Annotated in this window: 36 protein-coding genes and 1 pseudogene (1 of these 37 running past the window's edge); 14 read left to right on the top strand and 23 right to left on the bottom strand. The window is 45.8% G+C overall.

What is annotated here, in order from left to right; all coding sequences use genetic code 11:
- The 5 genes and pseudogenes from lon to AB6E51_RS00165 form a co-directional block, all read right to left on the bottom strand.
- On the bottom strand, positions 1 to 1,179 hold the 5' portion of the coding sequence (gene lon, locus AB6E51_RS00185) for an endopeptidase La (protein WP_372058351.1). Its footprint begins 1,173 nt before the window's first position; 1,179 of the gene's 2,352 nt are visible here — the first part of the coding sequence; it begins with the start codon at positions 1,177 to 1,179; its stop codon lies off the left edge, out of view.
- Positions 1,180 to 1,311: 132 nt separating this feature from the next.
- Entirely contained in the window at positions 1,312 to 2,592 is a 1,281-nt protein-coding gene (gene clpX / locus AB6E51_RS00180) for an ATP-dependent protease ATP-binding subunit ClpX (protein ID WP_009847283.1), read from the bottom strand.
- Positions 2,593 to 2,673: 81 nt separating this feature from the next.
- A complete protein-coding gene (gene clpP, locus AB6E51_RS00175) occupies positions 2,674 to 3,300 on the bottom strand; it encodes an ATP-dependent Clp endopeptidase proteolytic subunit ClpP (RefSeq protein WP_004736080.1) in 627 nt (208 codons plus the stop codon).
- Between the two features lie 105 nt (positions 3,301 to 3,405).
- A complete protein-coding gene (gene tig, locus AB6E51_RS00170) occupies positions 3,406 to 4,704 on the bottom strand; it encodes a trigger factor (protein ID WP_017065881.1) in 1,299 nt (432 codons plus the stop codon).
- Positions 4,705 to 4,998: 294 nt separating this feature from the next.
- A pseudogene (locus AB6E51_RS00165) lies at positions 4,999 to 5,181 on the bottom strand (hypothetical protein); the annotation flags it as partial.
- 163 nt (positions 5,182 to 5,344) lie between these two features.
- Between AB6E51_RS00165 and AB6E51_RS00160 the strand changes: the two are divergent.
- From AB6E51_RS00160 to AB6E51_RS00150, 3 genes are all read left to right on the top strand, one after another.
- Positions 5,345 to 7,165 carry an ATP-binding protein gene (locus AB6E51_RS00160; RefSeq protein WP_372058350.1) on the top strand — a complete coding sequence of 607 codons (1,821 nt, stop codon included), beginning with the start codon at positions 5,345 to 5,347 and terminating at the stop codon, positions 7,163 to 7,165.
- A gap of 29 nt (positions 7,166 to 7,194) precedes the next feature.
- A complete protein-coding gene (locus tag AB6E51_RS00155) occupies positions 7,195 to 8,544 on the top strand; it encodes a sigma-54-dependent transcriptional regulator (protein WP_372058349.1) in 1,350 nt (449 codons plus the stop codon).
- Positions 8,545 to 8,622: 78 nt separating this feature from the next.
- Positions 8,623 to 8,796 carry a hypothetical protein gene (locus AB6E51_RS00150; RefSeq protein ID WP_017060624.1) on the top strand — a complete coding sequence of 58 codons (174 nt, stop codon included), beginning with the start codon at positions 8,623 to 8,625 and terminating at the stop codon, positions 8,794 to 8,796.
- A 54-nt stretch (positions 8,797 to 8,850) separates the two neighbouring features.
- Here AB6E51_RS00150 and AB6E51_RS00145 read toward each other — a convergent pair whose 3' ends face one another.
- The 3 genes from AB6E51_RS00145 to AB6E51_RS00135 all read right to left on the bottom strand — a co-directional run bounded on the left by AB6E51_RS00145 (position 8,851) and on the right by AB6E51_RS00135 (position 12,030).
- Positions 8,851 to 10,212 carry a TRAP transporter large permease gene (locus tag AB6E51_RS00145; protein ID WP_017060625.1) on the bottom strand — a complete coding sequence of 454 codons (1,362 nt, stop codon included), beginning with the start codon at positions 10,210 to 10,212 and terminating at the stop codon, positions 8,851 to 8,853.
- A 2-nt stretch (positions 10,213 to 10,214) separates the two neighbouring features.
- Positions 10,215 to 10,970: a TRAP transporter small permease gene (locus AB6E51_RS00140; RefSeq protein WP_372058348.1), complete on the bottom strand. Its 756-nt coding sequence runs from the start codon at positions 10,968 to 10,970 to the stop codon at positions 10,215 to 10,217.
- A 64-nt stretch (positions 10,971 to 11,034) separates the two neighbouring features.
- Entirely contained in the window at positions 11,035 to 12,030 is a 996-nt protein-coding gene (locus AB6E51_RS00135) for a TRAP transporter substrate-binding protein (RefSeq protein ID WP_016788636.1), read from the bottom strand.
- A 346-nt stretch (positions 12,031 to 12,376) separates the two neighbouring features.
- Here AB6E51_RS00135 and AB6E51_RS00130 point away from each other — a divergent pair, with 346 nt between their 5' ends.
- Entirely contained in the window at positions 12,377 to 12,784 is a 408-nt protein-coding gene (locus tag AB6E51_RS00130) for a thioesterase family protein (RefSeq protein WP_004736070.1), read from the top strand.
- A gap of 75 nt (positions 12,785 to 12,859) precedes the next feature.
- On the opposite strand, the gene AB6E51_RS00125 is transcribed toward AB6E51_RS00130, so the two are convergent.
- Positions 12,860 to 13,672: a 4'-phosphopantetheinyl transferase superfamily protein gene (locus AB6E51_RS00125; RefSeq protein WP_017060627.1), complete on the bottom strand. Its 813-nt coding sequence runs from the start codon at positions 13,670 to 13,672 to the stop codon at positions 12,860 to 12,862.
- 721 nt (positions 13,673 to 14,393) lie between these two features.
- On the opposite strand from AB6E51_RS00125, the gene AB6E51_RS00120 reads away from it, so the two are divergent.
- Genes AB6E51_RS00120 through pfaD form a run of 4 tightly spaced genes read left to right on the top strand, consistent with a single transcriptional unit; the run spans position 14,394 to position 31,860 of the window.
- On the top strand, positions 14,394 to 22,229 hold the full coding sequence (locus AB6E51_RS00120; protein ID WP_108180563.1) for a type I polyketide synthase: 7,836 nt from the start codon (positions 14,394 to 14,396) through the stop codon (positions 22,227 to 22,229).
- Complete coding sequence (locus tag AB6E51_RS00115) at positions 22,229 to 24,286, top strand: PfaB family protein (protein WP_372058347.1); 2,058 nt, start codon at positions 22,229 to 22,231, stop codon at positions 24,284 to 24,286. The genes AB6E51_RS00120 and AB6E51_RS00115 overlap by 1 nt, the downstream gene beginning before the upstream one ends.
- A complete protein-coding gene (locus AB6E51_RS00110; RefSeq protein WP_372058346.1) occupies positions 24,283 to 30,192 on the top strand; it encodes a beta-ketoacyl synthase N-terminal-like domain-containing protein in 5,910 nt (1,969 codons plus the stop codon). The genes AB6E51_RS00115 and AB6E51_RS00110 overlap by 4 nt, the downstream gene beginning before the upstream one ends.
- A 30-nt stretch (positions 30,193 to 30,222) precedes the next feature.
- The gene (gene pfaD / locus AB6E51_RS00105) at positions 30,223 to 31,860 is read left to right on the top strand and encodes an eicosapentaenoate synthase subunit PfaD (RefSeq protein WP_372058345.1); all 1,638 of its coding nucleotides are present in this window, start codon (positions 30,223 to 30,225) and stop codon (positions 31,858 to 31,860) included.
- Positions 31,861 to 31,973: 113 nt separating this feature from the next.
- Here the strand turns inward: pfaD and hflX are convergent, their stop codons facing one another.
- The 10 genes from hflX to prmB form a co-directional block, all read right to left on the bottom strand.
- Positions 31,974 to 33,341 (bottom strand): GTPase HflX, encoded by a 1,368-nt coding sequence (hflX, locus tag AB6E51_RS00100; RefSeq protein ID WP_372058344.1) that lies wholly within the window; start codon positions 33,339 to 33,341, stop codon positions 31,974 to 31,976.
- Positions 33,342 to 33,611: 270 nt separating this feature from the next.
- Entirely contained in the window at positions 33,612 to 34,724 is a 1,113-nt protein-coding gene (locus AB6E51_RS00095) for an ABC transporter ATP-binding protein (RefSeq protein WP_017066148.1), read from the bottom strand.
- 6 nt (positions 34,725 to 34,730) lie between these two features.
- The gene (locus AB6E51_RS00090) at positions 34,731 to 35,588 is read right to left on the bottom strand and encodes a carbohydrate ABC transporter permease (RefSeq protein ID WP_009848502.1); all 858 of its coding nucleotides are present in this window, start codon (positions 35,586 to 35,588) and stop codon (positions 34,731 to 34,733) included.
- Positions 35,585 to 36,523, bottom strand: a complete 939-nt coding sequence (locus AB6E51_RS00085; RefSeq protein ID WP_010439457.1) for a carbohydrate ABC transporter permease — start codon at positions 36,521 to 36,523, stop codon at positions 35,585 to 35,587. The genes AB6E51_RS00090 and AB6E51_RS00085 overlap by 4 nt, the downstream gene beginning before the upstream one ends.
- 181 nt (positions 36,524 to 36,704) lie before the next feature.
- Positions 36,705 to 37,952, bottom strand: coding sequence for an ABC transporter substrate-binding protein (locus tag AB6E51_RS00080; RefSeq protein WP_372058343.1), 1,248 nt, complete (start codon positions 37,950 to 37,952; stop codon positions 36,705 to 36,707).
- A gap of 111 nt (positions 37,953 to 38,063) precedes the next feature.
- Complete coding sequence (locus tag AB6E51_RS00075) at positions 38,064 to 39,509, bottom strand: ATP-binding protein (protein ID WP_017064094.1); 1,446 nt, start codon at positions 39,507 to 39,509, stop codon at positions 38,064 to 38,066.
- A gap of 45 nt (positions 39,510 to 39,554) precedes the next feature.
- Complete coding sequence (locus AB6E51_RS00070; RefSeq protein ID WP_017060637.1) at positions 39,555 to 40,283, bottom strand: response regulator; 729 nt, start codon at positions 40,281 to 40,283, stop codon at positions 39,555 to 39,557.
- 159 nt (positions 40,284 to 40,442) lie between these two features.
- On the bottom strand, positions 40,443 to 41,900 hold the full coding sequence (locus AB6E51_RS00065; RefSeq protein WP_372058342.1) for a protein adenylyltransferase SelO: 1,458 nt from the start codon (positions 41,898 to 41,900) through the stop codon (positions 40,443 to 40,445).
- A 535-nt stretch (positions 41,901 to 42,435) separates the two neighbouring features.
- Positions 42,436 to 43,077 (bottom strand): LysE family translocator, encoded by a 642-nt coding sequence (locus AB6E51_RS00060; protein ID WP_017060639.1) that lies wholly within the window; start codon positions 43,075 to 43,077, stop codon positions 42,436 to 42,438.
- A 253-nt stretch (positions 43,078 to 43,330) separates the two neighbouring features.
- The gene (gene prmB / locus AB6E51_RS00055; RefSeq protein ID WP_017060640.1) at positions 43,331 to 44,263 is read right to left on the bottom strand and encodes a 50S ribosomal protein L3 N(5)-glutamine methyltransferase; all 933 of its coding nucleotides are present in this window, start codon (positions 44,261 to 44,263) and stop codon (positions 43,331 to 43,333) included.
- Positions 44,264 to 44,325: 62 nt separating this feature from the next.
- On the opposite strand from prmB, the gene smrB reads away from it, so the two are divergent.
- Entirely contained in the window at positions 44,326 to 44,856 is a 531-nt protein-coding gene (smrB, locus tag AB6E51_RS00050) for an endonuclease SmrB (RefSeq protein WP_017064096.1), read from the top strand.
- Positions 44,857 to 44,967: 111 nt separating this feature from the next.
- Here smrB and sixA read toward each other — a convergent pair whose 3' ends face one another.
- Positions 44,968 to 45,432, bottom strand: coding sequence for a phosphohistidine phosphatase SixA (gene sixA, locus AB6E51_RS00045; protein ID WP_017064097.1), 465 nt, complete (start codon positions 45,430 to 45,432; stop codon positions 44,968 to 44,970).
- Between the two features lie 305 nt (positions 45,433 to 45,737).
- Here sixA and AB6E51_RS00040 point away from each other — a divergent pair, with 305 nt between their 5' ends.
- Positions 45,738 to 48,515, top strand: coding sequence for an insulinase family protein (locus tag AB6E51_RS00040; protein WP_102320194.1), 2,778 nt, complete (start codon positions 45,738 to 45,740; stop codon positions 48,513 to 48,515).
- 303 nt (positions 48,516 to 48,818) lie between these two features.
- On the opposite strand, the gene fadJ is transcribed toward AB6E51_RS00040, so the two are convergent.
- Together fadJ and fadI are read right to left on the bottom strand one after the other, a co-directional pair.
- A complete protein-coding gene (gene fadJ, locus AB6E51_RS00035) occupies positions 48,819 to 51,035 on the bottom strand; it encodes a fatty acid oxidation complex subunit alpha FadJ (protein ID WP_102332825.1) in 2,217 nt (738 codons plus the stop codon).
- The gene (fadI, locus tag AB6E51_RS00030) at positions 51,035 to 52,342 is read right to left on the bottom strand and encodes an acetyl-CoA C-acyltransferase FadI (RefSeq protein ID WP_017060645.1); all 1,308 of its coding nucleotides are present in this window, start codon (positions 52,340 to 52,342) and stop codon (positions 51,035 to 51,037) included. Before fadI ends, fadJ begins: the two co-directional genes overlap by 1 nt.
- Before the next feature lie 552 nt (positions 52,343 to 52,894).
- Here fadI and AB6E51_RS00025 point away from each other — a divergent pair.
- The 4 genes from AB6E51_RS00025 to AB6E51_RS00010 all read left to right on the top strand — a co-directional run bounded on the left by AB6E51_RS00025 (position 52,895) and on the right by AB6E51_RS00010 (position 57,349).
- Positions 52,895 to 53,443: a sigma-70 family RNA polymerase sigma factor gene (locus AB6E51_RS00025; RefSeq protein WP_017060646.1), complete on the top strand. Its 549-nt coding sequence runs from the start codon at positions 52,895 to 52,897 to the stop codon at positions 53,441 to 53,443.
- Complete coding sequence (locus AB6E51_RS00020) at positions 53,436 to 54,164, top strand: DUF3379 domain-containing protein (protein ID WP_017060647.1); 729 nt, start codon at positions 53,436 to 53,438, stop codon at positions 54,162 to 54,164. Before AB6E51_RS00025 ends, AB6E51_RS00020 begins: the two co-directional genes overlap by 8 nt.
- A 297-nt stretch (positions 54,165 to 54,461) precedes the next feature.
- Entirely contained in the window at positions 54,462 to 55,730 is a 1,269-nt protein-coding gene (locus tag AB6E51_RS00015; protein ID WP_102332826.1) for an outer membrane protein transport protein, read from the top strand.
- Positions 55,731 to 56,026: 296 nt separating this feature from the next.
- Positions 56,027 to 57,349, top strand: a complete 1,323-nt coding sequence (locus AB6E51_RS00010) for an outer membrane protein transport protein (protein ID WP_102332827.1) — start codon at positions 56,027 to 56,029, stop codon at positions 57,347 to 57,349.
- 94 nt (positions 57,350 to 57,443) lie between these two features.
- Here AB6E51_RS00010 and AB6E51_RS00005 read toward each other — a convergent pair.
- On the bottom strand, positions 57,444 to 57,671 hold a 228-nt coding region (locus AB6E51_RS00005), incomplete at its 5' end, for an MlaA family lipoprotein (RefSeq protein WP_372139801.1).

Genomic DNA, 57,671 nt, shown 5'->3' with positions numbered 1-57,671 from the left:
GTGACCACGAATCTCAGCTTCATCACGAACGCCACCAAGTGCCATACGCGTGTACTTACGACCCGTTGCCGCAGCAATCGAACGACCTAGCGAGGTTTTACCTACACCAGGAGGACCAACAAGACAAAGGATTGGGCCTTTTAGCTTGTTGATACGGTTTTGTACTGCCAAGTATTCAAGAATACGTTCTTTAACACGCTCTAAGCCGTAGTGGTCTTCGTTTAAGATCTCTTCCGCTTTCGCTAGATTCTTTTTCACTTTTGAACGCTTAGCCCAAGGAACGCCCACCATCCAATCAATGTAGCTACGTACTACTGTTGCTTCAGCAGACATTGGCGACATCATTTTCAGTTTTTGCAGTTCTTGCTCGGTTTTTTCACGAGCTTCTTGAGGCATCTTAGAGTCTTCGATCTTCTTCTTCAGAGTCTCGAATTCATCAGGAGCGTCGTCCATCTCGCCAAGTTCTTTCTGAATCGCTTTCATTTGCTCATTCAGGTAGTACTCACGCTGAGATTTTTCCATTTGCTTCTTAACGCGGCCACGAATGCGTTTTTCAACTTGCAAGATGTCAATTTCTGACTCCATTTGGCCCATCAAGAATTCCAGACGTTCAGTCACATCTAAGATTTCTAGAACGTGCTGCTTGTCTACCAGTTTAAGTGGCATGTGTGCAGCAATCGTATCAGCAAGGCGAGCTGCCTCATCAATACCGTTCAGAGATGTTAGAACTTCTGGTGGAATCTTTTTGTTCAGCTTAATAAAGCCTTCGAATTGATTGATCGCGCTGCGAACAACCACTTCTTGTTCTTTTTCGTCAAGTTCTGAGGTTACAACGTATTCTGCGTCCGCTAAGAAAAACTCACTTTCTTTGAATTGGTGAATTTTTGCACGCTGCTGACCTTCGACAAGCACTTTAACAGTACCATCAGGGAGCTTTAGTAACTGAAGAATGGTAGCGACAGTACCTACTTTAAATAGGTCGTCAATTGAAGGCTCATCAGTGTCCGCTTCTTTCTGCGCTACAAGTAGTACTTGTTTGTTAGCTTCCATTGCCGATTCAAGGCAAGTAATCGATTTTTCGCGACCAACAAACAATGGAATAACCATGTGTGGGTAAACCACTACATCACGTAGAGGTAGCACGGGGATTTCGATACGCTCGGAACGTTCCAAGTTCATATATTTCTCTCTTCCGCTTTAACTTATAAAGCAGTATATGGGGCTTAAACGACTGGATTCAATGGAAGAATAAAAAAAAGGAGGTAATTGCTTACCTCCTTTTTCAATTTGAGTGACTTGTCTAAAAAAGACCTACTCTGCAACAGCTGCTTGGTTATCTGAGTTGCTGTAAATTAATAGTGGTTCTGACTCACCATTAATTACCGACTCATCAATCACAACCTTGCTTACATCAGTTGAAGATGGCAGTTCGTACATAGTTTCTAGTAGAACACCCTCCAAGATAGAGCGTAGACCACGAGCACCCGTTTTACGGTTCATTGCTTTCTTAGCAATGGCACGTAAAGCGTCTTCACGGAATTCTAGCTCTGTATCCTCAAGCTCAAATAATGCTGCGTACTGTTTTGTAAGTGCATTCTTTGGCTCACATAGGATTTGGATTAGCGCTTCTTCATCAAGCTCTGTCAGTGTTGTTGTCACAGGTAGACGACCAATGAATTCTGGAATCAGACCATATTTCACTAGATCTTCAGGTTCTACTTGAGTGAACAATTCACCGATAGTTTTGGTTTCATCTTTTGAACGCACTTCTGCGCCAAAGCCGATACCTGAACCTGTTTCTACACGCTGTTCAATCACTTTATCTAGGCCTGCAAACGCACCACCACAGATAAATAAGATCTTAGACGTGTCCACTTGCAAGAACTCTTGCTGTGGATGCTTACGACCACCTTGAGGTGGAACTGAAGCTACTGTACCTTCAACAAGTTTTAGTAGAGCTTGCTGTACACCTTCACCAGACACGTCACGCGTGATTGATGGGTTTTCAGCTTTACGAGAAATCTTGTCGATTTCATCGATGTAAACAATGCCGCGTTCCGCTTTCGCTACGTCGTAATCACATTTCTGAAGCAACTTCTGGATGATGTTTTCAACATCTTCGCCCACGTAACCCGCTTCGGTTAGTGTTGTTGCGTCTGCCATTGTGAAAGGAACGTCTAGGAAACGAGCCAATGTTTCAGCCAGTAGTGTTTTACCACTACCAGTAGGACCGATAAGAAGAATGTTACTCTTACCTAGCTCTACGCCTTCAGCTGTCGTATCACCATTACGTAAACGCTTGTAGTGGTTATAAACTGCAACTGCTAGCACTTTCTTCGCGTATTCTTGACCGATTACATAGTCGTCAAGATGCTCACGAATCTCACGCGGCGTTGGCAGCGATTCCGATTCTTTCTTAGGAAGAACATCTTTAATTTCTTCACGAATAATGTCGTTACAAAGATCGACACATTCATCACAAATGTAAACAGAAGGACCTGCGATTAACTTGCGAACTTCGTGTTGGCTTTTGCCACAGAAAGAGCAGTAAAGCAGTTTACCGCTACCACCCTCTTTGCTTTTATCTGTCATTCGCTAACCTCTTAGCCTTAACTCTCTATGCTTGAGTGTATATCAATTTGAATCACTTTGCGTTAAACAATTGCCCTGCAATTATTGACCGCGGTGATTAAGAACTGAATCCACCAAGCCGTATTCTACTGCTTGATCAGCAGACATGAAGTTATCACGATCTGTATCGCGCTCAACAACTTCTAGAGGCTGACCTGTGTGCTCTGCCAATAGTTTGTTTAGCTTTTGTTTGATCGTTAGGATCTCTTGCGCGTGAATTTGAATATCAGACGCTTGGCCTTGGAAACCGCCAAGTGGCTGGTGAATCATTACACGTGAGTTTGGAAGCACGTGACGCTTACCAGGAGTACCACCCGCTAGTAAGAATGCACCCATAGAGCAAGCTTGACCCATACATACTGTGCTCACGTTTGGCTTGATGAACTGCATTGTGTCGTAGATAGACATGCCTGCTGTTACGCTACCGCCAGGTGAGTTGATGTAAAGATAGATATCTTTGTCTGGGTTTTCTGATTCCAAGAAAAGCAGTTGAGCCACGACAAGATTTGCCATGTGGTCTTCCACTTGACCTGTTAAGAAAATGATACGTTCTTTTAATAGACGAGAATAAATATCGTAAGAACGTTCACCACGGGAAGTCTGTTCAACCACCATAGGAACTAGTGCGTCCATAATCGATGGCATTGTATTTTTTTCTTGGTAGCTCATATTCTTATGTCCCTAAAATAAATGGCCCGAATGATTAAATCATACGGACCATTGTTAGCAGAATTGTTGACCGTACGTCAACCTTCTACGTCAGATATTACTATATTAAGCAGGTTGCTGATTCATTAGCTCGTTGAAGCTAACTTCTTTATCAGAAACTTGAGCTTTAGCGATGATTGCATCAATAGCTTGCTCTTCTAGAGCAACGTTGCGCATGTTGTTCATCATTTGCTCGTTTTGCTCGTAGTAAGCAATAACTTCTGTTGGATCTTCGTATGCTGTAGCCATCTCTTCGATGATAGCTTTAACTTTCTCGTCGTCAGCTTTTAGCTCTTCAGTCTTGATTACTTCACCAAGAAGAAGACCTACAACTACGCGACGTTTAGCTTGCTCTTCGAACAGCTCACGTGGAAGTTGGTCAGCAGCTTCAGTGTTGCCACCGAAACGTTGAGCAGCTTGTTGACGTAGAACACCGATCTCTTGATCGATTAGAGCAGAAGGTACGTCGATGTTGTTTTCGTTAACTAGACCGTCGATAGCTTGCTCTTTGATGCGGTTCTTAACAGCTTGCTTAAGCTCACGCTCCATGTTCTTACGAACTTCAGCTTTAAGACCTTCAACGCCGTCAGTTGCGCCGAACTTAGCAACGAATTCTTCGTTTAGTTCTGGAAGTTCACGAGCTTCAACTTTGTTCAGCTTGATAGAGAACTTAGCTGCTTTACCTTTTAGGTTTTCAGCGTGGTAATCTTCTGGGAAGTTTACGTCGATTTCGAATTCCATACCTGCTGTTTTACCAACGATACCGTCTTCGAAGCCAGGGATCATGCGACCAGCGCCCATCTCTAGTGGGAAGTTCTCAGCTTTGCCGCCTTCAAACTCTTCACCGTCGATAGAACCAACGAAGTCGATAGTTGCACGAGAACCAGCGTCAGCAGCAGCTTCAACTTCAGTCCAAGTTGCTTGTTGCTTACGTAGAGTTTCGATCATCTCTTCAACGTCAGCTTCTTTAACTTCTACTGCTGGTTTCTCAACAGTGATGTTTTCTAGACCTTTCAGCTCAACTTCTGGGTAAACTTCAAAAGTTGCGTTGAATACTAGGTCAGCGCCTTCGTTGTTTTCAACTGGTGCGAAAGTAGGTGCGCCAGCTGGGTTGATTTTCTCTTTAACGATCGCTTCGATGAAGTGACGTTGCATTACTTCGCCCATCACGTCTTGACGTACTGCTTTGCCGTACATTTTAGCAACCATCTTCATTGGCACTTTGCCTTTACGGAAACCATCGAAACGACGGTTTTTCGCGATGTTGCGTAGTTCAGCTGTAACTGCATCTTCGATGTTAGCAGCAGGAACAGTAATATTAAGACGGCGCTCTAGGCCTTCTAGCGTTTCAACAGTAACTTGCATTATATAAACCTCAAAACTGGCTCAGTAATCTGAGCATATGAGCCGTAACTTAGCTTTAATTCAAAAGCAGACGTTGTTGGCTGCATCCTTGTGTAGTGCTCTATCCGAACACCTAATTTAAAATCGAGCATTGATGTCTGAATTGATTATTCAACCAAACACCAGACTAATCAGCGATATCTTCGTTCTTCACACGTCGATTAAAACGCAATAAAGCTTGTTTTCAGAAACAAGAAAGGTATCTCCGATTAGCCTCAGGACAGAAATTTTAGACGCGACATTCTAGCGATCTGTTTAATCTCTGTCGAGCCGTTCACCTCTGCATGATGATGAATGCTCTAAATTCGTCCAACTAAGTGATACAAAAACGATCAAATCATCACTTAGCACAACAGAAATGGGGACAATAGCGACTTTTTCAAGGGAATCGAGGGCTTTTTTTGCTAAAAACCTTAAAAAGAGATCTTGCTCTTGTTTTACCCCTCAGAGTCGATAACTTTTTCAACAATCCCCGTTACAAACCCTTAACCTACATCCATCTGTTCACTCTCTGCTTTCAGCAAAAACTACCGCTATTTGCTACCATACACGAGAGAAGACAGGCTTGATTGTTTACCAAAGAAATCAGCGGAGAGCCTTCATGTTTCAAGCTTTTAAAATCCCAATACTGTTAATGGTCACATACAGTTTACTGATGGTGTTTGGCGGTCATTGGGTGTGGAGCACGAGCCATGAAAGTTTGTTAAATGATCATCAATCTAAGCTGGACCGCTTTTCTGTTCATATTTCAAGCCAATTGGATAAGTTCGCGCACATTCCCGAGCTGCTTTCAAAAGACAAAGAGCTGGTCGATGCCCTGCACTCTCCAAGTAACTCTGCGCAAATCGAACTCACTAATCGTTATCTAGAGCACGTAAACTCGGTGATTCAAGCATCCGACACCTACCTACTAGACAGTATCGGCACCACCATTGCAGCCAGTAACTGGAATCAACCGCGTTCTTTTATTCGTCGTAACTTTGCTTTCCGCCCCTACTTTCAAAAAGCGATTATTGGCAATGAAAATCAATATTTTGCGCTAGGTTCAACCTCTGGAAAGCGAGGCTATTATTATTCTTACCCCGTCTCCTATGCCGCCGAGATTATTGGCGTCATTGTCGTAAAGATGGATTTATCGCTGATTGAAGCAAGTTGGAAAGGCAAACAGAGTTTTTTTGTTGCTGACGATAAAGATCAAATTGTATTTATGTCGAGTAACCCTGAGTGGCTGTTCAAAAGCCTTCAGCCGCTAAGCGAAGTACAACACACTCGAATTCAAGAAAGCAGGCAGTATCTCGATACAAAAATAGAAAGCCTGCACTTCTCCGGCGATTTAGACAGTGCCACCAGTCGTATTGAGTCGCCACACAAACTCGTCCAAGAGCAGTTCTTTAGTTCTTCGCGTTTCCTAGCCGAACCAAAACTCACCATACGGGTATTTTCTCCGACCCACTTAGTTTGGTGGGACTTGGTTGCTTACCTTGTGGTTCTCAGCCTTATCTTTGCGATTATTTACCTCACAATGCAGCTCAACCACCATCGACAACAAAGACGCGCTCAGATAGATAGGCTGCAATCCGAAGCCAAGCAAAAGCTCGAATTTCAAGTACTCGAACGCACATCAGAGCTGCATGTCGAAATTAAACATCGTATCGAAACCGAACATGTATTGAGGCAAACCCAAGACGAACTCATCCAAGCCGCCAAACTGGCGGTGCTAGGTCAAATGTCGGCGAGCATCAGTCACGAACTGAATAACCCGCTCGCTGCGATTCGCAGTTATGCCGACAATGGCCGACTGTTTCTTGCCAAAGAAAAAACCGATCGTGTCGATGACAATCTATCGCGAATCTCGGCACTCACTGATCGCATGGCGAAAATCAGCCACCAGCTTCGCTCGTTCGCCAAAAAATCTACTGCGGAAGAACTGCACACCTTGCAAATACTCCCTATCTTACATTCATCGAAAGAGCTGATGAAGCCACAGCTCAAGAGTGAACGAGTTAAGGTCAACGAACTCCCTGAAATCTTTGATGCTTGCGTGCTCGCCAACGCTATTCAACTGGAACAGGTGATCATTAACCTGCTGACTAATGCGATTCAGGCGATGGAACAACAAGATGATAAACAATTAGCTATTCTGTTAGAGATTAGGGAGTCCGACCATCAACAAGCCCAGACCTTGCTGATTCATGTCGATGATAATGGTCCCGGCTTCACCTCCCCTTCGAACGGACACTTTTTTGAACCCTTCCATACCACCAAGAAAAACGGACTTGGACTTGGGCTATCGATTTCTCAACAAATAATCAGCGGAATAAATGGCAAGCTCGTTACCGGTAGTAGCCCTCAAGGCGGTGCTCGATTCAGCATAGAGCTGCCCCTTGTTGAACAAGAACAGCAAGCAAAAACTCAACAATAACCAGAATACAAAGAAGTAAAGGAATCACTATGTGTCACGTCTATTTCATTGATGATGAATCCGACCTAAGAATGGCGATAGAACAGAGCTTCGAGCTCGCCAACATTGATGCCGAATTCTTTCCCGACGCGGAGTCTGCTCTGCTCGCGATTCAAGAAAACGGCTTACCTCACGTGATCATCACTGATATCTGTTTACCGGGTCTATCCGGGCATGATCTGCTCAACACCGTAATGCACAAAGACAAAGAGATCCCTGTGATCATGATTACTGGTCACGGCGATATTTCAATGGCCGTTCAAGCCATCCAATACGGCGCCTATGACTTCATTGAAAAACCTTTCGCTAATGAACGCCTAGTCGAAACCACTAAGCGAGCGATAGAAAAACGTCAGCTCACCCTCGAGAACCTTGAGTTAAAACGTTCACTTAAAGCCAGCCAAGCACTTGGTCCAAGGATCATTGGTGACACGCAATCAATGACGGAGCTGCGGTCTATCATCACTCACGTTGCCGATACCAATGCCGACATATTGCTATTTGGCGAAACAGGCACTGGCAAAGAATTAGTTGCACGCTCTCTGCATGAACAAAGCAGCAGGCGAGAACAAAACTTCGTCGCAGTCAACTGCGGCGCAGTACCTGAAAATCTGATTGAGAGTGAACTGTATGGCCATGAGAAAGGGGCATTCACTGGCGCAGAAAGCAAACGTGTCGGTAAATTTGAATTTGCTCAGGGCGGAACTCTATTCTTAGATGAAATTGAGTCCATGCCAATGCAGGCACAAATTCGCCTGTTGCGCGTCTTGCAAGAACGCGTCATCGAAAGGGTTGGGTCTAATGGTTTAGTCCCTCTAGACATTCGAGTGATTGCGGCAACTAAAGTCGACCTAAAGAAAGCCGCTGAAGAAGGCTCTTTCCGCCAAGATCTCTATTATCGACTCAATGTTGTGACCTTAGATTTACCGCCGTTAAGAAGCCGGCAAGAAGATATCCCAGCACTCTTCCACCACTTCTTACTGGTCGCTGCGGCGCGTTATGGCAAGACTGCCCCTGCCCTTCCACAAAAGGAGCTGCACGCACTTTTGGCTCATGATTGGCCGGGAAATGTTCGAGAATTACGTAATACTGCAGAGCGTTTTGTACTTTTAGGTAAGCTTTCTCACTTATCAGACAGCGCCACTGAAACTACTCAAGAACTGTCTTTGGCAGAATTGGTATCTGACTTTGAAAAAAACACGTTGAAGCAGGCACTTATTGAATGCAATGGCAGTATAAAAGAGACCATGGAGAGGCTGCAATTACCGAGGAAAACCCTCTACGATAAGATGCAAAAGCACCAGCTAACGAAAGAATCTTATAAGGTAGAACCAAACTAAATTAGATTTGGGAGCAAGATCACCTATACTTATTTCGACAACAGGATGTTATGCAATAAATATAATAAGGAAGTGGTTATGGGTGAGAAAACAAAAGTGCCATCGATTACCGATACTTTCGAGATAGATGGTATTTTTTATGCTGACAATCATGTCGATCTACACACGCCAGAATTAGAGGCAAAACGCGCTTTGTATGAGCAGATAAAGCCTCATTCAAATCGTGGCAGAAATATAGATGAGGAGGTCTAGCGACCTCCTCATTTTTTATGGATTAAATTCCATGTCAGTGAATGACTCAAATAGCTACTTGGTTATGATCTCTGGTCCCATCAAGGTGGTTGGTAACCATGTTGATACCCAAGGTACGTAAGTGACGATAATCAGGAATAAGAACATCACCCCAACCCACGGCAATGCGGCTTTTACCACGTTCATCATCGACATCTTCGCGACACCTGCGGTCACAAACAAATTGAGCCCGACAGGCGGCGTTATCATCCCTATCTCCATGTTCACCACCATCATGATACCTAGGTGAATTGGGTCGATACCGAGCGCAATTGCAATTGGGAATACCAAAGGAGCAACAATGATCAGCAAGCCTGATGGCTCCATGAACTGCCCACCAATCAAGAGTAAAACGTTTACTACAATCAAAAAGGTGATCGGACCCAAGCCCGCAGATAGCATAGACTCAGTGATCATTTGAGGAATGCGTTCTTCGGTCAGTACATGCTTAAGAATCAGAGCATTGGCAATGATAAACAGCAGCATGATCGTCAGCTTGCCTGCATCGTAAAGTGTGTCTTTGGTGTCTTTATGGAAAAACGTTTGGAACACCTTAACCAAAGCAGGCTTTGTATTGTTCTTGTCAGCGAAAGGCCCCATATCTTTATAGATAAAGTTGGCAATGAAGAAGGCATACACCGCAGCCACTGCCGCCGCTTCTGTCGGAGTAAAGATGCCGCCGTAGATACCACCTAGAATGATGACAATCAGCAGCAAGCCCCAGCTCGCATCTTTCGCAGCTGCGAACATCTCGCCCCAGCCCACAAATGGCTGTGCCGGAATCTTCTTAATACGTGCTGCGATGTAGATAGCAATCATCAACATCACACCCGCCAGCAAACCAGGAATAACGCCACCTAAGAACATACGACCTACCGATACATCGGTCGCAGCCGCGTAAACCACCATCACGATGGACGGCGGAATCAAAATACCCAAAGTACCCGCGTTACAGATAACCCCTGCCGCGAACTCTTTTGAGTAACCGTTTTTGATCATACCTGCGATAACGATACTACCGATCGCCACTACCGTTGCAGGAGATGAACCAGAAAGGGCTGCGAACATCATACATGCCACAACCGACGCCATCGCCAAGCCGCCGCGGAACCAACCTACCATCGCGATAGCAAAACGGATAATACGTTTCGCCACGCCACCAGTAGACATGAAGCTAGAGGCCAAAATAAAGAAAGGAATCGCTAAGAGTGTGTAGTGGCCTGCAAATGCATTAAACAGCGTTTGTGCAACGGATGCCAAAGAAGCATCTGAATGCATCAATAAGAATATGACGCTTGATAAACCGAGGGAAATCGCAATTGGCACACCGACCAACATGAAAGCAATTACCATTAAAAATAGAAATAACATTGCCATGATTAGTCTTCCTTACCGTTAGATTTTGTACCCGACTCATTCGCCTTGTTTTGCTTAGTCGAATCCAATACCGCTGTCGCGTCTTCATCAGAACCCGCTAAAACATCAGCTTTTAATGCATCCAGCTCTTCTTCGGCTTCATGGCCTGCAATCATGCGGTCAAGTTTGCCCGTCGCCACTTGATAAGCGATTTGGATGAATCGGAACGTCAGCATTGCCATACCAATCGGCAGTGCCATGTAAGGAATAAAACGTGGCAATTTCTCGTATCGTTCACCTTCATTCAGCCAGTCGGCAAGAAACTGAAGCATCTCTGGCATTGGAATATCATCGGTTTCATACCAAGCGCGCTCAGTCGCGAATGGGTACCAATAATTCCAAGAACCGATAAGAAGTAAGATTGAAAATGCTAGGCAGCTTGTCACAGCGATGAGCGCATACACTTTGCGTAGCTTTTCTGGGGCAAGGTTGATGATCACATCAACACCAATGTGGAAGTGTTTTTTAACGCCATAAGATGCGCCCACTAACACCATCCAAGCAAACATGAACACGGTCAGTTCCAGTGCCCATAAGATGTTGTCATTGAATGCGTATCGAAATACCACGTTGGCAAAAGTAAGTAGCGTCATTGCGCCAAGGAAAAATGCGATTAATGACTCTTCAATCACATCTGTAACTCTTCCGACTTTGGAAAAAAATGAGGTTTCCAGTGCTGATTCGCTAGAATTTGGTTGTTCCATTTGAGGCTTTTCCATAATTGACTCCGCTTATAATTGTTTTAATAAGGAGTGACGAATACTCGCCACTCCCTTAGCGGTGTTATTGGTTTGAAGCTAACGCTGCATCGATAAGGTCTGAACCGATGTCTTTTTCAAACTTCTTCCATACTGGTTGAAGTGCAGCTACCCATGCTTCACGCTGTTCAGGCGTAAGTGTACGAACCTCACCACCCGCTTCGATGATGTTGTTTTTGTTCGCTAGGTTAACTTTTGAAGATTCTGCGTTACGCGTCTCAGACACTTCTTGAACGATAGTGCCAAGCTGTGTGCGTACATCTTCAGGTAGGTCTTTCCAGAAGTCGTTTGACGTTACAACTAGGTAATCCAAGATACCGTGATTAGTTTCGGTCACGCCGTCTTGTACTTCAAAGAACTTCTTACCGTAGATGTTTGACCATGTGTTCTCTTGACCATCGATAACTTTAGTTTGCAAGCCACCGTACACTTCTTTGAAAGACATCTTCTGTGGGTTAGCGCCTAGTTGTTCAAACTGAGCCACCAATACATCCGATGCTTGAACACGGAATTTCAAACCTTTTGCATCTTCAGGGCTGATAAGAGGTTTGTTCGCCGACATCTGTTTCATGCCATTGTGCCAAAACGCAAGACCTTGCAGGCCACGACGCTTCATCGCGTTCTTCAGCTTTTCACCAGATTCTGAGTTTTGGAAACGGTCAACGGCTTCTACGTCTTCAAATAGGAAAGGAAGGTCAAAAATGCGGTATTTCTTAGTGAACTTCTCAAATTTTGACAGCGATGGCGCCGCCATTTGAACATCACCATTTAACAGGGCTTCCAGTACCTTATTATCATCGTAAAGTGTTGAGTTAGGGAAAACTTGCATACAAGCTTTTCCATTCATTTCTGTGTTTACTCGCTCTTCCAGTAAAGAAGCGGCGATGCCTTTCGGGTGCTTATCGGTATTGGTTACATGACTGAATTTAATCACGATTTCACCAGGGTCACAGTTTGCAGCAGCATTAAAACTTGTGAGCGCCAGAGCAGATACAGACAGCAGGGTAAGAGGCTTAAACATTATTATTCTCCTTAGTAAACAAAGCAGCCCTTCAATGGGAACTGCGTGCTTTCACTAATGCAATTAGTGCGCCATATTGACACAATTCATTAACAAGCCTTTAACCGCAAGGCTTCATCAGATCTGCCTGCAGTTGTCGCTAACTCGCTACAAAAATTAATGGGTGGAAAATGACACATAGAATATTTGTAAATGGGTGGGAGTTGACCAAAGCATCAGTGATAAATGAGGTCTGACCAAAAGCCCCTTTCACGATGATGCCTTGAAGTAATTTCAACCTATCCTGTAGAGTGCTGCACAACTTAGTCAGATTTACTGATCCACTACTTACCAAGAGTTGCTACCCATGAGTCAGATCTACCATCACCCAGTACAGATTTACTACGAAGATACCGATCACTCAGGTGTGGTTTATCACCCTAACTTTCTTAAATACTTTGAGCGTGCGCGCGAGCATGTGTTGGGCAGCGATAAACTGGCAGAGTTGTGGAATGAACATGGACTGGGGTTTGCGGTGTATAAAGCCAATATGACCTTTCAAGACGGCGTTGAGTTCGCAGAGATCTGCGATATCCGAACCTCTTTTGAGCTCGATGGCAAATACAAAACCTTATGGCGACAAGAGGTATGGCGTAAAGATGCAACCAAACCTGCCGTGATTGGTGATATCGAGATGGTTTGCCTAGATAAAGACAAACAACTTCAGCCTGTACCCGCAGAAGTATTAAAAGCGATGCTTGGCGAAACGAGTTAGCCAATATTACGAATGGCTGAGAGCGAGCCGTGTTCAAGATTAGAAGCTAAAGGTTCTAGTGTAACGAACGTAAACTCAGCCAAGTAGCTTCGATTTGGGGAAGCACTTAATCTCTAATTGCATAGGAAGCGTTGCACCACCAAGCGTCACGGCAAATCGAAACTGGTTATCCAGCCTTCCTAAACTGCATTGCCAATCTGTTGAAGTATTGTCATTTTCAGCAGCATCCAACCCTACACCGTTATGGACAATGATTCCTCCATGTAACTCTGGTCGTAAACCCGACGAATGAACTGGCAGCGTTTGTTGAGTTAGATTGGAAAAATCGAACGAAAAACTTTTCAATGATGTGGCCAACCCCTTACCTGTCGCTTTGATGTACGACTCTTTCAGTGCCCACAAATCAAAAAAACGTTCTCTTTGAGATACCTCATCCAGCTCGAGTAAATCGTTAATCTCAAATTCCGAAAAGTAATGCTTCATGATCGCCGCGATGTTGGTCGAGCTTCTTGCATGTTCTATATCCACCCCAAGCTGTAGTGGTTGCCCTTTCGTTCGGCAGACAGCAATCAGTAAATGATCTTGACTGTGGCTAATATTGAAATTCAGTCCGGTTTTGTGTTGCTGCTCTGCAATCAAGCTTGGTTTGCCTTTTTCACCATACTCAAATCGCCACTCTTCAGCCGTCAAATCAGAGTAGATCGACAGAACCTCTCGTAAGTAGTTACGAACATAGAGCGCTTGGATCTGAGATGAAGGCATTCGATAACGCTCAACCTTAGCGACTTCATCGTCGGTCAGTTTCTGTTTAAGGCACGACACATGATCAGTACCTTCATCCAAATTGCTTAGAGAACAAAGCCACAAATCAACGACTGGTGTTTCCATCTTTTGAGCACTCACTTCTTAAAAATCACTATTCATAAAGCCATCAATAAAACATCAAAACGAACAAATTTAACTCACCTATATTTTGAGAGAAACATAGAGAATTTGGGCAGGAAACACCCTTCATATGCGGACTTAAAACTAATTTTTCAAATAATAACAAATTAAAACACAGATCACACTTAGCCTTACGGAACAGGCATCTATTAAATGTTACTTACAAAAATATGACATAGATCTCACCAAGTAAAAAAATAGAGCATAAACACTAAAAAACCACTCATATCCATTAATTATCAATAAGTTAATTGCATTAAAAATACAAAAAATAAAAGTTCAGTAAAATCATCTGGTCTGAACAGATCATAGTGGCCTCTGGGAGCATTGTATCGGCCACTCACCTCGGGTAGCCTGCTCAACCATTAAACAAATTCACACGTTTTTATTGCGGATACCTGCTTTGCATAAAGCAGTACTTTGGACAGGATTTAAATGGACATTAACCTCACATTCGAATACCCCCTTCACGCATTAAACACGTTCTCAACGTCTGCAAGTCAATGAACTTCGCACCCCCTATTTCAGTCAGGTGGCCAACTTTCGGCAGCCTTACTCTTCAGCTGCGTTTGCCCAAATCTGTTTCAGATTTATTTTCGATTCAATTAAAAGCGCAGCCTCAAAACACGACATCGCCCTCAGTGATTTCAAGTGGAGACTCATAATGAGCCAACCCGAAAAAAATACACCGGAATCAGTCGACGACACTCGACTTAATAAACGTCTTAAAGACATGCCTATTGCTATCGTTGGTATGGCAAGCATGTTTGCGAACTCTCGCTACCTAAACAAATTCTGGGATTTGATCAGCGAAAAGATCGATGCAATTACCGAAGTGCCTGATACACACTGGCGCCCAGAAGATTACTACGATTCAGATCGTACTACGCCAGACAAATCTTACTGTAAGCGCGGTGGCTTCATCCCAGAAGTTGACTTCAACCCTATGGAATTCGGCCTTCCGCCAAATATCCTAGAACTGACTGATACGTCACAGCTGCTATCTCTGATCGTGGCAAAAGAAGTACTTGAAGATGCGAAACTTCCTGAAGGTTACGATCGCGATAAGATCGGTATTACACTCGGTGTAGGCGGTGGTCAGAAGATCGCTCAAAGCTTGAATGCTCGTCTTCAATACCCTGTTTTGAAAAAAGTCTTCAAGAGCAGTGGCATCAACGACGAAGACAGCGAAATGCTGATCAAAAAATTCCAAGACCAATACATCCACTGGGAAGAGAACTCATTCCCTGGTTCATTAGGTAACGTAATTTCAGGTCGTATTGCTAACCGCTTTGACCTTGGTGGCATCAACTGTGTAGTAGATGCTGCGTGTGCAGGTTCTCTAGCCGCAATGCGCATGGCACTGAGCGAGCTGGTTGAAGGCCGCAGTGAAATGATGATCACTGGTGGTGTGTGTACTGATAACTCACCAACCATGTACATGAGCTTCTCTAAAACCCCAGCATTCACTACAAACGAAACCATTCAACCTTTCGACATCGATTCAAAAGGCATGATGATTGGTGAAGGCATCGGCATGGTTGCTCTTAAGCGCCTTGAAGATGCTGAACGTGACGGCGACAGAATCTACTCAGTGATTAAAGGTGTCGGTTCTTCTTCGGATGGTAAGTTCAAGAGTATTTACGCGCCTCGCCCTGAAGGACAAGCAAAAGCACTCAAACGTGCTTATGATGATGCAGGTTTCGCACCGCACACGCTTGGCCTACTAGAAGCGCACGGCACAGGTACTGCAGCAGGCGATGTTGCTGAATTTGGTGGCTTAAACTCGGTATTCAGTGAGAACAATGAAGAGAAGCAACACATTGCGTTAGGCTCTGTGAAATCTCAAATTGGTCACACTAAATCAACCGCGGGTACTGCAGGTTTAATCAAAGCTGCCTTAGCACTGCACCACAAAGTACTGCCGCCAACGATTAACGTATCGGCTCCGAATCCTAAACTGGATATCGAAAACTCGCCGTTCTACCTAAACACACAAACGCGCCCTTGGATGAAACGTGTCGACGGCACACCACGCCGTGCAGGTATCAGCTCATTCGGTTTTGGTGGCACTAACTTCCACGTGGTATTGGAAGAGTACACACCAGAGCACACTCGCGGTGACAAATACCGTCAACGCCAAGTGCCGCAAACTCTGTTATTCAGCGCAGAATCTCGTCAAGCACTGATCAATGAACTTAAACAGGTTTCAACTCAAACTGCAGATGCAGCGTTCAAACTGGAAGCGCTTGCTGAGCAACACGCTCTACGCGAAGTTGACGCTAAGCATGCTCGTCTTGGTTTAGTTGTAACTGACCAAGCAGACCTTCAAGCGCAACTGACTCAAGCGATTCCTATGCTTGAGAGCCAAACCAAAGCACATTGGCAGATGCCAAACGGTACTAGCTACCGTGAGTCAGCACTGATTGCTGAAAACGGCACTAGTAAAGTAGCAGCGCTATTTGCAGGTCAAGGTTCGCAATATCTCAACATGGGTCGCGAGCTTGCTTGTCATTACCCAGAGATGCGCCAACAGCTTGCTCAAGCGGACCAAGTATTTGGTCAGCACAAGAAGACGGCTCTGTCCCAAATTCTATTCCCCATTCCAACCTTCACACCAGAAGCAACCAAAGCTCAAGAAGCGGTGTTAACCAACACGGCCAATGCGCAAAGTGCAATTGGTACTGTGTCTATGGGTCAGTTCGACATCATGACTCAAGCTGGCTTCAAAGCAGACATGGTTGCAGGCCACAGCTTTGGTGAACTAAGCGCACTATGTGCTTCGGGTGTTATCTCGCAAGACGATTACTACCAACTAGCTTTCGCTCGTGGCGATGCGATGGCGGCGACACCTGAACAAGGCGACAGCGGTACTATGTTTGCGGTCATTCTAGACGCAGACAAACTTCCAGCCGTTGAAAGCTGCATCAGCCAATTCGAAGGCGTGAGCATTGCCAACTACAACGCTCCGACTCAATTGGTTATTGCTGGTCCAACAGCAACCGTTCAGCAGGCAGCCCAAGCGCTAACTGAGCAAGGCTTCAAAGCAATTGCTCTGCCAGTATCTGGTGCTTTCCACACCCCGCTTGTTGCTCATGCTCAAAAGCCATTTGCAGCTGCAATTGATAAAGCTTCATTTAGCGCTCCAACGCTGCCGCTTTACTCAAACGCAACGGGCAAACTGCACAGCAAAGACGCTAAAGCGATTAAGAAAGCATTCAAACAACACATGCTGCAATCGGTTCGTTTCAGCGAGCAAATTGAAGCGATGTATGAAGCAGGCGCGCGCGTATTCGTTGAGTTCGGTCCGAAAAACATTCTTCAAAAGCTGGTTGAGAAAACACTGGCTGATAAAAACGAAGAACTTTACGCAATCAGCATCAACCCAAGCCCTAAAGGAGACAGTGACCAACAGCTTCGTTTAGCTGCGGTTCAACTGTGCGTGACAGGTGTTTCATTAGACAACATTGACCCTTACCAAGCTGACATTGCTGAACCTGCAAAGGCATCACCAATGAACATCAAGCTGAATGCAACCAACTACATCAGCCCTGCTACTCGTAAGAAAATGGATCAATCATTGGCTTCGGGCAACGTCACCGAAAAGACTGAGATTGTTGAAGTGAAAGTTGAAGTCGAGAAAATCGTGGAAAAAGAAGTGATTAAAACAGAAATCGTTGAAGTACCTGTGGCTGCTCCTCAAGCTTCAAATGTACAACAGTCAGTTGCAGCAGCGCCAAGTGCACAAGTAGCTCAGCAACCTCAAGTGGCGCAAGCTGCACCAGCGACTATTCAGCCAGCAGCTCAAGTAACGGTTGATGAATCTTCACTGCAGTCGTTCTTCAATGCTCAACAACAAGCAGCAGAAGTACATCAGAAATTCTTGGCGATTCCTCAGCAATACGGTGACACGTTCAATACCCTAATGTCTGAGCAAGCGAAAATGGCAACAGCAGGCGTAGCAATTCCTGAGAATCTACAGCGTTCTATGGAGATGTTCCACCAGCACCAAGCTGAAACGCTAAAAGCGCACGCTCATTACCTAGAGATGCAAGCGCACAGCAACAACTCAGCACTTAACATATTGACACAAGGTTCTGTCGAAACAGTACAACCAACCTTCGTTGCTTCTGTAAATGCTCAGCCAGCGATTCAAGCTACTCCAACTACTTCAGCAGCTATCGTTCAACAGCCTGTAGTTCAAGTGCAAGCTGCTCCTGTACAAGCGGCGCCAGTTCAAAATACAACAGCTCAACAAGCTCCGGTACAGAAAGCCGTTCCTGCCCCACAAGTAGCGGCTCAAGCGGCAGCGCCTGTTGCAGCTCAACCTGTGCCAGTTAAAGCACAACCGGCTCCTGTGGCGGCACCAGTAGCAGTACAATCAGCAGATGCTGAAAAAGTGATGCTGGAAGTGGTCGCTGAGAAAACGGGTTACCCAACGGAGATGCTTGATCTAGAAATGGACATGGAAGCAGATCTTGGTATCGACTCAATCAAGCGCGTAGAGATCCTTGGTACCGTTCAAGACGAGATGCCAAACCTACCTGAGCTGAACCCTGAAGATTTAGCTGAGTGTCGCACTCTTGGTGAAATCGTTACCTACATGAACAGCAAGATGCCAGCATCAGCGCCTGTGGCAGCACAGCCAAGCGTAACCGCTCCTGTTCAAGCAGCTAACGGTCTTGATGCAAAAGTCGTTCAACAAACCATGCTTGAAGTGGTTGCTGAGAAGACAGGTTACCCAACGGAAATGCTTGATCTAGAAATGGATATGGAAGCAGACCTTGGCATCGACTCAATCAAACGTGTTGAGATTCTTGGTACGGTTCAAGATGAACTGCCTACTCTTCCAGAGCTAAACCCTGAAGACTTAGCTGAGTGTCGTACTCTTGGCGAAATCGTTGCTTACATGAATACTAAAAGCATGAACAGCAAACTTCCAGCTTCTGCTCCTGTGCCTTCACTAGCACCAGCAGTTACTCCGGCAACATCTAACAACGGACTAGATGCGGCTGTCGTTCAAAAAACCATGTTAGAAGTAGTAGCAGAGAAAACGGGCTACCCGACTGAAATGCTAGACCTAGCAATGGATATGGAAGCTGACCTTGGTATCGATTCAATCAAGCGTGTTGAGATTCTTGGTACGGTTCAAGATGAACTACCGACTCTTCCAGAACTAAACCCTGAAGACTTAGCTGAATGTCGCACTCTAGGCGAAATCGTAGCCTACATGAACAGCAAGCTTCCAGCTTCTGCTCCAGTAGCAGCTCAAGCATCTGCGCCAGCAGTATCAAACGGTTTAAACGCAGAACAAGTTCAAAGCACAATGTTGAGCGTAGTAGCGGATAAAACGGGCTACCCAACAGAAATGCTCGACCTAGCAATGGACATGGAAGCTGACCTTGGCATCGACTCAATCAAACGTGTTGAGATCCTTGGTACGGTTCAAGACCAACTACCAACCTTGCCAGAGCTAAACCCTGAAGACCTAGCTGAGTGTCGTACTCTGGGTGAAATTGTAGACTACATGAACAGCAAGCTAGCTCCGAATTCGGAAGCAGCGACAGTAGCTCCTGCTCCAGAAGCCGCTGTAGAAAGCACGAGCAACGACCTAAACCCTGCTCACGTTCAATCAACTATGATGGAAGTGGTTGCCGACAAAACAGGCTACCCAGCAGAAATGCTCGACCTAGCGATGGACATGGAAGCTGACCTTGGTATCGATTCGATTAAACGCGTTGAGATCTTGGGTACGGTTCAAGACCAGCTACCAACGCTGCCAGAGCTAAACCCTGAAGACTTAGCTGAGTGTCGTACTCTTGGTGAAATCGTTACCTACATGCAAAGCAAGCTATCCGTTGCTGCACCTGTAGCGACTGCTAAAGCTGAATCAGTAACGCCTATCGCAGAAACAGCGACAGCGGAACTTCCTCCACACAATGAGGTAGCGCTAAAAAAGCTACCAGCGGCAGATAAACTCGTCGATTGTTTCTCAAAAGACGCTTGTGTCGTGATCACAGATGATGGTCACAACGCCGGTGTTCTAGCAGAAAAGTTGACCGCTAACGGCATTCAAGTTGCTGTAGTGCGTAGTGCTCTTTCTGCCGCGTCACCTTTAAACAGTGAAATCGCAAGCTACACACTCAACAGCGTCGATGATGCTGGTGTGACTGCAGTTATTAACGACATCGAAGCAGACCTTAAAACGTCGAACAAAGTGATTGCTGGCTTCATTCACCTACAAGCTATCGTTGATGCTAAACAAAGCAACGAGCAAGCGGTTAACTTGAATGCAGACTCAAGAGCTTCACTGACGACAGCGTTCTTATTCGCCAAGCACCTAAATGGCCAACTGAATGCCGTTTCTGGTCGTAGCGTGTTCTTCACACTAAGCCGTATCGATGGTGGCTTTGGTTACCTAGATACTAAGCAATTAGCGAATGCAGAACTTAACCAAGCGGCTCTATCTGGTCTAACTAAGACACTGAGCCATGAATGGTCAAACGTATTCTGCCGTGCATTGGATGCTGACGCTTCTATTGATGCTCGTCACCTAGCTGAAGCTATCACAGGTGAACTGTTCGATATCGATACCAACACGGTTGAAATCGGCCTTAGCCATACGGAAAACGGTGAATCTGGTCGTGCAACACTGATTGCGACAACACCAGGCGCTGCACAAACTAAAAACACAGGCGCTCAACTCACCAAGAGCGACAAAGTTCTCGTAACTGGTGGCGCTAAAGGCGTGACGTTTGAATGTGCACTGACGCTTGCTAAGCAATGTAAATCTCATTTCGTTCTTGCAGGTCGTAGTAAGCATATTACTTCAGTTGATCTACCTCAGTGGGCACAAGGTAAGCAAGAGAAAGAGCTAAAACCAGCGGCTATCGCTCACCTACAAGCAACAGGTGACAAACCAACGCCGAAGAAAGTAGATGCCTTGCTAAAACCTGTATTGAGCAGCCTTGAAATCAACGCAGCACTTGCCGCTTTCAATGAGATCGGCGCGAGCGCTGAATACCTAAGCCTAGATGTATCGAACCATGAGTCAGTAGCAAAAACACTGGCAAACTTCGAAGGCATCACAGGTCTTATCCACGGTGCAGGTGTACTGGCTGACAAGCATATTCAAGACAAAACGCTTGATGAACTGAACATGGTTTACGGCACCAAAGTGGGCGGACTAGAAGCGGTTCTTGGTGGTCTTGATAGCAGCAAGCTAAAACTGATTGCGATGTTCTCTTCGGCGGCGGGTTTCTACGGAAACACAGGCCAAAGCGATTACTCAATGTCCAACGAGATCCTGAACAAAGCGGCTCTACAGCTGTCTGCTCGTAACCCTCAAGCGAAAGTGATGAGCTTCAACTGGGGACCGTGGGACGGTGGCATGGTCAACGCAGCACTGAAACGTATGTTTACAGAGCGCGGTGTGTACGTAATTCCTCTTCAGGCGGGTGCAGAGCTATTTAGTTCTCAACTACTGAACGAAACTGGCATTCAACTGCTGGTTGGTACGAGCATGCAAGGTTCTGACAACAAGGAAGCTGCTGTAAAAAAGCTTAATGCGGAGTCTGTGCACCTTGCAGAGAGTCCGCTGAATACAAGCATTACTGTGACACGTCATCTTGATCCAAAGGCATTGCCTTTCATTCAAGATCACTGCATTGCCGGTAACCCAGTGTTACCGACAGTGTGTGCCATCCAATGGATGCGTGAAGTCGCAGAGCAACTGTTAGGGGTGAACGTTAGCGTTCACAACTACAAACTGCTGAAAGGTGTGATTTTTGATACTGATGAAGTGAAAGAGCTGAAACTGGTTCTTTCCTCTGATGCTAAATCAAAAGATCAGCTAAAAGCAGTAATCAGCTGCCAAGGACGACCACAGTATCAAGCTCAGTTGCAAGTTGCCTCTGTGCAAATGTCTGAAGATGTTCAACAAGCGTCGACAAAACGCTTTGAAGCCAGCACTTCAGCACCTGTAACAACGGCACAAGCTCTATACAGTGACGGCACTCTGTTTCATGGACCAAGATTGCAAGGTATTACCTCAGTTGAGCGCTTTGACGACTTAGGCTTATTGGCTCAGTGCCAGTTGCCTCAGATTGAAAACAGCGACTGCGGATCATTTATTCCTAAGCAAGGCTTTGGCGATAGCCAACCATTTGCTGAAGATTATCTGTTGCAAGCAATGCTGGTATGGGCTCGATTGAAGTACGGCGCGGCAAGCCTACCGTCTGCAATCGGTGAGTTTATTTGTTACGCACCGATGCACAATGGTGACCAAGGTTGGCTAGAGCTGAGCGTGATAAAAAGCACGGCTCGTTCGCTGCAAGCTGATATCTCACTTTACCACCAAGATGGTCGTTTAAGTGCGGTAATGAAAGGTGCCAAAGTCACCATCAGCAAGAGTTTAAACGATGCATTTTTGCCAAAGTCTAGCTCAGCAGTATCAAAGAAAGAGGCAACTAAAAACGCAGAAAAGGAGCAATTGTCATAGTGACTGTTCCTACTAATAAAGCGATGCCATTGCGCATCGCTCTTTTAGCTCAGCCAGCAAACGCGGCTGAGCTTTCTGCCGACTTATTCCTCTCGTTCCCAGAGATGATAACTGTTGTGGTTGATGGCAATTTTAATCAAGCACTTAGCCGTGCGATTGAGACTGTAAATCTAGGCACTGCTGTTAAACTTTGTTTGGGTTCTCACTCTCCATCATTGTTGATGTTAAGTGCGCTGAATGCTGCTCAGAATAAGATTCACCCACACGCGAATTTAGCGGGCTTTGCCGAAACTCTCGATCTAGATAATGGAGATAGCGTTCAGCTTGCTCTAGAGATGTCACGCCGCCCCGCTTCAGATTTAAGCCATCAACAACAATACTCAACCCTATCTGCTTCGCAGCAGTTTAATGAGTTGTTGAATATGATTGAGGCGATATCGAGCCGTTCATTGCCGAGCTATTCATTACCCAGCCACTATTGGTTCACTGAGCCGAACAAAGCACGTGTTGCTGCGTTAACTTTCAGTGACGATAGCCAAAAAGCCACCAGCCTGATATTGACTCAAGCGACCGGTTTGCAAGAACCAAAGCCACTGCTATCGAGCGAGCGTTTGATGTTTGTGGTTTCTGGCTACGACCAAGCCGAATTGGTTTCTCAGTTAACCTCGTTAAGAGTGGAGCTTCAATGCGTTAACGAAGCGGCAGACAGCGAACTTGCTATCGCCACCCTGATGCATTCAAACCTAAGTCACTTCCAAAGCATTCAACACAATGCTGGCCTTAGCGCGAACATAGTGATTCAAGCGGCTTCAATTGATGCTGCATTGCAAGAAATCACAGCGCTAGAAAATGCGCTGCCAAAAGTAATGGCTGACAATAGCCAATACAAAACTCCGGCAGGCAGTTGTTTCTCTCCAAAGCCTCAAAGCAAAGGTGGTGTTGCATTTGTTTACCCTGGTGTTGGCACGGTTTATCCCGGCATGTTGCGCGAGTTTCACCAACATTTCCCACAGTTATTTGCCCGCTTAGAGCGAGAAGGTGACTTGAAAGAGATGCTGCAGGCTGAAAAAACCTACGCTGAAGACTCGCAAGAAATGTCGCTCAGTGAATTGGCAATTGCCGGTGTAGGCAGTAGTTATCTGTTAACACAACTGCTGTGTGATGAATTCAAAGTGCAGCCAGATTTCGCCTTGGGTTACTCCAAGGGTGAAGCTTCCATGTGGGCTAGCTTGAATGTTTGGAAAAACCCACATGCGCTGATTGAGATGACTCAAACCAGTCCTATCTTCACTACGGCTATTTCTGGCGAACTCACCGCAGTACGTCAAGATTGGCAGCTGAACGGCGACGAAAGCATCCAATGGAATAGCTTTGTGGTTCGCAGTGATGCGCAAGCGATTGAAGCTCTGTTACCAGAGTTCCCACGCGCTTATCTCGCTATCATCCAAGGTGATACTTGCGTGCTAGCAGGTTGTGAAAGCACATGTCGTGCACTACTCAAGAAACTGGGTAAACGTGGTATTGCCGCTAACCGTGTTACTGCGATGCACACCACACCAGCGCTGAGTCAGCATAGCCAAGTGCGTGAGTTTTACACTCAACCACTGTTCGACGAGTTGCCAAAGCATATCCGCTTTATCAGCGCAGCAGGTCTACCGACTGGCGCACCAATCAATATAGACAGCGACAGCATCGCCCTTTCGATTGCCGACACTTTCTGTTCGACGCTGGATTTCACCGCGTTGATCCAAAGTGCACGTCAACAAGGTGCGCGTCTGTTTGTCGAAGTGGGTGCCGATCGTCAAACCAGCACATTGATCGACAAGATCAATCGTAGCGACAACGTAGCAGACCAATACTGCACAATCGCTTCCAATGCCAAAGGCGGTGACGATGTTGTCACGCTCATCAAGTGTATTGGCCAGCTCATTACTCATCAAATTCCACTGTCTGTCGAGCCACTTATTCAAGGGCTAGAACAACAGATCACCGCCGCTAAGCAATTAAGTGGTGTGTCTCAAGGCAGCGCAGTGAATCATCAAGGAGAGCTAGTATGAGTTCTCAATCGAAACCATCTCAATATAAATATCAGGCTCAGAATAAGCAGCAAGTGAAGTGCAATAAGATCGCGATTGTCGGTATTGCTAACCAATACCCAGAAGCTGATACGCCAAAAGACTTTTGGCAAAACTTGCTGGATAAAAAAGATTCTCGAACCACATTAAGCGCTGAAAAATTAGGTGCTGAACCTGAAAGCTATCAGGGCGTGCAAGGTGAGTCAGACCGCTTTTACTGTGATAAAGGCGGCTACATCGAAAACTTCAATTTCGACAGCAATGGCTACCGCTTGACAGCAGAATCATTCAACGGTGTTGACCAAAGTTTCCTATGGGCTTTGGATACCAGTCGTAAGGCGTTAGTTGACGCCGGCATTGATCTGAATGCCGATGTTTTAGAGCGTACAGGCGTGATCATGGGTGCCCTTTCGTTCCCAACCACACGCTCGAACGACCTGTTTCTGCCGATGTATCACTCGGTCGTCGAAAAGGCACTACAAGCTAAATTGGCTAATGACCAGTTTTCACTGCTACCAACCAATGAAACCGCGCAAGACCTTAATCCGATCAATGGTGCTGCAGCACACAACGCCTCGAAGTTAGTGGCTGATGCGCTAGGTTTAGGCAACGTGCAACTTAGCCTAGATGCGGCATGTGCAAGCTCAGTGTATTCATTGAAGTTAGCGTGTGATTACTTGAACACGGGCAAAGCCGACATGATGTTGGCAGGCGCGGTATCCGGTGCTGACCCATTCTTTATCAACATGGGTTTCTCCATCTTCCACGCTTACCCTGACCACGGTGTTTCGGTTCCGTTTGATAGCAATAGTAAAGGTCTATTTGCTGGCGAAGGTGCCGGTGTTTTAGTCCTAAAACGCTTAGCTGATGCAGAGCGAGATGGCGACAACATCTACGCAGTCGTTAGCGGTATTGGCTTGTCGAACGATGGCCGTGGCCAGTTCGTATTAAGCCCAAATAGCAAAGGACAAGTACAAGCCTTTGAACGCGCTTACGAGGCATCAAACCTAACCCCAGACAGCATCGAAGTGATTGAGTGTCACGCAACCGGCACACCATTAGGTGACAAGGTTGAGTTAACCTCAATGGAGCGTTTCTTTGCTGACAAATTGAATGGTTCTAACCCGCCATTAATTGGCTCTGCGAAGTCCAACCTCGGTCACTTGCTGACTGCGGCGGGTATGCCGGGGATCATGAAGATGATCTTTGCGATGAAAGAAGGCGTGCTTCCGCCAAGTATTAACTTAGACAAGCCACTATCGTCGCCAGAAGGTTTATTTGGCTCACAGACTCTGCCAACACAGGTTCAACCTTGGCCAAGTAAAGCGGGCAACCCAGAGCGCTGTGCGGGCGTTTCTGTATTTGGTTTCGGTGGTTGTAACGCTCACTTACTGCTTGAAGCATATTCTGACATCAGTCATGTAAACCAGACTTTAGAGTCAGCGTCTCCAGGCCTACAGCCGTCTAATTTAAGCATTACTGGCCTCGCGTCTCACTTCGGTTCTCTGCAAAGTATCAACGCGCTGAGCACTGCGATTGAAACCAACAACGATGCTTTCATTGCTTTGCCTAAGAAGCGCTGGAAAGGTTTAGACCAACATCCAGAACTGCTGAATCAGTTTGGTTTACACGGCATTCCAAACGGGGCTTACATCGATCAATTCGACCTCGATTTCCTACGCTTCAAAGTACCGCCAAATGAAGATGACCGTTTGATCTCTCAGCAGTTGCTACTGATGAAAGTTGCAGACGAAGCGATCAAAGATGCCAAGCTTGTGGCAGGCCAAAAGGTTGCAGTACTGGTAGCGATGGAAACTGAGCTTGAGATGCACCAATTCCGTGGACGCGTAAACCTGCATAGCCAATTGGCTGACAGCTTTGCCAACATGGGTATTGAGCTAACACAAGACGAATACCAATCGCTAGAAACCATCGCGATGGACAGTGTGATGGACGCAGCCAAACTGAACCAATACACCAGTTTCATCGGCAATATCATGGCTTCGCGCATCTCTTCATTATGGGACTTTAATGGCCCTGCCTTTACGATTTCAGCCGCTGAACAGTCAGTTGCTCGTTGTGTCGATGTCGCGCAAAACCTGATGTCGCAAGAATCCATGGATGCAGTCGTGATTGCAGCCGTCGACCTAAGCGGCAGTGCGGAACATGTGATTCTGAAGAACAGCGTGAGCCCAGTGTCGCTTGATCCAAAATTCGGACAACCGCAAGACGGCAGTTGGAATGTGGGCGAAGGCGCAGGTGCAATTGTTCTTGTGGAAGAAGGTCGAGTAGCGAGCAACCAAGACACAGCTTACGGCAGCATTAACGCCTTGGCCTTTGGCTCAAGCGAGCGTAACAACGCCGTTGTTGATGAGTTACTGACTCAAGTCGGTATGAGCTCAAACGATGTTTCTCTGCTTGAGCTTAACCATGCACCTGAGTCTTTGTCACACGAGCTTGTATCTCTCAACTTAGAAGTTACCAAGACCACTCAAGCGAGCCAACGTGTTGGTCACTGCTCTGCAGCTTCTGGCATGGCAAGCCTGCTACACGGTCTCCTCAACCTGAACCTTGAGTCTCTGAATCCAAATATCAGCTCTAAGAGCGCGATTGTTGCCAACATCAGCGAAGGACAATGTTCACAGCTGCTACTAAGCCAGTCGAGTGTTGAATCTCAGTCACTTTCCGTTCGTTTAAGCAATGAACTGGCGAGCGATGCTAAACGTCAATTGGTTAAGCAAGTGACTCTTGGTGGTCGCGATATCTATCAACATATTGCCCAAACCCCAGTGACTAACTTGGCAACGATTCAGCAGAAAGCTTCTGGCAAACAAGCAGCAAAAGTGGCGTCGATTCCAACGACAGCAAACATCAAAGCAGCCCTTGCGCAAAAAGAGTTAGAGAAGAAGGCATTAGCGCAGAACGCGGTAGAGCCAGTCATCGAAACTCCTACATCAGTATCCCCTACTCTGGCGCCAACTCGCCACAGTCAGCTAACAGGTAACCACAGCAATATGACTCATGTCCTATCCGCTAAAAATGGCGTATCAAATATCGACGCTAATACGGATGCAGCATCACAGCCGTCTGTAACACCACACAACCAAGCTTTTGCTCAAAATCAGCAAGCAGCTCAACAGGTACACAAAGCATTCCTGCACACTCGAGCCCAAGGCATGCAGATGGCTGATGCGCTATTAAAAGCACAGTTAAACGCAATTACGTCTGGTTTAGATAGCTCAGCCGAAACATCAACTCAGCCTGTGCAAGCTCAACCAGCTCAGGTTCAGTCAGCGCCAGTAAACGCACTTGCGACACCAGCACCAGTAAAACCTATCCGTAAACCATGTATCTGGGATTACGATGATCTGGTTGAATACGCTGAAGGCGACATCGCCAATGTATTTGGCCCTGACTACGCGATCATCGATAGCTACTCGCGCCGCGTTCGCCTACCAACCACAGACTACCTATTGGTATCTCGTGTAACCAAGCTCAACGCGACAGTGAACGAATACAAGCCAAGCACCATGACCACAGAGTACGACATCCCAGTTGATGCGCCGTATCTTGTTGATGGTCAAATCCCTTGGGCTGTAGCGGTAGAATCTGGTCAGTGTGACCTAATGCTGATCAGCTACTTAGGCATTGATTTCGAAAACAAAGGCGAGCGTGTTTATCGCCTGCTTGATTGTACACTGACCTTCCTTGGCGACTTGCCTCGTGGTGGCGATACGCTGCGTTACGACATCTCAATCAACAGCTTTGCTCGCAATGGCGACACGCTACTGTTCTTCTTCTCGTACGAATGTTTCGTTGGCAACAAGATGATCCTGAAAATGGATAACGGCTGTGCGGGCTTCTTCACTGATGAAGAGCTAGCCGATGGCAAGGGCGTGATTCACACTGAAGATGAAATCAAGGCTCGTAAACTTGCCACTAAGCAACGTTTCGACCCTATGTTGCACTGCCCTAAAACCCAGTTTAACCACCAAGAACTGCGCCACCTACTGACTGCAAACATTGCAGAGTGTTTTGGCCCGACTCACCAATCTGATCGCCACCAGCCTTCTTTGTGCTTCAGCGCAGAGAAGTTCATGATGATCGAAAAGGTTAGCCGTGTTGAACCGCAAGGTGGCACATGGGGACTTGGTCTGATTGAAGGTCACAAACAGCTAGAGCCTGAGCACTGGTACTTCCCTTGTCACTTCAAAGATGACTCAGTAATGGCTGGCTCTTTGATGGCAGAAGGTTGTGGTCAACTGCTGCAATTCTTCATGATGCACCTTGGCATGCACACGCTTGTTCAAAATGGTCGTTTCCAACCGCTTGAAAATGCCCCTCAACAAGTACGCTGTCGTGGTCAAGTTCTACCACAATCGGCAGAACTGACTTACCGCATGGAAGTGACCGAGATTGGTCTAAGCCCTCGCCCATACGCGAAAGCTAACATCGATATTTTACTGAATGGCAAAGTGATTGTTGATTTCCAAAACTTGGGTGTGATGATCAAAGAAGATGACGAATGTACTCGTTACCTGCCTTCTTTAGAAACAGCTGTCGCGACCCCTGTTATCGAAAACTTGGGCCATACACCCGCCATTAATCAGCAGGCTTCAGCAAATGCGCCGTTGATGGCGCAAATTGAAGACCTAGAAACAGCGCCAAATAAAGGCGTGATTCCTCTTCAACATGTTGAAGCTCCGGTAACGCCTGATTACCCGAACCGCACACCCGATACGGTTCCATTCACGCCATATCACATGTTCGAATTCGCGACTGGCGACATCGAAAAATGTTTCGGCCCTGATTTCTCTATCTACCGTGGGATGATTCCACCACGTACTCCGTGTGGCGACTTGCAGTTAACCACTCGTGTCGTTGAGATCGACGGCAAGCGTGGCGACTTCAAGAAACCTTCATCGTGTATCGCAGAGTACGAAGTGCCAGAAAATGCATGGTACTTTGATGAAAACAGCCACCAGACCCTAATGCCTTACTCGGTATTGATGGAGATTTCACTGCAGCCAAACGGCTTTATCTCAGGCTACATGGGTACAACACTGGGCTTCCCAGGTGAAGAACTGTTTTTCCGTAACCTAGACGGCAGCGGCAAAATGCTGCGTAACGTCGACTTGCGTGGCAAAACGATCACCAACGATTCTCGCCTGCTTTCAACCGTAATGATGGGTACAAACATCGTACAGAGCTTTAGCTTCGAACTGAGCACTGACGGCGTGCCTTTCTACGAAGGTACAGCGGTATTTGGTTACTTCAAAGGCGCTGCTCTGAAAGACCAACTAGGTTTGGATAACGGTAAGGTGACTCATCCTTGGCACGTTGATAACAACCGCACGCCGGATGTAAACATCAACCTACTAGACAAAACGACTCGTTACTTCAATGCACCTGTTTCTGCTACTGGTGAAGTGCAAGAGCATTACCAACTGGCTGGCGGTCGCTTGAACTTTATCGATACTGTGCAGATCACCAGCGATGGTGGTAAAGACGGTCTAGGTTACTTATACGCTGAGCGTACGATTGACCCAAGCGATTGGTTCTTCCAGTTCCACTTCCATCAAGATCCAGTAATGCCAGGTTCTCTAGGTGTCGAAGCGATCATCGAACTGATGCAAACCTACGCGCTAAACAAAGACCTTGGTGCTGGCTTCCGCAATCCGAAGTTTGGTCAGATCCAATCGGAAGTGAAATGGAAATACCGTGGTCAGATCAACCCTTTGAACAAACAGATGTCTCTGGATGTACACATCACTGCGATTAAAGACGAAGATGGCAAACGCATCATCGTTGGCGACGCAAACCTGAGCAAAGATGGTCTGCGTATTTACGAAGTGAAAGACATCGCAATTTGTATCGAAGAAGCATAAGCCTGACACGGTTCTAGGAATGAAATAATTATGACAACTCAAACCACTATCAATAACGAAAAGCTATCTCCGTGGCCTTGGCAGATCGAAGAGAGCACAACTCGCTTTGATAACGCGGCAATGTCGACAATATTAAAAGACTTAAGCCTTGCTTGTTACGTCGTGAACCACCCAGAAAAAGGCTTAGGTGTTAGCCAACAAGCGGAAATTACATCGGGCGATTCAGCAAGTTCAGCGAACAAGCAACCTGTTAGCGCCTTTGCTCCAGCTCTTGGTACACAAAGCCTAGGCGACGAAGAGTTTCGTCGCTGTCATGGCGTAAAATACGCGTACTACGCAGGCGCAATGGCCAACGGCATCTCATCTGAAGAGCTTGTAATTGCGCTTGGTCAGGCAGGCATTCTTTGTTCATTTGGCGCGGCAGGCTTAATCCCGTCTCGCGTTGAGCAAGCGATCAACCGTATTCAAGCAGCGCTACCAAACGGCCCTTACGCGTTTAACCTGATTCACAGCCCAAGTGAACCTGCACTAGAGCGCGGCAGTGTAGAGCTGTTTTTGAAGCACAAAGTGAAAACGGTTGAGGCTTCAGCCTTCTTAGGTTTAACACCGCAAATTGTTCACTATCGTGCTGCTGGTCTAAGCCGTGATGCAAAAGGCGAAATCCAGATTGGCAACAAAGTCATCGCAAAAGTGAGCCGTACTGAAGTCGCAAGCAAGTTCATGCAGCCTGCTCCTGTGAAAATGCTGCAAGCTTTGGTTGATGAAGGTCGAATCACAGCAGAACAGATGGAGCTAGCACAGTTGGTTCCAATGGCGGATGACATTACTGCAGAAGCGGATTCTGGTGGTCACACCGATAACCGCCCTCTAGTTACCCTGTTACCAACGATTCTTGCGTTGAAAGAACAGATCCAAGCTCAGTACCAATTCAAAACACCGCTGCGTGTTGGTTGTGGTGGTGGCGTCGGCACGCCTGACGCAGCTCTAGCAACGTTTAACATGGGCGCGGCATACATTGTTACTGGTTCTATTAACCAAGCCTGTGTTGAAGCTGGCGCGAGCGAACACACACGTAAGCTGCTTTCGACAACTGAAATGGCTGACGTGACTATGGCTCCGGCAGCAGACATGTTCGAAATGGGCGTGAAGCTGCAAGTGGTTAAGCGCGGTACCTTGTTCCCAATGCGTGCAAACAAGCTTTACGAGATCTACACACGCTACGACTCCATTGAAGCGATTCCAGTTGAAGAACGTCAAAAGCTAGAGAAGCAGGTATTCCGTTCAACATTGGATGACATCTGGGCAGGTACTGTTGCTCACTTTAACGAGCGCGACCCTAAACAGATCGAACGCGCTGAAGGCAACCCGAAGCGTAAAATGGCGTTGATTTTCCGCTGGTACTTGGGGCTTTCTAGCCGCTGGTCAAACACGGGCGAACAAGGTCGTGAAATGGATTATCAAGTATGGGCTGGCCCTGCACTTGGCGCATTCAACGCGTGGGCAAAAGACAGCTACCTAGATGATTACCAGCAGCGTAATGCGGTCGACCTTGCTAAGCACCTGATGCACGGTGCGGCTTACTTAGCACGTGTTAACCTGCTGACTTCGCAAGGCATCAAGCTTGATCCAGAACTAGCACGATGGAAGCCAACTCAAAGAATGGCGTAAATGACCTAAATGGACTGGTTGACGAGTAACTAATTACTCAGCGACAGGAAACAAAAAAGCGACCTTATCGGGTCGCTTTTCTTTTGGTTGTTCTTGCCAGGCTCGCTACAAAATTAAGACTTCTGCATACGCTTTTTCAAGCGCGCTAAATCAATTGCACTTGAGCGTACAGTAAGCTTGATGCATTCGTAGTCGTATTCTTCCTTCACCACACTCATGTTTGAGCGAATCTCACCGATAATGCCTTGTCCAGAATAAGGAATCGTGATCTCTTCTTCGATCATGCCTTGTTCAGCCACACCCACGATGTACTTGTGTAGTTTGGTGATATCGAGCGGGTCACGAGTCGAGGTCAGCATTGCATCTGGGAATTCTTCAATCAGCTCTAACTGTTCTTCTTCGCTCAATCTATCGCACTTGTTCAGTACCAATAGTTTTTCGCTGCCTTCAACGCCCACTTGCGCTAATACTTCGTGTACCACATCAAGCTGTGCGCGGAATGAAACGTCAGAAGCATCAACCACATAAAGCAGTAGTGACGCGTCGTGTGCTTCTGCAAGCGTTGAGTGGAATGAAGCAACCAGATCATGTGGCAGCTTCTTGATAAAACCAACCGTATCTGACACTAAGATACGCGGCTGAGTGATCGGCTGAAGTGCACGAACCGTGGTATCTAGGGTTGCGAACAGTTTATCTTCACCCACCACTTCGGTTGCGGTCATTGCACGCATCATCGAAGACTTACCGGCATTGGTGTAACCAACCAGAGCAACAGTGAAAAGTTCCGAACGCTGTGTGCGTCGGTTCTTCATTTCATCTTGTACGCTAACCAGCTCACGCTTAAGCGCAGCAATTTGGTCACGTACTTTACGACGGTCAAGCTCTAGTGAGGTTTCACCAGCACCCTGACCCATTTGACGTTCTTTGTCACCGTCTGCTGTTTCACGAAGTCGAGGTACTAAGTAGTTTAGGCGAGCAATTTCTACTTGCAGACGTGCGGTACGAGTGCGAGCGTGGCGACTGAAAATTTCGATGATGATACCGGTGCGGTCAAACACTTCGACACCTAAGTGAGCCTCAACATTGCGCAGTTGAGAAGGGCTCAAATCACAGTCAAATACCACAACATCAGCAGTACCAAACTCCACATCTTCAGATGGAAGATCATCAAAATCTAATTCATCGATACTAGCGCGAAAATCAAAAGATTCATCGATAAAATCTTCATCTTCTGCTTCTTCAATCGAACCTTGGTAACCGGTGAGGTGTGCAATTTCTGCAAGCTTACCTGCGCCCAACACGTTTTGTCGTTGTGTTGAACTGTGGTGCTGTGATTGTGTACCGACCACTTTAAACCCTAGGGTTGTTACTAAGCGAGCAAGTTCGGCAAGAGACTCTTTTGCTTCGTCACCTTTGAAGTCCGGTGTCGTAATAGAAATAAGTAAAGCGTTACTAGCTGAGGGTTTTGCTGTTAGTTTCATGTATTCTTCTGTTTATGCACTAATGTGCAACCTAGTATTTGGTCTAAAGTAGCGCGATCCTACGCTGTTCTCGGTCAGCTTTATAGAGCTAACGGAGGCTATTTGGCGATATTATTGCAGTTAATCCATTTATCTCGTTTATCCCTCTGTTTTCGTGAGGAAATAAAACAGGCTAAAACAACAAAAAAGACAGCATCACGTTACTTATTAGTAATTAGTGATACTGCCTTTGCTTAAGCTTAGACTCTCATTGAGCTACTGTCTCAAAAACTAAAAATCAATTCTCGCTTCAGTCTGAGCATCAAAGAATACCGCCTTTGATAAGTCAAAATGCAGCGGCGCCATTTGCCCAACTGACACTTCAAATTCTGGCGACAAGCGACATGCCACTTCTTGGTCGTTCACTTTCACCATCGCAATCGTATCTGGCCCTGTTGGTTCTAGCACTTCTAACTGCAAGTCTAGCTTGGTCGTTGCCGACACATCTTCACTTTCCTGCTCGGTAATATGTTCAGGGCGCAGGCCAATCACCACTTCTTTGCCATCTTGCTCACGCATGCTTTGTGGTAATCGAATGTGGTGCTCTTGCTCAGCTGTACCCGTTACTTTGATGATCGGATTCTGCTCATCATCCAAATCCACCATGGTCTTAATGAAGTTCATAGATGGTGAACCCATAAAGCCCGCCACGAACATATTGTTTGGCTTGGTGTAGATCTCTTGCGGCGTACCGAGTTGCTGCAGTTCACCATCTTTCATCACCGCAATACGATCCGCCAAGGTCATCGCCTCTATTTGGTCATGGGTGACGTAAACAATGGTGGTGTTAAGCTTTTGGTGAAGGCGTTTAATCTGATGACGCATTTCAACACGCAGCTTGGCATCCAAGTTAGAAAGCGGTTCATCGAACAGGTACAACTTAGGACGACGCGCTAGTGCACGTCCCATCGCGACACGCTGGCGCTGACCACCAGATAGCTGTGATGGTTTACGATCAAGCAGTTGCTCAATTTGCAGCATTTCAGCGACGCGATTCACTTCTGCGTCGATTTCGTCTTGTGGCATCTTGCGGATCTTCAAGCCGAAGGCGATATTGCCGCGTACCGTCATGTTTGGGTAAAGTGCGTACGACTGGAATACCATCGCGATGTCGCGGTCTTTAGGTTCAACCTGGGCCACGTCAACACCATCAATCACGATTTCACCCGAGCTAATATTTTCTAGCCCAGCAATGGTGTTCATTAGGGTAGATTTTCCACACCCCGAAGGGCCGACAAGTATCAAGAACTCCCCCGAATCGATACTGATGTCGATGCCCTTTAACGTTTCGTTGTCCGCGTTGCGATAGGTTTTACGGATCTGTTTTAAATCTAATGTTGCCATGGGTAATTATCCTTTTACTGATCCTGCCGTTAGGCCACGAACAAAATATTTTCCTGCGAAGACATACACCAACAGCGTTGGCAGCGCGGCGATGATCGCGGCAGCCATATCAACGTTGTATTCTTTAACGCCCGTGCTGGTGTTGACTAAGTTATTTAATGCTACGGTGATTGGCTGAGTCTCTGAGCCGGAATACACCACCCCGAACAAGAAATCGTTCCAGATTGCGGTGAACTGCCAGATCACCGTCACCATGATGATAGGCGTAGAGATCGGTAATAAGATCTTGAAGAAAATGGTAAAGAAGCCTGCACCATCCAGTTTTGCTGCTTTGATCAATTCATCCGGAATCGAGATGTAGAAGTTACGGAAAAACAGAGTTGTAAACGCCATGCCGTAGATAACGTGCACAATCACCAAGCCGATGGTTGTGTTCGCTAGCCCCATCTTGCCGAGCATGGTTGCCATTGGTAGTAGCACCACTTGGAACGGAATGAAGCAACCAAACAACAGTAAGCTGAAGAACAGATTCGAGCCTCGGAATTGCCACTTAGTGACCACATAGCCGTTGAATGCTCCGAGCAATGTTGAGATTGCGACCGCAGGAATCACCATTTGGAATGAGTTCCAAAAGTAACCTTTGATGCCTTCACATTTTACGCCCGTACAAGCGGTATCCCACGCTTTATACCAAGCATCAAACACCCACTCTTTCGGTAAGCTCATCAAGTTACCTGCCTTGATGTCTGGCAGAGTTTTGAATGAGGTCAGCGCCATGACAAACAATGGCATTAGATACACCAAGCAGAAGAAAAGCAGTGCTGAATAAATAAAGATTCGAGCAAAATTGATGTTATTCATCATGACTTTTTCTCCCTAAGTTCAGAGTAAAGATAAGGCACGAGAATCGCTAAGATACCAGCAAGCATCATCATGGCACTGGCAGCACCAAGGCCAATTTGTCCGCGAGTAAAGGAGTGTGCGTACATAAATAGCGCAGGAAGATCCGATGAATAACCCGGGCCACCTGCCGTCATTGCCGTCACAAGGTCGAAACTCTTAATCGCAATGTGTGACGTGATGATCACCGCACTGAAAACCACAGGACGCAAGCAAGGTAAAATGATTTTCAGATAGATAGTGGGTAAGCTTGCCCCATCGATTTGAGCCGCTTTGATGATTGAAGAATCGATGCCACGCAGACCAGCTAAGAACATCGCCATCACGAATCCAGAAGACTGCCAAAGTGCTGCAATCACTAAGGTGTAAACCGACATTTCAGAATTGACGAGCCAATCGAATTTGAAGTCGGTAAAGCCCCAATCTTGCATCAGTTTTTCAATGCCAAGACCCGGGTTAAGAATCCATTTCCACGCCGTACCCGTCACAATGAATGACAACGCCATTGGGTAGAGGTAGATAGTACGAATCGCGCCTTCTTGACGGATGTTCTGGTCAAGTAATACCGCTAAACCAACACCTAGCAAGATAGCAATCGCCATGAATAGAAAACCAAACACACCAAGGTTGGTGATCGAGGTGATCCAACGATCGTTATCCATCAGCTTTTCATATTGGGTTAAACCAACGAAGTTGAAGCTCGGAAGAAATCGAGAGTTGGTGAACGACAATGCGGCCGTCCAAAATATATAACCGTAGATACACACCACGGTCACTAACGCAGTTGGCGCCAGCACAATTTTAGGTAACCAATGTTGCAACCTGTCAGCAAAACTCGGTTTCGGTGCAGGCTGGCTCCTTGTGGGTTTTGGAGTCGACTCAGTCAAAACATGCTCCATAACTTATCCTTGTTGCACAATCGAGCCAATGGCTTACCTTTCGGCACCACATCAGCATCACGCATATTAGAATTGGGAGTGAAGAGCAGATAGGCTCCCTACGAGCCTACCCACCCTGGGGGTTCGATAAAGCAACACAACCCGTCACTCACGTGCGTTGTGTGTCGCTTATCAAGTTATATTAGATAGCCGCTTTCACAGCTTTCGCTAACTTAGCCGCCGCTTGTTTTGGATCGGCATCTTTTTCGTTGAAGAAGTTGGTTACCACGTCGTAAATCGCGCCTTGAGCGTAGCTTGTTGTCGCTAGGCCGTGAGCCATACTCGGAACAAGATCGCCAGATTTCGCACTCGCTTTGAAGGTTGCCATTGAATCCAACGCACATTGGTCGAACTTAGACATGTCCATATCTAGACGTACAGGGATAGAACCCTTGTTAAGGTTGAAGACTTCTTGGAAATCTTTGGTAAGAATGGTTTTCGCTAGGTCTTGCTGCGCTTTTTGGTTCTCTTTGTCACTCAGCTCAAAGAACGCAAAGCTATCGATGTTGAAAGTGAATTGGCCATCAGTGCCCGGTGCTGGTGCACAGATGTAATCTTTACCCGGTACTTTGCCTGCCGCAGTAAATTCACCTTTCGCCCAGTCACCCATGATCTGCATTGCCGCTTCGCCATTGATAACCATCGAAGTTGCTACGTTCCAATCACGACCCGGAGAGTTGCTGTCGATGTAATCACGCATCTTTTTGAACTTGGTGAACACTTCCACCATTTTGTCGCCAGATAACACGTCCATATCCAGATCAACGAACGCTTTGTTGTAATCTTCACTGCCTAGTACATCAAGTGCCACCGCTTCGAATACCGTCGCGTCTTGCCAAGGTTGACCACCGTGAGCCAGTGGAATGAAGCCAGCCGCTTTAATCTTGTTTGCGGCAACAAAGAACTCATCTAACGTAGTTGGAACCGTCACGCCTGATTTTTCTAAAACAACAGGGTTCGCCCAAAGCCAGTTAACACGGTGAACGTTGACAGGAACTGCGACATATTCGCCATCCCACTTCATCACTTTAGTGACCACTTCTGGCAGTAGATCATCCCATTTTTCTTGTTTCGCAGTTGCATCGAGAGACGTTAGAAAACCTAAACCACCCCACTCTTGAATATCATGACCTTTAATCTGCGCCGCAGATGGAGGATTGCCCGACACTGCTCGAGTTTTCAAAACAGTCATCGCACTTTCACCGCCGCCACCAGCAACAGCGAAATCTTTCCAAGTATGGCCTTGTTCTTCAATCATCTCTTTCAGTACAGCTGCGGATTTCGCTTCGCCACCGGCAGTCCACCAGTGAAGCACTTCCACTTCACCAGCTTGAGAAAATGTTGAGGCAGCAAGAAGAGATAGAGTAAGTAGGGTTTTATTGATTTTCATTATTATCTTCCATGTTTTAGCGGACTCGACGTCCGGTTCAATACAGAGTCTACTTATTCTGATTTGTAAGATTGAAACAAAAGGTAAGCTCAATGTAACACAATTGTTACATTAAACTTCTAGGCCGCGTGGAATATAGACTTTAGCTTCTAAGCCGCCTTGAGGGGAGTTACGAATAATGAGATCTCCGCCGTGTCCATGCAGGATATTTCGGCAGATCCCGAGGCCAAGACCGTGTCCTTGATCATCCGTTGCTAACCTAAAGTAAGGTTCAAAAACTAACTCTAGCTTGTCTTCAGGAATACCTTTTCCGTGATCTTGAATAGTCACGATAACCCACACCGAATCACTGTTAATATCGACTTCAGCTGATGTCCCATATTTCACAGCGTTGTCGATAAGATTGGTCAGCACACGTTTAATGGCTAATGGTTTGGCGACTAACGGGTCAACCACAATGGGCTCAAACTCAACCAAGGTTTGATGTTGGTTGTGCAGTTCAATCACGGAGAGCATCATCTCATTGAGGTCGATAATGGCGTTGTTTTCGTGAAGGTCGGTATCTCTTACCGCTTGTAAAGCGCCCTTAACCATCATCTCAAGCTCATCCAAATCCTTATTGAACTTGTCTTTCTTTACTTCGCTTTCCAATAGCTCGGCTCGTAGTCTAAGCCGTGTTATTGGTGTCTTTAAATCATGTGAGATTGCAGAGAAAAGGTGCTCACGGTCGGCAACATAGCGACGAATCCGTTGCTGCATTCGATTAAACGCTCGGGTCGCCGTCACCAGCTCAGTAGCCCCCTCTTCGTTAAGTGGCGGCTGCTGAATATCCATACTCATCTCATTGGCCGCTCTTGCTAATTTTTTAAGAGGGCGTACTTGCCGACGAATCATCAAGTAAGTCAAAACCAAAAGAATGAGGGTCGAGGAAACTAAGAAGATCACCTGTTCTCTGCCGAGAATCGTATCGTCGAGTTTGACGTAAGGCGCAGGCAACAACGCGGCGATATACACCCATTCATGACTGGCTAATTCTATCTGAACAACCAGAATAGGAGGGTTAAGAGGTTCTAAGGTTAAAGTATGATGTGCCCACGATCGTGGGAGATCGCTCAAGTAGATGTCATTTTTAAGCAAACGAAGATGTTCAGGGCGAGAGAAGTCAACCCGCACTGATTCGACTTTATTGAGCTTGCTACTCAAAACACTTTCTATCGCTTCAATCGAGGCGGTTTTTAAACGGGTATCAGGGATCGGTTCGACAATCAACGCCTCTTTATTGAAAGAAACGAAGAAGCGCGTACCGCCCATATTGCGGATTTGATCCAACACGATATGGCGATATTTAACGGGCAGAGACTGGAAGAAAGTCACCGTCGAGGCAAACATATTGGCCATGCTTGAAGAGGCAGAACGAATCCCCTCCAGTTCTTTGTGTTTGGATTCGCTATACCAAATAGACGTTGCGATACCTTGAGCTATCACCACAGCTAACAAGGTCAGTAACAATGTTCTGGCAACCAAAGAGTTTGGCTTTAACCGACTCAACCCGTTCATAGGAAATACTTCATTGCCGAGGTGCTCATTAACATCACTTGATTATCAGTGTTCATACTGAACAGGCACAGCGAGGATATAGCCATTACCGCGCATGGTTTTGATGTAGTGAGGATACTTGCCACTGTCGCCCAATCGGCTTCTCAGACGACTAAGCTGCACATCAATGCCTCGCTCAAAAGGCAACGCTTCACGGCCTCTGGTCGCGAATGAGATAGTGTCACGGTCGAGAACTTCGTTAGGGCGAGTTAAGAACAACATCAACAGAGAAAAATCACTGCCCGACAAATCCATCTCTTCCGAGTTTTCATTGTGGGAAATTCGATGCGCTAACGTATCAAGCGTCCAATCACCAAAAACAATCTGTTTTGGCAATGCATCACTTGTCTTGTCATCCACCACTTGAACGCGGCGCAACAACGCTTTGATACGCGCCATTAACTGACGAGGGCTAAACGGCTTGGCAATGTAATCATCAGCACCAATTTCTAAGCCGATAATTTGGTCGGTTTCATCCGATACGGCAGTCAGCATGATGATAGGCACATTCGATTGCTTACGGACGCGTTGACACAAGGTAAAACCATCGTCACCGGGTAGCATCACATCAAGCAGAATCAGATCTGGATAACCTTGGTTTTGCAGATGAGCTTCTAGTTCAACACCATCTCCCACAGAAGAAACATCGAAACCAGATTTTGTGAGGTACTCTTCCAGCAGCTCGCGGATTTCTTGATCATCATCCACCACGAGAATTCGAGTATTTGTTGGCATCGCCCAAACCTATTAAATTTACAACTTATTCACATAGTGTATAGGCTGGCCGATTGTTTGATTATTGACATGTTTGTAAAGTTAGAAGAACAAACAGATAAAGATCACAACTTAGTGACCTCTATCTGAATCTTTAGGGCTTAATCCGCTATTGGTTGGTTATGAAGAGCAGCTGATCTCCATGGCTTTACCCCACTCAGGAGGTAGAGCCGCAAGGTATTCATAATCCGGGTGTTCCGCATAAGGGTCTGCCAGTACCACCATCAAAGCGTCAATATCGCTGCTATCACCGCGCTCTGCTTTGTCTATCGCTAGCTGAGCTAGGTAGTTTCTGAGGATGTATTTCGGGTTTACCTGTCTCATATTTTCGCAGCGCTCGACCACTGAGCTATCTTCCAATTCGCAGCGTTGTAAGTAGTTATCTACCCACAGTTTTGCTGCCTCTCGATCAATTATCAGATCAATCACTTCTTGTGGCGACAAGGTGTCTAGGTTCGATAGCGTTCTAAAGAACCTTGGGTAGTCGACTTTGTTTTGCGACATCAGCTCGAACATAGATTCAAACAAACGGCTGTCGCCTTCGTGTTTTGCTAGCAACCCTAACTTACGGCGCATCAACTGGCTGAAATAGCCGTTCATTTGTGGCTCATACTGTTCTAACGCTGCTTCTAAATCAGCTTTCTCCACCAGCGGTGACAGAGAATGAGCCAGAGCTGACAGGTTCCACAATCCAATTCTAGGTTGCTGATTAAAAGCATAACGACCTTGGTAATCCGAGTGATTACAGATCAATCTTGGGTCATATTCATCAAGAAACGCGAACGGACCATAATCGAAAGTTTGCCCGATGATCGACATGTTATCGGTGTTCATCACGCCATGAGCAAAACCATTCGCTTGCCACAACGCAATCATCTCCGCGGTACGGTCAACAATCTGATTAAACATAGCAGCGTAGGGTTTCTCTTCATCGAGACACTCAGGGAAGTGCCATTCAATGACTTTATCGGCCAGCAACTTATGCTCAGCCAACTGATTGGTATAAAACAGATGCTCAAAGTGACCGAAACGGATGTGTGATTCGGCAGCACGCACCAACAATGCGCCCCACTCTTGCTTCTCTCGATATACCGGTGTGTCGCTGGTCATCATAGCCAACGCGCGAGTGGTTGGGATATTGAGCCCTGCCATCGCTTCGCTACATAAGTACTCACGAACGGTTGATCGAATAACAGCGCGTCCATCGCCCATACGTGAATAGGGCGTTTTACCGGCACCTTTAAGGTGTAAATCGAACGTTTCGCCACTTTTCGCGACAATTTGAGCTAATAACAGCCCTCTTCCATCACCTAAATCCGGGTTATAAGAACCAAACTGGTGGCCTGCGTATTTCATTGCTACAGGCGAAAACTGCTCAGGTTCAACATTGCCAGATAACGTTTCAAGCAATTCCTCGGAAGCATCATCAAATGACAAAAAACCGAGTTCATCCGCAAGCTTATGATTCCATGCGAGCCATTGGACATTGCTGAGCGGTGTAGGTTGAATTGGGGTATAGAACAGTCGAGGTAATGCAGTAAATCGATTGTTAAATGAAATAGAATCCCAGACAGACATGAGAGATACACTGTAGATAAAAGATAACTTAAGATTATCACAGTTTCGTAACAACTTCAGAAGTGCGATGGCGCTTGTTTATAGAGGTAAGGTGATAAACCATTCCACAAGAAGAAAGTGGTGACTAGGAGTAAATTACTGGGGGATGCTTGCTAGAAGAAGATGACTAAGAAAAAGTTAAGTGGCTAGCCTGATGAGAAAAGCCACATTTATAAGAGAAAGAGTTCTGACTTTGAAGACTTTTTAACAAGTGATTTCATAATAAAAACTAAAACTATAGAGCCATGAAGCTGACTACATTAGAGCAAGAATACCCACTAGAGAAAGGGTAGAGAAAATCCAAGTACGACTGATTACGCCAAAGTTACTGTGTTGAATCATTTCTTGATGCTGCATATGTCTCTCCTTGAGAACGTGATGGTGTAACTACAATATATCGGCTTTTCGCCAAAAGCAGCAAGCACATTAATATTAACCTTTTATGACAGCATCAAGAATATTCTGTAACCATTCACCTCTCTGATAAAACAGAAAGTTATGCTCGACTGGTCGTCGAAAGCAGTGCGCCAGCCCCAATAAAGACACCTCCAGTGACACGATTAAAGACCTTGGCTCGACCTTTCGCAAACAACCAATTTGACGACTTCGCCCCCAAGTAGGCATACACCAATAACCAAGACAATTCCATCACTGCGAAGGTAAAAGCAAACACGGTAAACTGTGGTAATAGCGCAATTGAGGGATCAATAAACTGTGGGAAAAGTGCAGTAAAAAACAAGATAGCTTTGGGGTTACTCGCGCCAACAATAAAGCCACTTAAGTAATGCTGCGCAGCGCTTTCTTTGACAGATTGAGCACCGCCTTGTTGATCCGATAACTTGTCATAATCTTGTTGGCTAGAGCGCAGAGACTTCCAACCGAGGAAGATCAGATAAGCTGCACCAGTCCATTTTATGACATTAAATACCACTTCAGACGAAGCAATAATTACCCCTAGCCCGGTAAACGATAAAGTTAAAATACCAGTAATCGCAGTTAAGCTCCCCAAGGCAGTAAATATCGATAATTTAAAGCCAGATTGCACACCTTTGGTCATGCACAATAAAGAACTTGGGCCTGGTGATGCCGTTAAAATTAGCACCGCTAATAAATAATAAATCCATGTATCAAAGCTCATCGTGAATCCTCCTTAACTCACTAAAACGACTAAATATTAAACACCAATATGTAATAAGCCCTCATATTAATCAACTAAATATTGCGCTTAACGTCTTCGATATAAATGCAAACATCTTTAATCTAGGCAATAAAAAACGCCATGCATTGCTGCATGGCGTTTAAATAAAAACGTTTCAAATCGAACGTCTTACTAGATGTCAGGTTCTAAGCTTACAGCCCTAAGATAGGGGCACTAACCTAATAATTGAAACCTAGTCTTTGTAGATAGAGAACTCATCAGCGCAAGCAACAAGCTGCTCACGAGTGATCATGAATACGCCATGACCACCGTTAGAGAATTCAATCCAAGTGAATGGAATCTCTGGGTACTGATCCATCATATGAACCATTGAGTTACCAACTTCACAGATAAGAATACCGTCGTCAGTTAGGTAGTCTGGTGCATTAGCTAAGATGCGACGAACCAATTTCAGACCGTCTGTACCCGCTGCTAGGCCAAGTTCTGGCTCGTGAGTAAACTCATCTGGCAGGCTGTTCATATCTTCTTCGTCCACGTAAGGTGGGTTAGATACGATCAGGTTGTATTTCTCTTTTGGCAAATCACGGAAAAGATCTGAACGGATTGGGAACACTTGCTGCTCCATGCCGTGATCTTGAACGTTCTGCTCTGCAACTTGCAATGCGTCAGTAGAGATATCAATCGCATCTACTTCAGCGTCTGGGAATGCGTGAGCACAAGCAATAGCGATACAACCACTACCTGTACACATATCCATGATGCGAGTTGGCTCTTCAGTTAACCAAGGTTGGAATTGAGCTTCGATCAGCTCACCAATTGGAGAACGAGGCACAAGAACGCGCTCATCAACGAAGAACTCAAGACCACAGAACCAAGCTTTGTTGGTTAGGTAAGCCGTTGGTGTACGATCATTAATACGCTTGATTACGCGCTCAACAATACGTAGACGTTCGCTGCTCGTTAGACGAGAGTTCATCACATGCGAAGGAACATCAATCGGCAGATAAAGAGTAGGTAAGATAAGTTGTACTGCCTCATCCCACGCGTTATCAGTGCCGTGACCATAAAATAGGCCCGCTGCGTTAAAGCGGCTAACAGTCCAACGAATCACATCTTGAAGCGTGTGTAGTTCTGATACCGCTTCTTCTACAAAAATCTTATCCAAAATTGTCTCCGAAAAGCGCTACAATACTGCTAATTACGTTTCTAATTAGAATTCATAACCTGATGAGCAAAAAAGACACCGACTTCGATGACGATTTCGCCCTGTTCAACGATGCAGTAAAGGGCGTTAAAAAGTTGCAACAGGATACCATAGTCCAGCAGCCAAAAAGAAATGCCAAGCAAAAAGAAATTACTCGAACGGCAAGACAAGCCAGTGATAGCGAGTTTTATTTCTCGGATGAGTTCATTCCGCATCTTAGCGAAGACGGTCCGACGCGTTATGCGCGTGATGATGTCTCTAAATATGAGGTCAAGCGCCTCCGTCGTGGTGTCTACGTGCCTGACGTGTATCTCGATATGCATGGTATGACTCAACAAGAAGCCAAACGTGAGCTTGGCGCGATGATTGCGCACTGCGTGAAAGAGAGCGTGGCGTGTGCCTGTGTTCAACACGGTATCGGTAAACACATCCTTAAACAGAAGGTGCCTTTGTGGTTAGCACAGCACCCAGACGTGATGGCTTTCCACCAAGCACCGTTAGAGTTTGGCGGCAATGGCGCGCTGTTAGTCTTGCTTTCGGTTCCTGAGAAGTAATTCTGGTTAACAAACTCTCTCTCACCAAAAAACAACAAAGGGCATCCCAATCATATTGAGATGCCCTTTCTAATTGTCTGCAACTTTGTCATCAAACAGAGCTCAACGAGCTTATGGATTGATGTTCCAAAGCAACTCACCTTTTTGTGTCTCAAGGTTGAAGTCGATACACGCTAGGCCCGAAGTGGGAAACATAGGCGGCGCCATGCCTGTTGCAAACTCTGCAGTTAGGTAGCCAACTAGAGGTAAATGAGAAACAAATAAAATGGTCTCTAGTTTTTCTACTTCAGCCATTGCTAAGGTCAAATCAAACACATCGTCGGACATTCCATAAGGCGTAATATCATCACAGGTTTCTACTTTCTTTCCAGAAAACGCCTGAGAGATCTCTAACCACGTTTCTTGTGCCCTTAAATATGGGCTCACCAGCACTTTATCGAATTGACTAATCCCCTGCTCATTTGCAGCTTGTGCCACGGCAAGAGAAGCCATTTTCCCGCGCTTGGTCAACGCTCTTTCTGCATCCGAGTTGGCAAAATGTTCTGCTTCACCGTGGCGCATAATGAATATTTTCATGTTCAATCCTGTCTTCGTAACATGTCGAAAGTCGATATATCCCATATATCAGCGAAACGCTACTTAGGTTTGGCTCTCAATCCAGAGAAACCGCAGTCAATATAAATAATTATATCAAGTCACTTGCCAAAGAGTTCGACTTTCTTAACAATCTTGTTAAAAGAAAATAAATTACTGATAAAAATCGATAAAAGTGATTTAGAAATCGCCAAAAAGCACTTCATATCCCAAAATATGATCACAAGGTTTGCACGCCGAATCATCGGGTACATAATTTAAAAACCACCTTCTCTGGAGATGCTCCTGTGCACTTAAGCCCAAATGATGAACATCAATACCGCTACATAACCTTAAATAACGGGTTACGTGTACTGTTAGTTCAGGATCAAAATGCTCAAAAAGCAGCAGCCGCATTAGCCGTCAATGTGGGGCATTTTGATGACCCTACAGACCGAGAGGGTTTAGCTCACTACTTAGAGCATATGCTATTTTTGGGAACTGAAAAGTATCCAAAGGTCGGAGAGTTCCAAAGTTTTATCAGCCAGCATGGCGGTAGCAACAACGCTTGGACAGGAACAGAGCACACCTGCTTCTTTTTTGATGTTGAATTGAATGCCTTTGAAACCGCACTCGATCGCTTCAGCCAATTTTTTACCGCTCCCCTTTTCAACGAAGAAGCGTTAGACAAAGAACGCCAAGCCGTTGACTCCGAATACAAGATGAAACTCAACGACGACTCACGACGCTTGTACCAAGTTACCAAAGAACTGGTGAATCACAATCACCCATTCTCGAAGTTTTCTGTCGGTAATATCGATACGTTGGGTGACAGAAACGGCGAGACGATTCGACAAGAGATCTTGGCTTTCCACCAGCAACAATACTCTGCTGACTTGATGACACTGACACTGTCTGGCAATCAGTCGTTAGATGAGATGCAAAGCTGGGTTGAGGATCGCTTTAGCTCAATCACCAATCACAACCTACAAGGCAAAAAGGTTGAAGTTCCGATTGTCGGCGAGTTGAGCACAGGCGTACAAGTGCGTGTTGAGCCAATTAAAGAAGTACGCAAACTGATCTTAACCTTCCCTATGCCCAGTATGGACGAACACTACGGCGTTAAGCCATTGTCGTTCTTTGCCCATCTTTTAGGTTACGAAGGTGAAGGCAGTTTGATGATGCAACTCAAAGAGAAAGGCTGGATAACATCTCTCTCTGCAGGTGGTGGCGCGAGTGGCAGTAACTACCGTGATTTCACAGTCAGTTGCTCATTGACCATAGAAGGTTTAACCAAAACCGATAACATCATCCAAGCGATATTTCAGTACATCAAGTTAGTCGAACAACAAGGCATAGAAGAGTGGCGCTACCTAGAAAAACGCGCCGTTTTAGAGTCTGCTTTCCGCTTTCAAGAGCCAGCAAGACCGCTTGATGTCGTCAGCCACCTCGTCATCAACATGCAGCACTACCAAGAGCAAGATGTGGTGTATGGCGATTACAAAATGTCGCATTTCGATGACGAATTACAGCGTTCTTTGCTGCCTTACTTAACCGTAGACAACATGCGAGCGACCATTGTTGCTCAGGGATTCGAGTATGACAGGGAAGCGAAGTGGTACTTTACTCCCTACTCGGTCACACCTTTTAGCGCTGAACAAGTTCAATGCTTTACGTGCATTAACCCCGGTTGGCAGTTTGAACTCCCAAGCAAAAACCCGTTTATTTGCTACGATCTAGACCCGACTGAACTGGAAGGTGACGCTAAGTTCCCACAACTGTTAGAAGAGCTCGACGGCTTTAAGCTGTGGCACCTGCAAGACCATCAATTTCGAGTTCCTAAAGGTGTGGTGTATGTCGCTATCGATAGCCCGCACTCAGTTGCTAGCCCAAGAAATATCGTTAAAACACGCTTGTGCGTAGAGATGTTCTTAGACTCACTCGAAAAAGATACGTATCAGGCTGAAATCGCCGGAATGGGCTACAACATGTACACCCATCAGGGCGGTGTAACGCTCACTCTGTCCGGGTTTAGCGAGAAACAGCCACAACTGCTCAATATGATTCTTGAACGTTTCCAAGCACGCGACTTTAGTCCAACACGCTTCGAAACCATCAAGCATCAATTGCTCAGAAACTGGAACAACGCGTCGCAAGATCGCCCTATTTCGCAGTTGTTTAATGCAATGACTGGGATACTTCAACCAAATAACCCGCCTTATTCCGTGTTAATTGAAGCCCTAGAAACGATAGAGGTCGATGAGCTCTCCTCTTTTGTTCAAGCAATCTTGGCGGAACTTCATGTTGAGATGTTTGTGTATGGCGACTGGAAAAAAGCCGATGCACACAAGATGGCTGAAACGCTAAAAGATGCACTGCGTGTTCAAGATCAGGCTTACGAAGAATCACTGCGTCCGCTCATCATGCTCGGTGAAAACGGCAGCTTCCAACGTGAAGTGGTGTGTAACCAAGATGATTCAGCAATTGTGGTTTATTACCAATGCCCTGATATTTCACCTAAAAATATCGCGCTGTATTCATTGGCAAACCATTTGATGTCGGCCACTTTCTTCCATGAGATACGAACCAAGCAGCAGCTAGGTTACATGGTCGGTACTGGCAATATGCCGCTCAACCGACACCCTGGTATTGTGTTGTATGTGCAATCACCGAATGCCGCCCCTGCTGACTTGTTAGCTTCAATAGATGAGTTCCTCAATGCCTTTTACATGGTGCTGTTGGAGCTTAACGACTATCAATGGCACAGCAGTAAGCGCGGTCTCTGGAATCAGATTTCGGCACCAGATACGACTTTGCGAGGGCGAGCTCAGCGCTTATGGGTTGCGATAGGCAATAAGGATGTTGAGTTCAACCAGAGAGAGCGCGTATTGGAAGACCTTAAGGGGTTAACTCGCTCAGACATGATGCGTTTTGTGGTTAGCCAGCTAAAACCACGCACGGCAAATCGCCTGATTATGCATGCTCACGGTAATGCTCATAATGAGGAAGAGAAGCTGTCAGCAGGTGTTGAAATTGGCTCTATTGATGAGTTTCAGTTACGCCCGAAAGATACTGAGCTAGGCTGATAAAGCTGGAATGAAAATCATAAGGTTGATGTGAAAGCATCAACCTTTTTTATTGGATGCAGCCCAAAAGCAGATCTCCTATTACGCTCCTTCGTCGCTTTAGGAGATGACGGTAGTTTTGATTGACGTGTGTTTGACCACCTTTCTAATCAACGCAATAACTTACTTTTTATCTCTCAATCATCATTCCCGAGAAGGAGGAACGACTGAGTCGGGAATCTCATTCCTTTCACACTCGTTCATAAAACAGAAAAGCCCGCATCAATTGCTTGATACGGGCTTCTTAATCAATGAGTTAGAGAGTTACTTGTAGAAAGACTCACCCAATCCAGCACGTGTCAGTAGGCCATCACATGGCGCGAAACGATCACCGTACTTCTTAGCGAAATCGTTCATCATCTCAACCAGTGACTTAATGCCGATTTGATCCATATAACGGAACGGACCACCTAGGAATGGCGGGAAACCGATACCGAAAATCGCACCGATATCACCATCACGAGGGCTGCGGATAATGCCGTCGTCTAGACAACGAACCGCTTCGTTTAGCATAGGTAACACACAGCGCATCGCGATATCGTTATCGCTCAACTTAGGATCTGGTTGCAGCTTAAGCAGCTTGTAAACTGACTTATCCACTTCCTTCTTCTTGCCTTTGTAAGTGTAGAAACCTTTACCACTCTTGCGGCCTTTACGATTGTCATTCAAAAGAATATCGAACACATCAGGACCTTGGAAACGATCGCCAAGCTCATTCACTAAAATCGGAATGATCTTCGCACCGATATCAACACCCACCTCATCTAATAAAGTGATAGGACCAACCGGGAAACCGAAGTCCAATAACGTGCTGTCGAGCTTTTCAATCGGCTCGTTCGCTAGCAGTAAATGCGCTGCTTCGTTCATGTACGGAGCAAGAATACGGTTCACATAAAAACCAGCCGTGTCTTTCACAACAATCGGCGTTTTACCTTGCTTCTTCGCTAATGCAACAACCGTAGAAATCGTCTCTTCTGACGTAGTTTCATGAGGGATAACTTCTACTAGCGGCATTTTTTCGGCTGGGCTGAAGTAGTGAAGACCGACCACGTTTTCTGGTCGCTGCGCCTTCTCCGCAATCTTATGGATCGGCAATGAAGACGTATTCGTCGCGAAAATAGTCTCTGGCTTGGCATTGGCTTCGATGTCCGCAACCATTGACTGCTTAAGGTCGAGGTCTTCAAATACCGCTTCAATCACCACATCGGTGTGATTAAAGCTCGTAAAGTCGATACCACCAGACAGTTGAAGCATCTTACTTTCAAGGCCCGCTCGGCTCAGAATGCGACGCTTACGCTGCTTATCGAACAACTTGAAGTTGTAGTTAAGCGCGTTCAGTACACCTTCATTTGATACGTCTTTAATGCGTACAGGCACTTTCGCCTTAGCAACACTGACATGGCTGATGCCTGCGCCCATAAGACCACCGCCTAGCACACCAACACGCTTAACCGCTTTGGGTTCAGCGTCTGCGCCGTGTTCTTTTTTCATTTCCGTGGTTGCAAAGAAAATCGAACGAAGGGCTTTAGACTCTGAAGTCATAACCAGTTCTGAGAAACGCTTCGCTTCATACTGAAGACCTTTATCAAAGCCGTTCTCAAGGCCATAACGAATCACGTCTAAAATCGCATCCGCTGCTGGGTAATTGCCGCGTGTTTTCTGATTGGTCTTCTTAGAAGCTTGTTCAAAAATCACTTTACGACCAAGGCCGTTACGTGAAATCAGCTTTTCTTTGGTCGACGCTTGGCTTTTCGACGCAAGGCGCTTACCTTTTTTACTGCCCGTATTCTTTTCAACAAAGCTTTTAGCGACTTCAAGCAGGATAGTTTCAGGCACACAAGCATCGACAACACCGAGCGATTTCGCTTTCTTAGCGCGCAGTTGCTTACCCGTAAGGATTAGGTCAAGAGATGGCAGCAAACCAATAAGGCGAGGTAGACGCTGTGTACCGCCAGAGCCTGGTAACAGACCTAACTGTACTTCTGGCAGACCAACGCGAGTCTTATCTGAATCGGTACATACACGGTAATCACACGCCAGTGCAAGCTCTAAACCACCACCTAAACATGGGCCGTGAATCGCTGCGACTACTGGGTACGGTAGTTCAGAAAGCGTTTGGAACATCTCCTGCCCTTGGCGAGCCAGAGACTGTGCTTCGTCAGCCGTTTTACACGCATCAAGCATTCTTACATCAGCACCAGCGATAAAGTTATCTGGCTTAAGAGAATGAACGATTAGGCCCTTAACTCGGCTTTGCTTTTCTTTGAGTTGCTCGAAGATGGCTTTCATTTCTTCAGCAAAAGCCGCTTGCAGCGTGTTCATTTTCTCGTTTGGTACATCAATCGCTAACCAAGCAATATCTTGCTCATCGATATTGAGAGTAAATGCTGTCGCTTTCTTTTTGGTTGATTCAGTCGCAGAGGTTGAATCTGGTTGAGCGACTGTTTCTTTTTCTGTTGTTGCATCAAGAGTCGTAGACATTATTCTACCTCCAAGATCATTGCTGCACCTAAACCACCAGCCGCACACGCTGTGTTCAGTGCCAAGCCGCCACCGCGACGTTTCAGTTCACGTAATGTTTGAGTCATCATGCGTGCGCCAGTCGCTGCAAACGGATGTCCGTAAGCAATCGAGCTACCCAGCACGTTGAACTTCTCCATATCAATCTCACCGATCGCTTTATCGCGGCCAAGATTCTTCTGTGCAAACTCATCGCTTGCGAACATTTTCACGTTAGCCAAAACTTGGGCAGCGAATGCTTCGTGCATTTCGATCAGTGTTAGGTCTGACAACTCTAAACCGGTGTTCTTTAATACTTGTGAGGTCGCGTAAGTCGGGCCCATCAGCATATCTGTTTCAACACCAATCGCTGAGAACGCATAACCACGAATATAACCAAGCACTTCTAAGCCTAGTTCTTTCGCTTTACCTTCGCGCATCAACATCACTGCTGCACCGCCATCAGTCAGTGGCGTAGCATTGGCTGCCGTTACACTGCCGTACTTTCTATCAAAAGCAGGACGTAGCTTGGCGTATCCTTCAACCGTTGAGTCGTGGCGAATGTTGTTGTCTTCCGCTAGATACTTTTTGTAAGGTGCCGGGAATGCCGTCATCACTTCGTCTTTAATCTTGCCTTCTTTCCATGCCTGAGAAGCCAAAGAGTGAGAACGGTGAGCAAGTGCATCTTGAGCTTCGCGAGTAATACCATGCGTCTTAGCCATTTGCTCAGCCGTTTGTCCCATGGATAAACCGGTCGAGTATTCAGCAACTGCAGGTGGTACTGGCATCAAATCTTTTACGGAAAGTGTTTTAAGAATTTTCAGCTTTTGACCCATAGTTTTCGTTTTACTCAGCGCTAATAGATTTGCCGCTAACTTTTTCGAAACACCGATAGGCAATACAGAAGAAGAGTCCGCACCGCCCGCAATACCGATATCAATCGTGCCAGCCATAATGCTTTCGGTCACGTTAACTGCCGCTTGGAAGCTGGTCGCACATGCTCGTGTGACACTGTAGGCATCGGTATTGATGTTCATGCCTGTGCCCAACACGATTTCACGCGCAATGTTCGGCGCTTCTGGCATTTGCACTACTTGGCCGAACACAACTTGTTCGATAAGCGCAGGATCGACATCCGTTCTTGCAAGCATTTCGCTCACAACCATTTTGCCTAGGTCAACCGCAGGCACTTGGCTAAATTCTGTGCTCTGACGAGCAAATGGGGTTCGTAATCCAGCGACAACGGCAACACGTTCTCCAGAACGCGTTTTGACTTCCTGTTTGCCCATGGTTTCTCCTTAAAGTTAAGAGGTCTGACCTGAAGCATTGTAAAGAAGTTGTTAATTAAATCAAACGAGCGTTTAAATAAACGTGATACGAGTATCTCACTGTTTGAAAATATAACTGCGCATTCAGGCGAACCTTTTGGGGGGAAAGGTTGTCGTAAGAGACTAAACTATTGTAAGCAAAGACTGTTATCGCTGTGTAGGGAATGGTTTTCTTGAGGCAAAAAAAAACCACACAAAGCTGTGTGGTCGGAATGTATATAAAGCAATTAACTTAGCGCCAATTGAAATAATCAGTTTCCTGATTAGGAGAAAGTAAAGTCAGCCTTCAAAAGGAAGTGTCGTCTTGCTCAACATGCTAGCCACGAATGACTAACTAGACGACAAGGTGTACTATAACGGGTTCGAGGCCTTAGATTTTGAAGTAGATCAATTTTAATGTGATTTTACGATTTCCTGCCGATCGTTAGCTCTAAAAATATAAAAACGAAGCACAACGTATAGAGGACAGCTATACGCAGAGCAATTATGGAGGCTCGTGTGTCAATAATAAAAATGTTTGGAAAGAAAACAGCCAAGCGTCCGGTCAACTCTGATATGGACAAACAAAGAAAATACGAAGCACTTGTGCGCGCCTATCATCGTGACCTCTTTCGCTACGCCTATTGGTTATGCAAAGACAAAAGCATTGCCGAAGACTTAGTTCAAGAAACTTGCCTTCGTGCATGGAAGTCACTCGATAGCCTTCAAGATGAAAAAGCCGCCAAATCTTGGCTGATTACCATCTTGAGACGCGAGAACGCTCGACGTTTTGAACGCAAACAGTTTGATCTGGTTGATATCGACGATCACGGTAACGATGCTAGTGTCAGTGATGACCCGCACCATCAGCATCAGTGGTTGCAAGCCCAGATCATGAAACTTGAAATTGATTACCGTGAACCTCTCTTCTTGCAAGTGATTGGTGGTTTTAGTGGTGATGAGATTGCCGATATTCTCGATCTCAACAAAAACACGGTGATGACACGTTTATTCAGAGCTCGAAATCAGTTGAAAGAGCTGTTGGATACAGAAGAGGCAGAGAGGGGGCAACATAATGGATGATTTGGAATTTCGTCGTCGTGTATTGTCGGAACCTAAACAACGTACACAAGATATTGTTGATGCGACCGCGAATAGCGAAGCCAATAGTAACTTCTTAGACGATGTACTAGCGCTTGATAAACAGATCCACTCTGCGATGAATGTGGATGTGCCAGACGATCTTGCTGATCGTATTCTGTTCAATCAGACCTCAAGCGAAGAAAGCAAAGTAGTAAGGCCAACGTTTGCGAGACGAGCAATGGCAATGGCCGCCTCAGTAGCATTCGTTGCAGGTTTATTAGTTGGCCAAGTGAATTGGGGAAATGCATTCGTTTCACCTGCGCAAGCTAGTTTAGTTGATACAGCGATGAAGCATGTTGTTGATGAGAAGAGCTTTGTTAGTAGCATCGATGAACAGGTTACATCGCAGCAGATCAACGCAAAAATGAACCCATTTGCTTTTCAGTTTGATGACGCTTTCCCTTACCATGTTTATTACCTAAACCACTGTGGCTTTGGTAAATCCAACGCAGTACATATGGTCTTCCAAGGCGCAAAAGGCAAAGTAACACTGTTTTTAACCGGTATTCCAACAGACAAACCTATCGATTTTGATGAAAAAGGCATGTCCGGCTCGGTAACACCCGTAGATGGCAGCAGCTTAATCCTTGTGGGTGAAAATGGTGAGGATGTTTCCAAAATCGCCGAAAAGCTGACAAAAATGATCAAACCAATGAGCTAATTCGCTCTTAAAGCCCCGTCACAAAAGGCCCAGCAATTATATTACTGATATTGCTGGGCTTTATTTATAAATAAACCACAAAACCATTCACACCACCAATACATCTAGAGTTAAAACTCTAAAAAACAGCATTTCACACCATTTTCGTGCCAGATAGGCGTCATTTCCATAATTTTCCACTCAAAATTCTCAATGGTCGGATTTGTATATCGTATACTTGCGAATAGGATCAGCCACCATTGAGCAATTGCTCAAATTAATCGCCCTGTAGAGGCGGATATATAAAGGAATAAATGAATGACTACCAACAACACGCGTCTGTTTAAAAAGTCTCTTTTAGCAGTAACAATTACACTGGCGTCTTCGCAAGCGATGGCAGCAGGTTTCCAACTTAACGCACAATCAGCTACCGGTATCGGCCGTGCTTTCGCTGGTGATGCAGTAATCGCAGATAACGCGTCAGTAATGGCACGTAACCCTGCGGCAATGGCACTGTTTGACAAAACTGAACTATCTCTTGGTTTTGAAAGCATCACTTCTATGATTGAAGTTAAAGACGCTAGCTACAATCCAGGTGGAGTTTCTTCTCCTTTGTCTTCAAATGCAAACTACGATGATGCTGGTGATACTTCTATCGCTCCAAACATCCACCTTATTGTTCCTGTTAATGACAAGTTTGCATGGGGTATCAACGCTTACTCTAACTTCGGCACTAAAACTGAGTTCTCTTCAGATTACGCTGGTAACGAGTATGGCGGTCTAACAGATGTACAAAGTGTTAACTTTGGCCTTGCTGGTTCATACCGTCTGAACGAACAATGGAGCTTTGGTGCTGGCCTTGACCTAATTTACGGAAAAGGCGAGCTTCAGCGACCAAACCCTCTGGGCATGCAAGGCGATGCTTTAAATGTCGATGCAGATGGTTGGGCTCTAGGCTTTAACTTAGGTACCGTATTTGAGCTAGATAAGAACAACCGTTTCGGTCTAGCTTATCATTACTCTCCGAAGCTAGAAGCTGAAGGCGATATCTCTTACTTAGGTACTGAGTACAAAGACGACACGTTGTACATGCCTTTACCAGATCTTCTTGAGTTCTCTGGTTACCACCGCATTGAAGATACAAAATTTGCAGTACACTACTCTGTTCAATGGATCGGCTGGAGCTCTTTTGACAAGCTAGAAGCTAAAGATGCTGGCGTATTGAATGACTACGAATGGCAAAACGGTATGCACTATGCCATCGGTGGTACATACTACCTAAACCAAACTTGGACATTACGTGCGGGTTACATGTACGACACAAGCGCACAGGATGAGCTAACTTCAATTTCAGTTCCAGACTCAGATCGTCAATGGTTCTCTGCAGGCTTCACATATCACCTAGACGAAAAGTCGAACATCGACTTTGGTTTCACTTACCTAATGGGTGATGATGTTGACGTAGAAGAGAAGACTGAAAACCCATTCTTTGGTGCACCAGGTCAACCACAATACCTTTCATCAATTACTGGTACGACACATGCTGATGCAATCCTACTGGGTCTGCAGTACAGCCGTAGCTTCTAATATAAGCTAATAAGTAATCTCCAAAGGGCCGCATAATGCGACCCTTTTTTATTGCCTAAACCACTGACCTACATCAATTTAAGCTTACAACTGTAGCCTGCAAGGTCAATATATGACTACAAGTGTACGCTCAAACTTCGCAACACAGCAGAAACATTTAGATTATTTCTCTAATAATTAAACACATTTACTCATTAAATCCCTAAAACACTGTTTTATTCGAATTTCATTTTTAAAGTAATGACTCTAAACGTAGAATCACGCCACTAAATACTTATGATTCAGCGAACATAATAATGAAAATGAATAAGACTCTTCTATCTGCTGCAGTGGCAGTTGGACTACTTTCGACTTCTACCGTCACTCACGCGGCAGGTTTTCAACTAGCAGAATACTCGGCAACAGGCCTAGGCCGCGCATACGCTGGTGAAGCAGCAATGGCAGACGGTGCAGATGCTCAATGGCGTAACCCTGCAATGCTGACTTACCTAGAAGGTACACAAGTTTCTGTTGGTGGTATTTACGTTAACCCTAACATTGATGTTAAAGGTGAAGTAAACCACGCTCACCCAGCGTTAGGTACAAGCCAAGCATCTTCAAACGATTTCGCAGATGACGCTATTATCCCGAATCTTTACATTTCTCACCGTTACAACGAAAAGTTTGCTATCGGTTTTGCATTTGGCACGAATTACGGAATGGAAACGAATTTAGGTGACGACTTCAACGCATCTCATTTCGGTAACGAAGCAAGCGTAATCACTAAAGAAGCTAACTTAAACTTCGCTTATCAAGTTGTTGAGCAAGTAAGCATTGGTGGCGGTATCCGTTACGTTATGGGTGAAGGCAGCTTCGGTGCAACAGCACCAGCGAAAAATGCAATTGGTCTAGATTCAAACCAAATGCCGATCTCAGCTCCAGAAGGCACTACACTGAAATATATGGAAGGTGAAGACACCGCTTGGGGTTGGCAAGTAGGTACAGCGTGGCAGATCAACGAAGACCACCGTATCGGTTTTGCCTACAAGTCTGAGGTTGAGCTGAAGTTAGAAGGTCACGCAGAAGGCATCGGCTTTGGCATGACACCTGGTCAACGTGACAATGGACATATGATGTTAGCACTTCCTGCAACAGCAGAGCTTGCAAGTTTCCATCAACTCACTAAAGCACTTGCAATCCATGCTAGTTTTAATTGGACTGACTGGAGTTCTTTCGAAAAATTGCAAGCTGAGCTACATACATATGGTAGCCATACAGTTAAGGTTGAGAATTGGGAAGATAACTATCGCTTTGCTGTAGGCGCAACTTACCAAATTGACCCTAAACTGGCACTACGTACAGGTGTGGCTTACGATACTTCTGCAGTTAGCGATAAAAACCGTACTATCACTATTCCAGAAACTGACCGCACATGGTTAAGTGTTGGTGCTGGTTACCAATGGTCTGAACAGCTTTCATTGGATGCTGGCTTTACTTACATCATTGCTAAAGATGCTCCCATCACAGAATCTCGCGGTTACGCATCTGACGATGCAGCCGAAGCTGTTGGCGGCCAATTTATTGGTACAACAACGGGTAATGTTTGGCTAGTTGGTGTACAAGCTAACTACCGCTTCTAATCTGTTTTACTTAATCTAAAGTAACAAGCATTAAAAAGGCTCGATGTTGTATCAACATCGAGCCTTTCTTTTGTCGATTTTCTAAAACGTATTTCTAGTAATCTTCTAGATAACCATCAATGAAGTCTTCTTCTTCGAGATCAAACTCTTCAGGTTCAATTTCGGCTTTAAAGTCACGACGTTGAATGTAGACCTCACGAGTCAAAGCATATGGATCTGGCGAGTCGTCCAATAGTGATTCTTGTGACACTAACTGAGCGCGAGTCTCCATGCCTTCGAATGCCCACTTTCCTAAGCTAGCCCAGAAGTTCAAGAAAGACAG

Origin of the sequence: Vibrio sp. 10N.247.311.47 (assembly GCF_041467535.1) — a bacterium.
GTDB classification, from domain to species: domain Bacteria; phylum Pseudomonadota; class Gammaproteobacteria; order Enterobacterales; family Vibrionaceae; genus Vibrio; species Vibrio crassostreae_C.
This window is presented reverse-complemented; position numbering and strand designations above follow the sequence as displayed.

Coding starts and splice junctions, on each gene's coding strand:
- clpX (WP_009847283.1), bottom strand. CDS start 2,592: ATGACAGATAAAAGCAAAGAGGGTGGTAGCGGTAAACTGCTTTACTGC.
- clpP (WP_004736080.1), bottom strand. CDS start 3,300: ATGAGCTACCAAGAAAAAAATACAATGCCATCGATTATGGACGCACTA.
- tig (WP_017065881.1), bottom strand. CDS start 4,704: ATGCAAGTTACTGTTGAAACGCTAGAAGGCCTAGAGCGCCGTCTTAAT.
- AB6E51_RS00160 (WP_372058350.1), top strand. CDS start 5,345: ATGTTTCAAGCTTTTAAAATCCCAATACTGTTAATGGTCACATACAGT.
- AB6E51_RS00155 (WP_372058349.1), top strand. CDS start 7,195: ATGTGTCACGTCTATTTCATTGATGATGAATCCGACCTAAGAATGGCG.
- AB6E51_RS00150 (WP_017060624.1), top strand. CDS start 8,623: ATGGGTGAGAAAACAAAAGTGCCATCGATTACCGATACTTTCGAGATA.
- AB6E51_RS00145 (WP_017060625.1), bottom strand. CDS start 10,212: ATGGCAATGTTATTTCTATTTTTAATGGTAATTGCTTTCATGTTGGTC.
- AB6E51_RS00140 (WP_372058348.1), bottom strand. CDS start 10,970: ATGGAAAAGCCTCAAATGGAACAACCAAATTCTAGCGAATCAGCACTG.
- AB6E51_RS00135 (WP_016788636.1), bottom strand. CDS start 12,030: ATGTTTAAGCCTCTTACCCTGCTGTCTGTATCTGCTCTGGCGCTCACA.
- AB6E51_RS00130 (WP_004736070.1), top strand. CDS start 12,377: ATGAGTCAGATCTACCATCACCCAGTACAGATTTACTACGAAGATACC.
- AB6E51_RS00125 (WP_017060627.1), bottom strand. CDS start 13,672: ATGGAAACACCAGTCGTTGATTTGTGGCTTTGTTCTCTAAGCAATTTG.
- AB6E51_RS00120 (WP_108180563.1), top strand. CDS start 14,394: ATGAGCCAACCCGAAAAAAATACACCGGAATCAGTCGACGACACTCGA.
- AB6E51_RS00110 (WP_372058346.1), top strand. CDS start 24,283: ATGAGTTCTCAATCGAAACCATCTCAATATAAATATCAGGCTCAGAAT.
- pfaD (WP_372058345.1), top strand. CDS start 30,223: ATGACAACTCAAACCACTATCAATAACGAAAAGCTATCTCCGTGGCCT.
- hflX (WP_372058344.1), bottom strand. CDS start 33,341: ATGAAACTAACAGCAAAACCCTCAGCTAGTAACGCTTTACTTATTTCT.
- AB6E51_RS00095 (WP_017066148.1), bottom strand. CDS start 34,724: ATGGCAACATTAGATTTAAAACAGATCCGTAAAACCTATCGCAACGCG.
- AB6E51_RS00090 (WP_009848502.1), bottom strand. CDS start 35,588: ATGATGAATAACATCAATTTTGCTCGAATCTTTATTTATTCAGCACTG.
- AB6E51_RS00085 (WP_010439457.1), bottom strand. CDS start 36,523: ATGGAGCATGTTTTGACTGAGTCGACTCCAAAACCCACAAGGAGCCAG.
- AB6E51_RS00080 (WP_372058343.1), bottom strand. CDS start 37,952: ATGAAAATCAATAAAACCCTACTTACTCTATCTCTTCTTGCTGCCTCA.
- AB6E51_RS00075 (WP_017064094.1), bottom strand. CDS start 39,509: ATGAACGGGTTGAGTCGGTTAAAGCCAAACTCTTTGGTTGCCAGAACA.
- AB6E51_RS00070 (WP_017060637.1), bottom strand. CDS start 40,283: ATGCCAACAAATACTCGAATTCTCGTGGTGGATGATGATCAAGAAATC.
- AB6E51_RS00065 (WP_372058342.1), bottom strand. CDS start 41,900: ATGTCTGTCTGGGATTCTATTTCATTTAACAATCGATTTACTGCATTA.
- AB6E51_RS00060 (WP_017060639.1), bottom strand. CDS start 43,077: ATGAGCTTTGATACATGGATTTATTATTTATTAGCGGTGCTAATTTTA.
- smrB (WP_017064096.1), top strand. CDS start 44,326: ATGAGCAAAAAAGACACCGACTTCGATGACGATTTCGCCCTGTTCAAC.
- sixA (WP_017064097.1), bottom strand. CDS start 45,432: ATGAAAATATTCATTATGCGCCACGGTGAAGCAGAACATTTTGCCAAC.
- fadJ (WP_102332825.1), bottom strand. CDS start 51,035: ATGTCTACGACTCTTGATGCAACAACAGAAAAAGAAACAGTCGCTCAA.
- fadI (WP_017060645.1), bottom strand. CDS start 52,342: ATGGGCAAACAGGAAGTCAAAACGCGTTCTGGAGAACGTGTTGCCGTT.
- AB6E51_RS00025 (WP_017060646.1), top strand. CDS start 52,895: ATGTTTGGAAAGAAAACAGCCAAGCGTCCGGTCAACTCTGATATGGAC.
- AB6E51_RS00020 (WP_017060647.1), top strand. CDS start 53,436: ATGGATGATTTGGAATTTCGTCGTCGTGTATTGTCGGAACCTAAACAA.
- AB6E51_RS00015 (WP_102332826.1), top strand. CDS start 54,462: ATGACTACCAACAACACGCGTCTGTTTAAAAAGTCTCTTTTAGCAGTA.
- AB6E51_RS00010 (WP_102332827.1), top strand. CDS start 56,027: ATGAAAATGAATAAGACTCTTCTATCTGCTGCAGTGGCAGTTGGACTA.